Annotated in this window: 52 protein-coding genes (1 of these 52 running past the window's edge); 20 read left to right on the top strand and 32 right to left on the bottom strand. The window is 74.2% G+C overall.

What is annotated here, in order from left to right:
* The 4 genes in view from hutI to ET526_RS07425 are tightly spaced (each overlapping or abutting the next) and all read right to left on the bottom strand, a layout consistent with a single transcriptional unit that may run on beyond the window.
* A protein-coding gene (gene hutI / locus ET526_RS07440) for an imidazolonepropionase (RefSeq protein WP_135467059.1) crosses the window boundary here: on the bottom strand, positions 1 to 656 show its 5' portion. 547 nt of this gene lie to the left of the window's left edge; only the first 656 of its 1,203 coding nucleotides appear in the window; the start codon lies at positions 654 to 656; its stop codon lies off the left edge, out of view.
* A complete protein-coding gene (hutH, locus tag ET526_RS07435; protein WP_135467058.1) occupies positions 656 to 2,143 on the bottom strand; it encodes a histidine ammonia-lyase in 1,488 nt (495 codons plus the stop codon). Before hutH ends, hutI begins: the two co-directional genes overlap by 1 nt.
* Positions 2,140 to 3,813 carry a urocanate hydratase gene (gene hutU / locus ET526_RS07430; protein WP_135467057.1) on the bottom strand — a complete coding sequence of 558 codons (1,674 nt, stop codon included), beginning with the start codon at positions 3,811 to 3,813 and terminating at the stop codon, positions 2,140 to 2,142. The genes hutH and hutU overlap by 4 nt, the downstream gene beginning before the upstream one ends.
* The gene (locus ET526_RS07425) at positions 3,810 to 4,715 is read right to left on the bottom strand and encodes an alpha/beta fold hydrolase (RefSeq protein ID WP_135467056.1); all 906 of its coding nucleotides are present in this window, start codon (positions 4,713 to 4,715) and stop codon (positions 3,810 to 3,812) included. Before ET526_RS07425 ends, hutU begins: the two co-directional genes overlap by 4 nt.
* Before the next feature lie 76 nt (positions 4,716 to 4,791).
* Between ET526_RS07425 and ET526_RS07420 the strand changes: the two genes are divergently transcribed.
* Genes ET526_RS07420 through cydC form a run of 3 tightly spaced genes read left to right on the top strand, consistent with a single transcriptional unit; the run spans position 4,792 to position 9,533 of the window.
* Positions 4,792 to 6,162, top strand: coding sequence for a formimidoylglutamate deiminase (locus ET526_RS07420; protein WP_135467055.1), 1,371 nt, complete (start codon positions 4,792 to 4,794; stop codon positions 6,160 to 6,162).
* A gap of 33 nt (positions 6,163 to 6,195) precedes the next feature.
* Positions 6,196 to 7,887 (top strand): thiol reductant ABC exporter subunit CydD, encoded by a 1,692-nt coding sequence (gene cydD, locus ET526_RS07415; RefSeq protein WP_135467054.1) that lies wholly within the window; start codon positions 6,196 to 6,198, stop codon positions 7,885 to 7,887.
* Positions 7,887 to 9,533, top strand: a complete 1,647-nt coding sequence (cydC, locus tag ET526_RS07410) for a thiol reductant ABC exporter subunit CydC (RefSeq protein ID WP_135467053.1) — start codon at positions 7,887 to 7,889, stop codon at positions 9,531 to 9,533. The genes cydD and cydC overlap by 1 nt, the downstream gene beginning before the upstream one ends.
* An 89-nt stretch (positions 9,534 to 9,622) precedes the next feature.
* Here cydC and ET526_RS07405 read toward each other — a convergent pair whose 3' ends face one another.
* Complete coding sequence (locus ET526_RS07405) at positions 9,623 to 10,630, bottom strand: hypothetical protein (RefSeq protein ID WP_135467052.1); 1,008 nt, start codon at positions 10,628 to 10,630, stop codon at positions 9,623 to 9,625.
* Between the two features lie 96 nt (positions 10,631 to 10,726).
* Positions 10,727 to 11,218, bottom strand: coding sequence for an Hsp20/alpha crystallin family protein (locus ET526_RS07400; RefSeq protein ID WP_135467051.1), 492 nt, complete (start codon positions 11,216 to 11,218; stop codon positions 10,727 to 10,729).
* 310 nt (positions 11,219 to 11,528) lie between these two features.
* On the opposite strand from ET526_RS07400, the gene ET526_RS07395 reads away from it, so the two are divergent.
* The 3 genes from ET526_RS07395 (at position 11,529) to recQ (ending at position 14,756) form a co-directional block, all read left to right on the top strand.
* Entirely contained in the window at positions 11,529 to 12,398 is an 870-nt protein-coding gene (locus tag ET526_RS07395) for a radical SAM protein (RefSeq protein ID WP_240048300.1), read from the top strand.
* Between the two features lie 63 nt (positions 12,399 to 12,461).
* Positions 12,462 to 12,866, top strand: a complete 405-nt coding sequence (locus ET526_RS07390) for an OmpA family protein (RefSeq protein WP_135467049.1) — start codon at positions 12,462 to 12,464, stop codon at positions 12,864 to 12,866.
* 42 nt (positions 12,867 to 12,908) lie between these two features.
* Positions 12,909 to 14,756 (top strand): DNA helicase RecQ, encoded by a 1,848-nt coding sequence (gene recQ, locus ET526_RS07385; protein ID WP_135467048.1) that lies wholly within the window; start codon positions 12,909 to 12,911, stop codon positions 14,754 to 14,756.
* A 10-nt stretch (positions 14,757 to 14,766) separates the two neighbouring features.
* On the opposite strand, the gene ET526_RS07380 is transcribed toward recQ, so the two are convergent.
* Positions 14,767 to 15,714 carry a YihY/virulence factor BrkB family protein gene (locus ET526_RS07380; RefSeq protein ID WP_135467047.1) on the bottom strand — a complete coding sequence of 316 codons (948 nt, stop codon included), beginning with the start codon at positions 15,712 to 15,714 and terminating at the stop codon, positions 14,767 to 14,769.
* Between the two features lie 877 nt (positions 15,715 to 16,591).
* On the opposite strand from ET526_RS07380, the gene ET526_RS07375 reads away from it, so the two are divergent.
* Positions 16,592 to 17,326 carry a S1 family peptidase gene (locus tag ET526_RS07375; RefSeq protein ID WP_158295519.1) on the top strand — a complete coding sequence of 245 codons (735 nt, stop codon included), beginning with the start codon at positions 16,592 to 16,594 and terminating at the stop codon, positions 17,324 to 17,326.
* 50 nt (positions 17,327 to 17,376) lie between these two features.
* Here ET526_RS07375 and ET526_RS07370 read toward each other — a convergent pair whose 3' ends face one another.
* From ET526_RS07370 to ET526_RS07310, 13 genes are all read right to left on the bottom strand, one after another.
* Positions 17,377 to 19,116 carry an ABC transporter ATP-binding protein/permease gene (locus tag ET526_RS07370; RefSeq protein ID WP_135467045.1) on the bottom strand — a complete coding sequence of 580 codons (1,740 nt, stop codon included), beginning with the start codon at positions 19,114 to 19,116 and terminating at the stop codon, positions 17,377 to 17,379.
* Positions 19,117 to 19,145: 29 nt separating this feature from the next.
* A complete protein-coding gene (locus ET526_RS07365; RefSeq protein WP_135467044.1) occupies positions 19,146 to 19,598 on the bottom strand; it encodes a DUF1499 domain-containing protein in 453 nt (150 codons plus the stop codon).
* 10 nt (positions 19,599 to 19,608) lie between these two features.
* A complete protein-coding gene (locus tag ET526_RS07360; protein ID WP_135467043.1) occupies positions 19,609 to 19,878 on the bottom strand; it encodes a DUF3253 domain-containing protein in 270 nt (89 codons plus the stop codon).
* Between the two features lie 201 nt (positions 19,879 to 20,079).
* Positions 20,080 to 21,477 (bottom strand): chromate efflux transporter, encoded by a 1,398-nt coding sequence (gene chrA / locus ET526_RS07355; RefSeq protein ID WP_135467042.1) that lies wholly within the window; start codon positions 21,475 to 21,477, stop codon positions 20,080 to 20,082.
* Positions 21,474 to 22,277 carry a chromate resistance protein ChrB domain-containing protein gene (locus tag ET526_RS07350; protein WP_135467041.1) on the bottom strand — a complete coding sequence of 268 codons (804 nt, stop codon included), beginning with the start codon at positions 22,275 to 22,277 and terminating at the stop codon, positions 21,474 to 21,476. The genes chrA and ET526_RS07350 overlap by 4 nt, the downstream gene beginning before the upstream one ends.
* 198 nt (positions 22,278 to 22,475) lie before the next feature.
* Positions 22,476 to 23,366, bottom strand: coding sequence for a manganese catalase family protein (locus ET526_RS07345; RefSeq protein WP_135467040.1), 891 nt, complete (start codon positions 23,364 to 23,366; stop codon positions 22,476 to 22,478).
* Between the two features lie 106 nt (positions 23,367 to 23,472).
* Positions 23,473 to 25,221, bottom strand: a complete 1,749-nt coding sequence (locus tag ET526_RS07340) for an L-aspartate oxidase (RefSeq protein ID WP_135467039.1) — start codon at positions 25,219 to 25,221, stop codon at positions 23,473 to 23,475.
* Positions 25,218 to 25,826, bottom strand: a complete 609-nt coding sequence (locus ET526_RS07335; RefSeq protein ID WP_135467038.1) for a fumarate hydratase C-terminal domain-containing protein — start codon at positions 25,824 to 25,826, stop codon at positions 25,218 to 25,220. The genes ET526_RS07340 and ET526_RS07335 overlap by 4 nt, the downstream gene beginning before the upstream one ends.
* 4 nt (positions 25,827 to 25,830) lie before the next feature.
* The gene (locus ET526_RS07330; RefSeq protein WP_192898669.1) at positions 25,831 to 26,745 is read right to left on the bottom strand and encodes a fumarate hydratase; all 915 of its coding nucleotides are present in this window, start codon (positions 26,743 to 26,745) and stop codon (positions 25,831 to 25,833) included.
* An 11-nt stretch (positions 26,746 to 26,756) separates the two neighbouring features.
* The gene (locus ET526_RS07325) at positions 26,757 to 29,024 is read right to left on the bottom strand and encodes a DUF3604 domain-containing protein (protein WP_135467037.1); all 2,268 of its coding nucleotides are present in this window, start codon (positions 29,022 to 29,024) and stop codon (positions 26,757 to 26,759) included.
* 10 nt (positions 29,025 to 29,034) lie between these two features.
* Positions 29,035 to 29,427: a succinate dehydrogenase, cytochrome b556 subunit gene (gene sdhC, locus ET526_RS07320; RefSeq protein WP_135467036.1), complete on the bottom strand. Its 393-nt coding sequence runs from the start codon at positions 29,425 to 29,427 to the stop codon at positions 29,035 to 29,037.
* Entirely contained in the window at positions 29,424 to 29,777 is a 354-nt protein-coding gene (locus ET526_RS07315) for a succinate dehydrogenase (RefSeq protein ID WP_240048299.1), read from the bottom strand. The genes sdhC and ET526_RS07315 overlap by 4 nt, the downstream gene beginning before the upstream one ends.
* On the bottom strand, positions 29,774 to 30,538 hold the full coding sequence (locus tag ET526_RS07310; protein WP_135467035.1) for a succinate dehydrogenase/fumarate reductase iron-sulfur subunit: 765 nt from the start codon (positions 30,536 to 30,538) through the stop codon (positions 29,774 to 29,776). The genes ET526_RS07315 and ET526_RS07310 overlap by 4 nt, the downstream gene beginning before the upstream one ends.
* A gap of 92 nt (positions 30,539 to 30,630) precedes the next feature.
* On the opposite strand from ET526_RS07310, the gene ET526_RS07305 reads away from it, so the two are divergent.
* Positions 30,631 to 32,271: a thiamine pyrophosphate-binding protein gene (locus ET526_RS07305; RefSeq protein WP_135467034.1), complete on the top strand. Its 1,641-nt coding sequence runs from the start codon at positions 30,631 to 30,633 to the stop codon at positions 32,269 to 32,271.
* 84 nt (positions 32,272 to 32,355) lie between these two features.
* On the opposite strand, the gene ET526_RS07300 is transcribed toward ET526_RS07305, so the two are convergent.
* Positions 32,356 to 32,793, bottom strand: a complete 438-nt coding sequence (locus ET526_RS07300) for a PaaI family thioesterase (protein WP_135467033.1) — start codon at positions 32,791 to 32,793, stop codon at positions 32,356 to 32,358.
* 163 nt (positions 32,794 to 32,956) lie between these two features.
* Here ET526_RS07300 and ET526_RS07295 point away from each other — a divergent pair, with 163 nt between their 5' ends.
* Positions 32,957 to 33,745, top strand: coding sequence for a cyclase family protein (locus ET526_RS07295; protein WP_192898668.1), 789 nt, complete (start codon positions 32,957 to 32,959; stop codon positions 33,743 to 33,745).
* A 71-nt stretch (positions 33,746 to 33,816) separates the two neighbouring features.
* Positions 33,817 to 35,019, top strand: coding sequence for a Zn-dependent hydrolase (locus ET526_RS07290; RefSeq protein ID WP_135467031.1), 1,203 nt, complete (start codon positions 33,817 to 33,819; stop codon positions 35,017 to 35,019).
* Between the two features lie 7 nt (positions 35,020 to 35,026).
* Here ET526_RS07290 and ET526_RS07285 read toward each other — a convergent pair whose 3' ends face one another.
* Positions 35,027 to 35,992, bottom strand: a complete 966-nt coding sequence (locus tag ET526_RS07285; RefSeq protein WP_135467030.1) for a D-2-hydroxyacid dehydrogenase family protein — start codon at positions 35,990 to 35,992, stop codon at positions 35,027 to 35,029.
* A 75-nt stretch (positions 35,993 to 36,067) separates the two neighbouring features.
* Positions 36,068 to 36,523 (bottom strand): acyl-CoA thioesterase, encoded by a 456-nt coding sequence (locus tag ET526_RS07280; RefSeq protein WP_135467029.1) that lies wholly within the window; start codon positions 36,521 to 36,523, stop codon positions 36,068 to 36,070.
* A 230-nt stretch (positions 36,524 to 36,753) separates the two neighbouring features.
* Here ET526_RS07280 and minC point away from each other — a divergent pair, with 230 nt between their 5' ends.
* The 3 genes from minC to minE are packed head-to-tail and all read left to right on the top strand — an operon-like array spanning position 36,754 to position 38,683.
* Positions 36,754 to 37,506 (top strand): septum site-determining protein MinC, encoded by a 753-nt coding sequence (gene minC / locus ET526_RS07275; protein WP_135467028.1) that lies wholly within the window; start codon positions 36,754 to 36,756, stop codon positions 37,504 to 37,506.
* 38 nt (positions 37,507 to 37,544) lie between these two features.
* Positions 37,545 to 38,366, top strand: coding sequence for a septum site-determining protein MinD (gene minD / locus ET526_RS07270; RefSeq protein WP_135467027.1), 822 nt, complete (start codon positions 37,545 to 37,547; stop codon positions 38,364 to 38,366).
* Complete coding sequence (gene minE, locus ET526_RS07265; protein WP_240048298.1) at positions 38,363 to 38,683, top strand: cell division topological specificity factor MinE; 321 nt, start codon at positions 38,363 to 38,365, stop codon at positions 38,681 to 38,683. The genes minD and minE overlap by 4 nt, the downstream gene beginning before the upstream one ends.
* 74 nt (positions 38,684 to 38,757) lie before the next feature.
* Here the strand turns inward: minE and ET526_RS07260 are convergent, their stop codons facing one another.
* From ET526_RS07260 to ET526_RS21910, 9 genes are read right to left on the bottom strand one after another with little or no spacing between them, the layout of a single operon-like run.
* Entirely contained in the window at positions 38,758 to 39,735 is a 978-nt protein-coding gene (locus ET526_RS07260; RefSeq protein WP_135467025.1) for a Bug family tripartite tricarboxylate transporter substrate binding protein, read from the bottom strand.
* Between the two features lie 37 nt (positions 39,736 to 39,772).
* Positions 39,773 to 40,489, bottom strand: a complete 717-nt coding sequence (locus ET526_RS07255; RefSeq protein ID WP_135467024.1) for an ABC transporter ATP-binding protein — start codon at positions 40,487 to 40,489, stop codon at positions 39,773 to 39,775.
* Entirely contained in the window at positions 40,482 to 41,213 is a 732-nt protein-coding gene (locus ET526_RS07250; RefSeq protein WP_135467023.1) for an ABC transporter ATP-binding protein, read from the bottom strand. Before ET526_RS07250 ends, ET526_RS07255 begins: the two co-directional genes overlap by 8 nt.
* Complete coding sequence (locus ET526_RS07245; RefSeq protein ID WP_135467022.1) at positions 41,210 to 42,121, bottom strand: branched-chain amino acid ABC transporter permease; 912 nt, start codon at positions 42,119 to 42,121, stop codon at positions 41,210 to 41,212. The genes ET526_RS07250 and ET526_RS07245 overlap by 4 nt, the downstream gene beginning before the upstream one ends.
* Positions 42,118 to 42,996 (bottom strand): branched-chain amino acid ABC transporter permease, encoded by an 879-nt coding sequence (locus ET526_RS07240; protein WP_135467021.1) that lies wholly within the window; start codon positions 42,994 to 42,996, stop codon positions 42,118 to 42,120. The genes ET526_RS07245 and ET526_RS07240 overlap by 4 nt, the downstream gene beginning before the upstream one ends.
* A gap of 3 nt (positions 42,997 to 42,999) precedes the next feature.
* Positions 43,000 to 44,223 carry an amino acid ABC transporter substrate-binding protein gene (locus ET526_RS07235; protein WP_135467020.1) on the bottom strand — a complete coding sequence of 408 codons (1,224 nt, stop codon included), beginning with the start codon at positions 44,221 to 44,223 and terminating at the stop codon, positions 43,000 to 43,002.
* Positions 44,224 to 44,258: 35 nt separating this feature from the next.
* Positions 44,259 to 45,731, bottom strand: a complete 1,473-nt coding sequence (locus tag ET526_RS07230) for an aldehyde dehydrogenase (RefSeq protein ID WP_135467019.1) — start codon at positions 45,729 to 45,731, stop codon at positions 44,259 to 44,261.
* 21 nt (positions 45,732 to 45,752) lie between these two features.
* The gene (mdlC, locus tag ET526_RS07225) at positions 45,753 to 47,345 is read right to left on the bottom strand and encodes a benzoylformate decarboxylase (RefSeq protein ID WP_135467018.1); all 1,593 of its coding nucleotides are present in this window, start codon (positions 47,343 to 47,345) and stop codon (positions 45,753 to 45,755) included.
* 56 nt (positions 47,346 to 47,401) lie between these two features.
* Positions 47,402 to 47,974, bottom strand: a complete 573-nt coding sequence (locus tag ET526_RS21910; RefSeq protein ID WP_240048297.1) for a MarR family winged helix-turn-helix transcriptional regulator — start codon at positions 47,972 to 47,974, stop codon at positions 47,402 to 47,404.
* A gap of 331 nt (positions 47,975 to 48,305) precedes the next feature.
* Between ET526_RS21910 and dapB the strand changes: the two genes are divergently transcribed.
* The 7 genes from dapB to ET526_RS07185 form a co-directional block, all read left to right on the top strand.
* Positions 48,306 to 49,082: a 4-hydroxy-tetrahydrodipicolinate reductase gene (gene dapB, locus ET526_RS07215; protein ID WP_408869758.1), complete on the top strand. Its 777-nt coding sequence runs from the start codon at positions 48,306 to 48,308 to the stop codon at positions 49,080 to 49,082.
* A gap of 166 nt (positions 49,083 to 49,248) precedes the next feature.
* Positions 49,249 to 50,436, top strand: a complete 1,188-nt coding sequence (gene metK / locus ET526_RS07210; RefSeq protein ID WP_135467015.1) for a methionine adenosyltransferase — start codon at positions 49,249 to 49,251, stop codon at positions 50,434 to 50,436.
* A 78-nt stretch (positions 50,437 to 50,514) separates the two neighbouring features.
* A complete protein-coding gene (gene trmB, locus ET526_RS07205) occupies positions 50,515 to 51,237 on the top strand; it encodes a tRNA (guanine(46)-N(7))-methyltransferase TrmB (RefSeq protein ID WP_135467014.1) in 723 nt (240 codons plus the stop codon).
* A gap of 187 nt (positions 51,238 to 51,424) precedes the next feature.
* Positions 51,425 to 51,946, top strand: a complete 522-nt coding sequence (gene rimP / locus ET526_RS07200) for a ribosome maturation factor RimP (protein WP_240048295.1) — start codon at positions 51,425 to 51,427, stop codon at positions 51,944 to 51,946.
* Between the two features lie 12 nt (positions 51,947 to 51,958).
* Positions 51,959 to 53,533, top strand: a complete 1,575-nt coding sequence (nusA, locus tag ET526_RS07195; protein ID WP_135467012.1) for a transcription termination factor NusA — start codon at positions 51,959 to 51,961, stop codon at positions 53,531 to 53,533.
* Positions 53,511 to 54,131: an RNA-binding protein gene (locus ET526_RS07190; protein ID WP_135467011.1), complete on the top strand. Its 621-nt coding sequence runs from the start codon at positions 53,511 to 53,513 to the stop codon at positions 54,129 to 54,131. The genes nusA and ET526_RS07190 overlap by 23 nt, the downstream gene beginning before the upstream one ends.
* 125 nt (positions 54,132 to 54,256) lie before the next feature.
* The coding region (locus ET526_RS07185) for a translation initiation factor IF-2 associated domain-containing protein (RefSeq protein ID WP_135467010.1) at positions 54,257 to 54,506 on the top strand (250 nt) is incomplete at its 3' end.

Here is a 54,506-nt window from a genome sequence, read left to right as displayed (position 1 = left end):
GGCGTGAAGGCGATGCGCTCGCAGAAGGCGTCCACCGCGTCCGCCAGCCCCGAGGCGGCGGCGGCGGGGAGGATCTCCTCCGCCACGTGGCGCGCATACTCGGCCCGGCGGCCGGCGAATTCCGGCGGCACGGCATGGGCGGCGAGCAGGGTGGTCGCGACCTCCACCGGATGCTCGGCGGCGAGGCGGCGGGCGACGCGGAGCTGGGCGAGCTCGGCCTCCAGGCTCAGCCCGTAGCCGGACTTGATCTCCACCGTCGTCACCCCCTCCGCCATCAAGCCCACGAGGCGGGGCTCGGCCTCGCGCAGCAGCGCGTCCTCCCCGGCGGCGCGCGTGGCGCGCACGGTGGAGAGGATGCCGCCCCCCGCGCGCGCGATCGCCTCGTAGCTCGCACCGGCGAGGCGCTGCTCGAACTCCGCCGCGCGGTCGCCGGCGAAGACGAGGTGGGTGTGGCAGTCCACCAGCCCGGGCAGGATCCAGGCGCCGTGGCACTCCGTCGCCTGCGCCGCGCGGCCGGGCAGGTCGCGCCGCCGCCCGATCCAGGCGATGCGCCCGTCTTTCGCGGCGATGGCGCCGTCCTCGACGATGCCGAGCGGGTCCTCCGGCGGGCCGTCCATGGTGCAGAGATGCGCCCCGGTCCAGACGCGGTCGAACATCACCCCGCCTCCGCCAGCTCGGCGAACAGGCCGCGCTCGACCAGCGCCTTCACCGCGGCGATGAGGGGGGCCATGACCCGGTCCTCCTCCAGGAAGGGGGCGGCGCCGCGCACCAGCCCGTGGGCGCGCTCGATCGCGGCGCTGCTCTGCAGCGGGCGGTGGAACTCCAGCCCCTGCGCGCCGGCCAGCAGCTCGATCGCCAGGATGCCGGCCAGGTTGTCCGCCATCTCGTGCAGGCGCAGCGCGGCGCCGGTCGCCATGCTGACATGGTCCTCCTGGTTGGCGCTGGTCGGGATGCTGTCCACGCTGCGCGGCGCGGCGAGCGCCCGGTTCTCCGCCACCAGCGCCGCCGCCGTCACCTGCGCCAGCATGAAGCCGCTGTTGAGGCCGCCCTCGCGCACCAGGAAGGCCGGCAGGCCGGAGAGGGCGGGGTCGGTGAGCAGGGCGATGCGCCGCTCGGCGATGGCGCCGAGTTCCGCCAGCGCCAGCGCGATCATGTCGGCGGCGAAGGCCACCGGCTCGGCGTGGAAATTGCCGCCCGAGAGGATCTCGCCCCCCTCCACGACCAGCGGGTTGTCGGTGACGGCGTTCGCCTCCCGCTCCAGCACCTGGCCCGCCTGGCCGAGCAGGTCGAGGCAGGCGCCGGCGACCTGGGGCTGGCAACGCAGGCAGTAGGGGTCCTGCACGCGGGGATCGCCGGTGCGGTGGCTGTCGCGGATGGCGCTGCCGGCGAGCAGCGCGCGCAGCGCGGCGGCGGCGCGGATCTGTCCGGGCTGGCCGCGCAGCGCGTGGATCCGCGGGTCGAAGGGCGTGTCGCTGCCGCGCGCCGCATCCAGGCTCATCGCCCCGGCGACGAGGGCGGTGCGCAGGAGCTTCTCCGCCGCGAACAGCGCGGCGAGCGCGAGCGCGGTGGAGACCTGGGTGCCGTTCAGCAGCGCCAGCCCCTCCTTCGGCCCGAGGGCGAGCGGGGCGAGGCCCGCGCGCGCCATCGCCGCGGGTCCGGCCAGCACCGCCTCGCCGCAGAAGGCCTCGCCCTCGCCGATCAGCACCAGGGCGAGATGGGCGAGGGGGGCGAGGTCGCCGGAGGCGCCGACCGAGCCCTTGGCCGGGATCGCCGGCAGCACCTCGGCGCCGAGCAGCCCGAGCAGCGCCTCCACCACCTCGGGGCGCACGCCGGAGGCGCCGCGCGCGAGCGACAGCGCCTTCAGCGCCAGCACCAGCCGCACCACCGGCGCCGGCAGCAGCGGCCCGGTGCCGGCGGCGTGGCTGCGCAGCAGGTTGCGCTGCAACTGCGCGAGGCGGTCCGGCGCGATGCGGGTGGAGGCGAGCCTGCCGAAGCCGGTGTTCACGCCGTAGATCGGCGCGCCCTCGGCGAGGCGGGCGGCGAGCGCCGCCGCGCCGGCCTCGGTCGCCGCGCGCCAGCCCTCGGGCAGGGCGAGCGGCGCGCCCTCCATCACCGCGCGGAGTTCGGCCAGCGTCGCGGTCATGCGCGCACCATCGGCAGGTCGAGCCCGTGCTCCCGCGCGCAGGCGATGGCGATCTCGTAGCCGGCGTCGGCGTGGCGCATCACGCCGGTGGCGGGGTCGTTCCACAGCACGCGGGCGAGGCGCCGCGCCGCCGCCTCGGTGCCGTCGCAGACGACGACCATGCCCGCATGCTGCGAATAGCCGAGCCCGACCCCGCCGCCATGGTGGATCGAGACCCAGGTGGCGCCGGAGGCGGTGTTGAGCAGCGCGTTGAGCAGCGGCCAGTCGGAGACGGCGTCCGAGCCGTCCCGCATCGCCTCGGTCTCCCGGTTCGGTGAGGCGACGGAGCCGGAATCCAGGTGGTCGCGGCCGATGACGATGGGGCCGATCTCGCCCCGCGCCACCATGTCGTTGAAGGCGAGGCCGAGCCGGTCGCGCTGCCCGAGGCCGACCCAGCAGATGCGCGCCGGCAGGCCCTGGAAGGCGATGCGCGCGCGCGCCATGTCGAGCCAGCGGTGCAGGTGGGGGTCGTCCGGGATCAGCTCCCGCACCTTGTCGTCGGTGCGGCGTATGTCCTCCGGGTCGCCGGAGAGCGCCGCCCAGCGGAACGGGCCGATGCCGCGGCAGAACAGCGGGCGGATGTAGGCCGGCACGAAGCCGGGGAAGCCGAAGGCGCCCGCGAGCCCCTCGTCCTTCGCCATCTGGCGGATGTTGTTGCCGTAGTCGAGCACGGCGCTGCCCATGCGCTGGAAGTCGAGCATCGCCTGCACATGCGCGACCATGCTGCGCCGCGCCGCGGCGGCGACGGCGGCGGGGTCGCGCGCGCGCATCTCCTCCCACTGCGCCAGCGTCCAGTCGGCGGGGAGGTAGCCGTTGGCGGGGTCGTGGGCGCTGGTCTGGTCGGTGACGATGTCGGGGCGGATGCCGCGGCGGACCAGTTCCGGGAACACCTCCGCGGCGTTGCCGAGCAGGCCGACCGAGACGGCCCGGCGCTCCGCGCAGGCGCGGCGGATCATCGCCAGCGCCGTGTCGAGGTCGTCGGCGCGGTGGTCGAGGTATCTCGTCTCCAGCCGCTTCTCGATGCGCGAGGGCTGGCACTCCACCGCCAGCACCGAGGCGCCGGCGAAGACGCCCGCCAGCGGCTGCGCGCCCCCCATGCCGCCGAGGCCCGCGGTGAGGATCCAGCGCCCGGAGAGGTCGCCGCCATAGTGCTGGCGCCCGGCCTCGGCGAAGGTCTCGTAGGTGCCCTGCACGATGCCCTGCGAGCCGATGTAGATCCAGGAGCCGGCCGTCATCTGGCCGTACATCATCAGCCCCTTGCGGTCGAGCTCGTGGAAATGCTCCCAGCTCGCCCAGCGCGGCACCAGGTTGGAGTTGGCGATCAGCACCCGCGGCGCGTCCGGGTGGGTGGCGAACACGCCGACCGGCTTGCCGGACTGCACCAGCAGCGTCTGGTCCTCGGCCAGCCGCTTCAGCACGGAGACGATCGCCTCGTAGCTCGCCCAGTCGCGCGCGGCGCGGCCGATGCCGCCATAGACCACGAGCTCGCCCGGGCGTTCGGCCACCTCGTCGTCGAGGTTGTTCATCAGCATCCGCATCGCCGCCTCCGTGCTCCAGTGGCGGCAGGTGAGGGCGAGGCCGCGCGGGGCGCGGATCGCCGGGGCGTTGCGGAAGCGGGCGGTGTCGGTCACGGCGATCCTCCCTCCGGCCAGGCGCGGTCGAAGAAGCCGGCGATCTCCCCCGCCGCGCGGTCCGGGTCCTCCATGTGCGGGAAGTGGCCGAGCCCTTCGAGCGGGCGGGCGTCGAGCGCGGTGAAGTACTCGCCCATGCGGTCCATCCAGGCGGCGAGGAGGATCGGGTCGCGGTCGCCCCAGCGCACGCAGGTGGGCAGGGCGATGGGCGCGGGCCTCGGCGCCTCGCCGCGCATCACCGCAAGGCGGGCGGCGTTCTGGCTGATGTACCAGTTGAACCCGCCCTGCAGGTTGCCGGGCTTCATGAAATTGTCCACCCACGCCTCCAGCACGCCGTCGAAGGCGCGCGGATTGCCGCCGGACCAGTGGCGCAGGAAATGGCCGATGTAGAGCCGGCAGGCCTCGCGCGAGGAACCGACGAGGGCGGCGGCGAAGTCCTTCTGGTGGAAGGACTGGTACCAGATCTCCTTCAGGTGCGAGGGCTCCGCCCAGCGCCTTCCGATGCCGGGGTAGGGGCAGTCGAAGAAGAACAGGGCGGAGAGGCGCTCCGGCGCCCGCTGCGCCATCGCCTGCGCCACCATGGCGCCGACATCGTGGCCGACCACCCCGGCGCGGCCGATGCCGAGCGCCTCCAGCAGCGCCAGCATGTCCGCCGCGTGCACCTCCGCCCCCGCGCGGTCGGAGGGGCCGGCATCGGGCTTGTCGCTGTCGCCGAAGCCGCGCAGGTCCGGCGCGATCAGGCGGAAGCGGCCGGCGAGGCGGCGCATCACCCCCTCCCAGGTCAGCCAGAATTCCGGCCAGCCATGCAGCAGCAGCAGCGGCCGCCCCTGCCCGGCCTGCGCGACATGCAGGCGGATGCCGGGAAGGGCCACCTCCTCGTGGCGGATCGTGACCTCGGCCATGCTGGACTTCCCTCCGCTGCCCGGCCGATGCTGCGCCCGGCGCGGCCGGGACGGAAGGGACAGGAGCGTGAAGCCGATGCCGAGCTTCTTCGCCGCCGAGGCGCTGCTGCCGGGCGGCTGGGCCCGCGACGTCCGCATCGCCGTGGACGAGGCGGGCCGGATCGCCTCGGTCCGGCCGGGTGCCGCCCCCGAGGGCGCGGAGCGCCTCCCCGGCCTGGTGCTGCCGGGCATTCCCAACCTGCACAGCCACGCCTTCCAGCGCGCCATGGCCGGCGGGGCGGAGCGGCGCAGCCCGGCCGGCCAGGACAGTTTCTGGACCTGGCGGGAGACCATGTACCGCTTCGTCGCCCTGCTCACCCCGGAGGAGGTCGAGGCGGTGGCGGCGCAGCTCTATGTCGAGCTGCTGGAATGGGGCTTCACCGCGGTCTGCGAGTTCCACTACCTGCACCACCAGCCCGACGGCACGCCCTACGCCGACCCGGCGGAGATGGCGCTGCGCCACCTCCAGGCGGCGCGGGCGGCGGGCATCGGCATCACCCTGCTGCCCTGCCTCTACCGCCACGGCGGCATCTTCGGGAAGGAGCCGGCGCCGGGGCAGCGCCGCTTCCTCAACGACCTCGACGGCTTCGCCCGCATCGTGGAGCGCTGCCGGGAGGCGGCGGCGGGGGATGCGCAGGCCGCCATCGGCCTCGCGCCGCACTCGCTGCGCGCGGTGACGCCGGCGATGCTCGCTGCCGTCGCGGCGATGGACGGGCCGATCCACATCCACGCCGCCGAGCAGGCGCGGGAGGTGGAGGAGTGCCTCGCCGCCACCCATGCCCGGCCGGTGGAGTGGCTGCTCGACAACGCACCGGTGGACGGGCGCTGGTGCCTGATCCACGCCACCCACATGGACGCGCAGGAGATCGAGGACCTCGCCGCCTCGGGCGCCGTCGCCGGCCTCTGCCCGAGCACCGAGGCCTCGCTCGGCGACGGCGTGTTCCCGCTGCGGGACTACCTGGCCCAGGGCGGGCGGTTCGGCGTCGGCACCGACAGCCATGTCGGCACCAGCCCGCGCGACGAGCTGCGTCAGCTCGAGACCAGCCAGCGCCTGGCGCTGCGCGAGCGCGCGGTGGCGACCAGCGAGGCGCTGCCGCATCCCGGCCGCCTGCTGGTGGAGGCGGCGCTGGCGGGCGGGGCGCAGGCCGCGGGCCGCCCGCTCGGCGCCATCGCGCCGGGGATGCGCTGCGACCTAGTGGCGCTCGACCCCGAGCACCCGGCGCTGGTCGGGCGCGGCGGCGACGCGCTGCTCGACGCCTGGGTGTTCTCCGGCCAGGGCAACCCGGTGCAGGAGGTGGTCTGCGGCGGGCGGCGGGTGGTGGCGGCGGGGCGCCACGCGCGGCGGGAGGAGGTGGCGGCGGCCTTCCGCCGGACGATGCGCGGCCTGCTGGCGCGGGCGGGGGCGTGACCCGCGCGCCAGGGCTGGCCTAAGAATGGCGCCATGCTCTCCCCCACCGCCGCCCGGGACGGGGCGGCGCGCGCCCTGCTCCGCCGCGAGGCGCGGGCGCTCCGCCTGCCGGTTCTCGCGCCGGTCCTGCTTGGCCTCGCGGCCATCCTCTGCGGCATCGCCGGCGCCTGGCTGGCGGCGCGGCTGCTCGCTGCCGTGCTCGGGCACGGCGCGGCAGGGGCCGGAACGCTGGCCGCCGCCGCCGCGCTCGCCCTGCTCGGCGCCGCGCTGGGCCTGGCGCAGGAGCGGAGCCAGCTCCGCGCCGGGGAGGCGGCGCGCGCCCGGCTGCGTGCGGCCGCCTTCGCCCGCCTGCTCGCCGCCGGCCCGGCCGATGCGCGCGGGGTGGGCGAGAAGGCGGCGCTGGTGGTGGACCGGGTGGAGGCGCTCGACGGCTACTTCGCCCGCTGGCTGCCCGCCGCGCGCCTTGCCCTGCTCGGCCCCGCCCTGGTGGCGCTGGCGGCGGCGCTGGCCGACCCGGCGAGCGGGCTGATCCTGCTGCTCGCCGGGCTGCTGGTGCCGGCGGCGATGGCGGTGACCGGCATCGGGGCGGCGCAGGCCAGCCGGCGGCAATTCGACCAGCTCCAGAACCTCTCGGGGCGCTTCCTCGACCGCATGCGCGGCCTCTCCACCCTGGTGCTGTTCAACCGCCAGGAGGCGGAGGCGGAGGCGCTGGCCCAGGCGGCCGGGGAGCTGCGCCGGCGCACGCTGCGGGTGCTGCGCGTCGCCTTCCTCTCCGTCACCGCGCTCGACCTGCTGGCGGCGGGGGCGCTCGCCCTGGTGGCGCTGCGCCATGCGGCGCTGCTCGGCGGCGTGCCGGCGGGGCACCCCGGCCCGGCGGCGGCGATCTTCACCCTGCTGCTGGTGCCCGCCTTCTTCGCCCCGCTGCGCGGCTTCTCCGCCGCCTACCACGAGCGGCTCTCCGCCGCCGGCGCCGCCGCCGCGCTCGCCCCGCTGCTGGAGGCGGAGCCCGCCCCCGGCCTGCGGCTGGAGGCGCTGCCGCCGCGCGTGGTGGTGACCTTCACCGACGTCCGGCTGAGCTACGACCCGGCCCGCCCTCCGGCACTCGACGGCCTCTCCTTCCGCGCCAATGCCGGGGAGACGCTGGTGCTGTCCGGCCCCTCGGGGGCGGGCAAGAGCAGCGTGCTGCGGCTGCTGATGGGCTTCGTGCGGCCGGATTCCGGGCGTATCGCCATCAACGGCCAGGACGCGACAGCGCTGCGGCCGGAGGAGCTGCGCCGCCTCAGCGCCTATGTCGGCCAGCGCGCCCACCTGTTCCGCGCCTCGATCCGCGAGAACATCCGCTTCGCCCGCCCCGAGGCGACGGATGCCGAGGTGGAGGCGGCGGCGGAGGCGGCGCGCGTCACCGGCTTCGCCGCCGCCCTGCCGCAGGGGCTCGACACCCTGGTCGGCGAGGGCGGCTGGGGCCTCTCCGGCGGGCAGGCGCAGCGCGTGGCGCTGGCCCGCGCCTTCCTGCGCAACGCGCCGCTCGTGCTGCTCGACGAACCGACCGCGCATCTCGATCCGGGCACCGAGGCGGAGGTGCTGGAGAGCCTGCGCCGCCTCTGCCTCGGCCGCACCGCGATCATCGCCAGCCACGCCGCGGCGGCGCGGAGCCTCGGGCGGGTGGTGGAGATGGAGCAGGGTCGGGCGGTCACCGGGCCGCGTGCCGCCAAGGGGGCGGTGTGATGTGGCGCGACCTCGCGCGGGTGCTGCGCCTGTGGCGGCCGCAGGCGGGCTGGCTGCTGCTCGGCCTGGCGATGGCCGCCGCCTCCGCCCTTCTCGGCCTGGCGCTGCTGGCGCTGGCGGGGCAGGGGGTGGCGGCGGCGATCGGCAGCGCCGGCCTCGCCGGGGTGGCGGCGCTGCTCTGGCTGCGCCCGCTGGTGCTGCTGCGCCCGGCGGCGCGCTGGGCCGAGCGGATGCTGACCCACGACGCCGCCTTCCGCGCCCTGGCCGACACCCGCGTCTGGTTCTTCCGCCGCCTGGCCGAGCGGATGCCGGCCGGGATCGGCCTCGCCCGCGCCGGCGACCTGCTCGGGCGGCTGGTCGCCGATGTGGAAGCGCTGGACGGGCTCTACCTGCGCGCCCTGGTGCCGGCCACGGCGGCGCTGGTCTCAGTGCTGGCGGTGACGCTGCTGCTCGGCGCCGTGCCGGCGCTGGCGGCCCTGGTCGCGGCGCCGCTGCTCGCGGCGCTGCTGCTGCCGCTGCTGCTCGCCCCCGGGGCGGCGCGCGCGGCGGCGGACGTGGCCCGCGCCCAGGGGCGGCTGCGCGCGGCGGCGGTGGACCCGCTGACCGGCATCGAGGACACGCTCGCCGCCAATGCCGAGGCGCGGGCCGGGGTGGCGCTGGAGCGGGAGGGCGCGGCGCTGGCGGCAGCGCAGCGCCGCCTCGCCTGGCGCGCCGCCTGGGCCGGCGCAGCGGGGACGGTGCTGGCGCAGGCGGCGCTGCTCGGCGCGCTCGCCTGGGGGCTGGCGGCCGGGTCGGCGGGGGCGGCGATGGCCGCGCTCGCCCTGTTCCTGGCGGTCGCCGCGGCCGAGGCGCTGGGGCTGCTGCCGCGGGCCGGCGCCGCGCTCGCCGCCGCCGCCGCCGGGGCCGGGCGGCTGTTCCAGGCGGCGGACGCGCCGGTGCCGGTGCCCGATCCGGCCGTGCCGGCGGCGGCCCCCGCCGGCCATGCCATCCGGCTGGAGGGGGTGCGGTTCCGCTGGGCGCCGGACCGGCCGCCGGTGTTCGACGGGCTCGACCTCGACATCCCGGAGGGGACGCATCTGGCGCTGCTCGGCCCCTCGGGTGCGGGCAAGTCCAGTCTCGCCGCGCTGCTGCTGAAGCTCGCGGCACCGGAGGCGGGGCGGATCACGCTCGGCGGCGTGCCGCTCGAGGCGCTGGCGGCGGAGGAGGTGCGGGGCCGCATCGCCTGCCTTACCCAGGATGCGCGGCTGTTCGGCGACAGCATCGCCGCCAACCTGCGCATTGCCGCGCCGCTCGCCCCCGACGCGGCGCTGTGGCGGGCGCTCGACCGCGCCGGCATCGGCGGCCTGGTGCGCGCCCTGCCGGAGGGGCTCGCCACCTTCTGCGGCGAGGGGGGCGCGCGCTTCTCCGGCGGGCAGGCGCGGCGGCTGGCGCTGGCGCGCGTGCTGCTCTCCGCCGCGCCGGTGGTGGTGCTCGACGAGCCGACGGCGGGGCTCGATGCGGCGACCGAGCGCGCCTTCCTCGAGACGCTCGGCCAGGTGCTGGCCGGGCGGACGGTGATCCTGATCACCCACCGGCTGGTCGGGGTGGAGCGGCCCTCGCGCATCATGCGGCTGGTGGCGGGGCGGGCGATCCCGGCGACCGGGTGAAGGATGGGGCCGCTTCCGTCCCTCCGCGGCCCGCTCCGCAGGCAATGGACCAGAGCCGTTTCCGCACCTACAGCCGAGTGGAAACACCTCTAGCCGCCTTCGGCACGGTAGAGCGCCTCGAGGGCGAGGCGGCGGGCGGCGTTGCGCGCCAGCGCCTCGATGTCGCGGCGGTCGGTGGTGACGGGGTCCACGGCGAGCCATGCGTTCACGGTGCGGCGCCAGAAGGTGGCGAGGTCGGTCAGCCGGTCGCGCAGCGCCTCCTGCTGGCGGGTGAGGCCGCCGATGTCGTGCAGCAGCGCCTGCCCGTCGAGCGCCGCTGTGGCCTCGCGGGCGAAGCGCGCGGCGGCGAGGCGCGGCCGGTCCACCGCCCCCGCGAGTCGTGCCAGCGCCCGGGCCAGCAGGTCTCCGGCCCAGCGCCGGTCCCCGGCCATGGCGGCGCGCGCCGCCTGCACCGCCCGCTCCATCCCCGCATAGTCGGGCTGCGCGGCGGCGGCGGCCAGCACCTGCGCGTGCAGGTTCGCCAGGCGCTGCAGCCGCCGCGCCAGCGGGGCGATCGCCTCGAGGGCGAAGCCGTCGCGGGTGACGCAGCGCGCCACCGCCTGCTCGATCATGCGCGGGCCGGGCGGGATGCGGCGCAGCGCCGCACACAGCGCCACGCCCTCCTCCCCGGCGATCCGCGACAGGCCGTCCACCAGCGCTGCGGTGGCGGCGTAGAGGTGATGCGGCTCGGGCAGGGTCGGCTCGTCGTCGCGCAGCGGCTCGGGCACGGTGTCGCCGGGGGCGATGGTCTCGCGCAGGCGCAGCGCCGGCGGGACGAGGCGGAGCAGCAGGAAGTCGCGGGTGCCGGGCGCGATGTCGAGGGGAAGGTGCGCGCGCTCGATGTCGAGGAGCAGGCGCATGTGCCCGAGCGGCCGCACCAGCGCGATGCCTCCCCCCGCATCCCGCTCGAAGTGGAGGCCGGGCTCCTGCATCCAGGGGGAGGCGAAATCGAAGCGTTCCGGCGGCCAGCAGGCGGGGCTTTCGGTGCCGGGGAAGCGCACCGGGTCGAAGCGGCGCGGATCCGGCAGGGTCTCGGGGGCGAGGGCGGCGTGCGGCACCCGGCCATGCTGGCGCAGGCCGGTTAACGCCGCCTCTACCGCCAGAGCGCGGCCCGCCCTCCGCGGGAGGGGGCGGGCCGCCGGCCCGGCCGCGGGCTACTGCCCCTTCGGCGGCTCGCCCTGGGCGCCACGGATCGGGATACGGTTGTCCTTCTGCCGCTGCTCGGGCGGGCGGGGCAGCGTCACCTGCAGCACGCCCTTGTCGAAGCTCGCCGTCACCGCGCCCGGATCAGGGGCGAAGGGCAGGCGCAGGCTGCGCTGGAAGCTGCCGTAGCTGCGCTCCTGGATGTGCACGCCCCGCTCGTTCGAGGTCTTCTCCTCCTTCTTCTCGCCGCGCAGGGTCAGCACCTCGCCCTCGAGCGACAGCTCGATGTCCTCCTCCTTCACGCCCGGCAGCTCGGCGGTGAGCTGCAGGCCCTCGGCCGTCTCCCGCACGTCGAGGTTCGGGGCGAAGCCGCCGGGGAAGGCGGCGCGCAGGGCCGGGGCGCCGCGGAACGCGTCCTCCACCACCCGGCCGATCTCCCGCTGGATCTGGGCGAAGGGGTCGTCGCCACGCGTCAGGTCGGAACGCAGGAACCGGGACAACATGAGGCTGCTTCTCCCTTGGCTGGATTGGCCGTGCCGGCGTCCCGCCGGGACGGCGGCAGCACGCTGCGCCCATCCGCGACGGCTTCGCCTTGCGCTGGATCAAATGGGCCCCTTATGCGGGGGATCCAGCGCAGGGTTTTCAGCGACGCGTGAGGGCCGCCGGCCCTGCCGCCGCCGCGCTCCGCGCCGGTTTTCCGCCTCGGACGCCACAGGGAGAGCCAGCCGCTTGTCCGCCCGCCTCCGCCCCGCGCCCCCGCCTCCGGCCAGGTTCCGCGACCCGCTGCGCACCGCGGCCGGGGAGAGGCGGGCCGTGGTCGCGCCGGTGGCCCTGCGCACCCTCTGGGTCAACACCGGCACGCTGTGCAACATCACCTGCCGCAACTGCTACATCGAGAGCAGCCCGCGCAACGACGCCCTGGCCTACATCTCGGCCGCCGAGGTCGCGGCCTTTCTGGACGAGGCCGCGCGCGAGGGGATGCCGGTGGAGGAGGTGGGCTTCACCGGCGGCGAGCCCTTCCTCAACCGCGATCTGCCGGCGATGCTGCGGGACGCCCTCTCGCGCGGCCACCGGGCGCTCGTGCTCACCAACGCGATGAAGCCGATGCGCAACCAGGCCGGGGCGCTCCGCGCCCTGCGCCGCGACTTCGGCACGCGGCTGACGCTGCGCGTCAGCCTCGACCACTACGGGCCGGCGCTGCACGACCGGGAGCGCCAGCCGGGCAGCTTCGCCCAGGCGCTGGAGGGCCTGGCCTGGCTGGCGCGGGAGGGGTTCCGCGTCCATGTCGCCGGCCGCGCCGCCTTCGGGGGCGAGGACGAGGCGTCGCTGCGCGCCGGCTACGCCCGCCTCTTCGCCGCGCACGGCATTCCGGTGGATGCCGCCGATCCGGTGGCGCTGATGCTGTTTCCCGAGATGGACGCGGCGGCGGAGGTGCCGGAGATAACCGAGGCCTGCTGGGGCATGCTCGGCCGCAGCCCCGAGGCGATGATGTGCGCCTCCGCCCGCATGGTGGTGAAGCGGCGCGGCGCCGCGCGCCCGGCGGTGGTGGCCTGCACCCTGATCCCCTACGACCCGCGCTTCGAGCTCGGCGCGACGCTTGCCGGGGCGATGCGGCCGGTGCCGCTCGCCCATCCGCACTGCGCGCGCTTCTGCGTTCTCGGCGGCGCGTCCTGCTCGCGCTGATGCGCGGTTGACAGGCGAGGGGCGCTGCCGGACGTTGCCCTCCCGACCCGCACCGGAGCCGTCATGATCCGCCGCCGCCTTCTCGCCATCCCGCTCCTGCTCGGCCTCGCCGCCTGCCAGGCCCCGTCGCCCCGGATGGCCGAGGCGGGGACAGCGCCGGTCCGCGTGGTGTTCTTCAACCAGGACAGCGCGGCGCTCGACGAGGGGGGCCTCGCCGTGGTGCGGGAGGCGGCCGCCGCCGCCCGCGCGGCGCCCCGCGCTCCGGTCGCCGTGCTCGGCTTCGCCGGGCCCGTGGGCAGCCAGGGCTACAACCAGGCGCTGTCGGACGCCCGCGCCCGCCATGTGGCGGACGAGCTCGTGGCCGCGGGAGTGGAGCCGGCGCGCATCGCCATCCGTCCGCGCGGCCCGGTGCCCTTCGAGCAGATGCCGACCGAGAGCCGGCGGGTGGAGATCCGCATCGGCGGCTGATCCGCCGCTGACGCGCGGCGCCGGGCGTGGCATCACGGGGCCATGCCCGAGTCCATGACCCCTGAGGCGGCCGGCGCCGACCCGGCCGAGGTGCTGCGCCGCGTCTTCGGCCATCCCGGCTTCCGCGGCCTCCAGGCGGAGGTCGTGCGCCACGTGGTGGCGGGCGGGTCGGGCCTCGTGCTGATGCCGACGGGCGGGGGCAAGAGCCTCTGCTACCAGGTGCCAGCGCTGTGCCGCCCCGGCCTCGCCGTCGTGGTCTCGCCGCTGATCGCGCTGATGGAGGACCAGGTGGCGGCCCTGCGCCAGCAGGGGGTCGCCGCCGCCGCGCTGCATTCCGAACTGCCCGAGGAGGCGGGGCGGGAGGTGCGGCGGGACCTCGCCCGCGGCGCGCTCAAGCTGCTCTACGTCTCCCCCGAGCGGCTGACGCTGGAAGCGACCCTGGCGCGCCTCGAAGAGCGGCCGCTCGCCCTCTTCGCGGTGGACGAGGCGCATTGCGTCTCCCAGTGGGGACACCATTTCCGCCCCGAATACCGCGGCCTGGCCGTGCTGGCGGAGCGCTTTCCCGGGGTGCCGCGCCTCGCCCTGACCGCGACCGCCGATCCGCGCACGGTGGAGGACATCCGCGCCCAGCTCGGCCTCCGCGACGCGCCGGTGTTCCGCGGCAGCTTCGACCGGCCGAACATCCTGATCGCCGCCGCGCCGCGCGAGCAGGAGAGGGCGCAGCTCCGCGCCTTCATCCGCCGCGCCGCCGATGGTTCCGGCGCCGGCATCGTCTACTGCGCGACGCGGGCGCGGACCGAGCAGACGGCGCAGTGGCTCCGCGCCGAGGGGCACGACGCGCTCGCCTTCCATGCCGGCATGGATGCGGCGGCCAAGCGGGAGGCGCACCGGCGCTTCGCCCGCGGCGACGCGGTGGTGATGGCGGCGACCGTCGCCTTCGGCATGGGGATAGACCGCCCCGACGTGCGCTGGGTGGCGCATCTCGACCTGCCGCGCAGCCCGGAGAGCTGGTACCAGGAGATCGGCCGCGCCGGGCGCGACGGGCTGCCGGCGCGCGCCCTGCTGCTCTACGGCGCCGGCGACATCGCGCTGGCCCGGCACCGCATCGCCGAAAGCCCGGCGCCGGAGGAGCAGAAGCGCATCGAGCGGCAGCGGCTGGAGGCGATGGTGGCGATCGCCGAGGCCGCCACCTGCCGCCGCCGCATCCTGCTCCGCTGCTTCGGGGAGGAACCGGGGCCGGAAGCCCCCGATCCGGAGCGCTGTGGCCGCTGCGACGTCTGCCTCAACCCGCCGCGCCTCTGGGACGGCACGGTGGCGGCGCAGAAGCTGCTCTCCGCCGTGCTCCGCACCGGCCGGCGCTTCGGCCTCGGGCACGTGGTGGACGTGCTGCGCGGGCGGCACACCGACAAGGTGATCCAGCACGGGCACGACCGCCTGCCGACCTTCGGCGTGGGCACAGAGCTTCCGGACGCGGGCTGGCGCAGCGTCGCCCGCCAGCTCGTGGCGCGGGGCGCGCTCGACGTCGCGGTGGAGGGCCATGGCGAGCTGGTGCCGACCGAGGCGGCGCGGCCGATCCTGCGGGGCGAGGCGCCGGTGATGCTGCGCGAGGACACGCTCGCCGCCGCGCCGGGGCGGAAGGCGGCGAAGGCCGCCACGCCCGGCATGGCGGGCGATGCGCTGTTCGAGGCACTGCGGGCATGGCGGCGGCAGGAGGCCGCCGCGCAGGGCGTGCCCGCCTACGTGATCTTCCAGAACGACACCCTGGCGGAGATCGCCGCCCGCCGGCCGCGCGGCCTCGGCGAGCTGGCGCAGCTTCCGGGCATCGGGCGGAGCAAGCTCGACCGCTACGGCGAGGCGGTGCTGCGCGTGGTGGCGGCCGGGGGCGGCTGACCCGCCGGCCTCATCGCCGGCGCAGCAGGGCGGCCAGGATGCCCCCCAGCGCGGCGATGCCCCAGCCCTTCGAGGGCGGCCGCGGCGGCGGCTCGGGCGCCGCGGGCTTCGGCGCCTGCGGCCTGATCGCGCGCAGGCCGGCCCAGGCGCGGGTGAACTCGGCGCCGAGCAGGAAGATCTGCGTCGAGTAGTAGATCCACAGCAGCACCACCATCAGCGCCCCCGCCGCGCCATAGACGTTGGCGACGGCGGCGCTGCCGAGATACCAGCCGAGCAGCGACTTGCCGATGGTGAAGAGCAGGGCGGTGACCAGCGCGCCGACCAGCACGTCCATCCAGGCCAGGCGCCGGTTCGGCAGCACCTTGTAGATGGCGGCGAAGAGCGCCGTGACCATCAGGAAGGACAGGCCGAAATTGACGAGCGACATCAGCTCCCGCGTCTGCGGCAGCACCGCCGTCGCCCAGGTGGCGAGGGCGGAGAGCACGGTGCTCGCCACCACGGAGGCCATCAGCAGCAGGCCGGTCAGCGCCACCAGGAGGAAGCCGAGCAGCCTGGTGCGGATGATCTGCATGACGGTGTTGCCGGGCGGCGGCGGCGCCCGCCAGATGGCGTCGAGCGCCGCCTGCACCTCGGCGAAGACCACGGTCGAGGTGATGAGCAGCGTGCCCGCGCCGATCAGCGCGGCGAGGTTGCCCTGATCCGGGTTGTAGGCGCTGCGCACCAGCGCCTGCACCGCCTCCGCCCCCCGCGCGCCGAGCAGGTCCTGGAGCTGCTCGGCGATGATGCCCTCCACCGCCTGCTCCCCGTAGGCGAGGCCGGCGATGGCGGTGACGATGACGATGAGCGGGGCGAGGGAGAACATCGAATAGCAGGTGATGGCCGCGCCGCGGGTCATTGCCTCGTCCTCGATGAAGCCCTCGACGGTGGCGCGCAGCAGCGACCAGGTGCGGCGGAGCATGCGGCGGATCTCCCGATGGCGGAACGGCGGGCGCGCCGGCGAAGGTGGACATTATGTTGCGAAATCGACACATAAAGTATAGGCTTGGCTCGGCATAACCGTCAGCGTCAGGAGAGGTCATGCGGCGCCGAAAAGCGCTTCCGACGACAGCCGGTTTCCTCGCGGCCCTGATGAGTCCTGCGCAAACCGTGCACGGGACGGCGACCGACCGGATCATTGCCCTGATCGAGGAGGCGATCCTCGGCGTGCTTCCTGGCTCCGTCCCGTCCTCACGCCCCCGCACCCCCGGCCCACATAGCCGCCGCCGCGCTGCAGGGTGAGCCGGCCGCCATGGCGCGCGTGGCGGAAGGTTACCTCGCCCAGAACGACGTCGCCTCGTTGCGTCAGGCGTTATCCTGGCTGGAGCGGGCGGCGGCGGCCGGCCATGCCGGCGCGGCCGGAGAGGTCGGCCAGGCATATGCCGCCGGCCACGGGGCGCCGCTGGACGCCGAGCGGGCCGTCGCCTGGTGGCGCTATGGCGCCGCGCTGGGTGACGCGCGCTCCATGGCCTGCCTGAGCGCTGCCTACCTCCTCGGCAGGGGGGCGGAGACCGATGTCATCGAGGCGGCCCGGTGGGCGCTGCTGCGGGAGGGGAAGACGCGCGGGCGCAGCCTGCTTCGCCCGACCGCCGCCGAGTTCGAGCGGGCGCTGCCGGCGGCGGAAATGCTGGAGGCGCGGCGAAGGGCGGCGGAAACCCTGGCCATCGCCTTCAAGCCTGTCCAGCTGCCCCGGATGTCGCTGGCCCCGGCTGCCATGCCCGAAGCATCCGCCGCCGTCTCCGCGCCGATGCCGCTCGCCAACGCCGGACGGCACGACCCCTGTCCTCACCCCATCCACCGTGGACCCGCCGGCGCCGATTTGGCCGGCCGCGTGGGGAGCGCAGCCGGTCGCCCTGCCGCGCCCGCCGCAGCCAGGCTCCTCCGCGGGCATCGGCACCGGTGTCGTCATTGCCCGGCCGGGCGTGCTGCTGACCGCCGCGCATGTCGTGCGGGGCTGCACGGACATCGAGGTGCAGGCCGGGCTCGCTCGCCTCGGGGGCGCCGAGGTCCGCGTGACCAACGCCAGGCTCGATCTGGCACTGGTGGTGGTGCCGGGGCTTGAGCGCACGCCCTTGCCTGTCGCAGGAGAAACGCGCCTCGGTGCCGAGGTGGCGGTGATGGGCTTTCCCGGCCAGAGCCTGCAGACGGGGCGGCCGGTCGTCACCATCGGTAACGTCAGCGCCATCGGTCCGGGCAAGGCGGAGGACATCATGCAGTTCAGCGCTCCGGTCCAGGCGGGCAACAGCGGCGGTCCCCTGCTCGACCGGCAGGGTCGGGTGGTCGGCATCGCGATCATGTCCCGCGATGCGCTGCGGGATCTGCTCGCCGGCCTGAACATTCCACAAAACGTGAACTTCGCCGTGGCGCCCGACTCGATCGCCCGCTTCCTGGCCGACCATGGCGTGCCGCAGCCCCGGCGACGCCTGGCGCGCCGGATTTCGCTGCGCTGGTCGAGCAGGTGGAGCGCTCCATCGTGCGCATCGTCTGCCATCGTGGACGCCCTGTGGGCGGCAACGGCGGGTCGCCCGGCGTGAACATCAATGCCGCGCGCTGAGCGCCCGCAGAGGAAGCTGGCCGCCGCCCGTCAGGCTACGGCCTCCGCCAGCCGCCCCTCCCGCAGCCGCAGCGTCCGGGCGTGGTGGGCGGCCAGGCCCGGGCGGTGGGCAATGGAGACCAGCGTCGTGCCGGGCAGCTTCGCGCGCAGCGTCTCGTAGAAGCGCGCCTCCGCCTCCGGGTCGAGGTTCGAGGTCGCCTCGTCCAGGAACAGCCAGTCCGGGCGGAGCAGCAGGGCACGGGCGAGCGCCAGGCGCTGCTGCTCCCCGCCCGAGAGGCGCTGCGCCCAGTTCGCCTCCTCCTCCAGGAGCGGCACGAGGTGCGGCAGCCCGGCCTCCGTCAGCGCCGCCGCGATCTCGGCCTCGGTGCAGGCGGCGGCGTCGCGCGGGTAGCAGACGGCGCGGCGCAGGCTGCCGAGCGGCAGGTAGGGCCGCTGCGGCAGGAACAGCGCCGAGGCCCCCGCCGGTACCCGCACGCGGCCGGAGCCGAAGGGCCAGATGCCGGCGATGGCACGGAACAGGGTGGACTTGCCGCTGCCCGAGGGACCGGCGATCAGCACCGCCTCGCCGGGGCGGAACCGGCCCTCCGCCGCCTCCACCAGCACCCGTCCGTCGGGCAGGGCGAGGGTGACGTCCTCCAGCGCCAGTTCCGGCGCCTCCGAACGCACGACCGCCACGCCCTCGCCCCGCGCGGCGGCGGCCTCGGCGCGCTCGACGGCCCGGGTGAAGCCGGTCAGCCGCTCCACCGTCGCGCGCCATTCCGCCAGCCGGGCGTAGTTGTCCACGAACCAGGAGAGCGCCCCCTGCACCTGGCCGAAGGCGGTGGCCGTCTGCGTCAGCCCGCCGAGCGGGATGATCCCGGCGAAGTAGGAGGGGGCGGCGACGACGAAGGGAAAGACCACCGCCACCTGGTTGTAGCTCGCCGTGAAGAAGGTCAGGCGCTTGGTGGCGACCATGATCGCCCACCAATTCTCCATCAGCCTGCGGAAGCGCCCGAGCAGGCCGCGCTTCTCGTCGGCCTCCCCGCCGTAGAGCGCGACGCCTTCGGCATTCTCGCGCAGCCGCACCAGGGCGAAGCGGAAATCCGCCTCCACCTTCTGCTGGTTGAAGTTGAGGCCGATCAGCCGCCAGCCGACCCGGTGCGCCAGCCAGGTGCCGAGCACCGCATAGCCCAGCGCCACCCAGACCATGTAGCCCGGGATGTCGAGGCCGAGCACGGTCAGGGGGCCGGAGAGGCTCCACAGCACCACGACGAAGCTCGCCAGCGTCACCACCGAGGTCAGCAGGCCGAGGCCGAGGCCCAGCGTGTCGTCCACGAACAGCCTGATGTCCTCGGCGATGCGCTGGTCCGGGTTGTCGGTGCCCGGATCGGTCAGCGCGATGCGGTAGTAGGCGCGCCCGTCCAGCCAGCGGTCGAGGTACTGGCGCGTCAGCCAGCGCCGCCAGCGGATCTGCAGCGCCTGGCGCAGGTAGAGCGCATAGACCGCGACCAGGATGTAGAGCGCGGCGATGAACATGAAGCCCGGCATGGGCCCGCTGTCGGTCGGCCGCCACCAGAACAGGAGGTCGCGGAAGGCGCCGGCGTCGCGGTCCTGCAGGGCGTTGAAGAACTCCCGGTTCCAGTAGCTGAGCAGCACGCTCATGCCGACAAGCCCGAGGTTCAGCGCCACCACCACGCCGAGCAGCAGCCAGGCCCGCCCGCGCTCCTCGCTCCGCCAGTAGGGGGCGGCGAGGCGCCAGGCATCGCGCAGGAAGGGGCTGAGGCGGCGCATCGCGGTCTCCGCTGGGGAAGGGAAGGGGGTCAGCCCCGGCGCAGGGCCTCGTCGAGCGCGGCGAGCCAGGCGATCACCCGCCGGCGGTTCACGCCGAAATCGGACCAGCCGAACAGGCTGCGCGAGTAGAGAAACAGCCCCGCCCCGGCCGGGCCGGAGACCAGCTCCGCCACCACCAGATCGGGGAAGTTCAGCAGGACGGAGCGCACCACCCATTGCGTTTGCCATCGCTCCGGCCAGGCGGCGAGAAGGTGGGTGCGGGGGAAGCGCTCCGGCAGGCGGCGCAGCACTGGCCAGGCGGTGGCGGCATCCACGGGCAGGGGCGGGGTTGCGAGATGCGCGCCGGGAAAGCCCGGCGGCGCGGCGAGGCAGGCATTGGGCGAGCGCGGCAGCGCGAGGGTGGCGAACTCTACCGGCGCGGCCGGCGGCAGCCCGGCGGCGCCGCGGGCGAACAGGGCGGAAAGGGGCGCTGCGGCCCTCATCGGCCCTCCTTCACGGCTGCGGCGCCTGGCGCAGCCGGATCACGCCGCGCACGCCCTCGGGCGGGACGGGTTTGCCCTTGCGCAGGATCTCGATCCTTCCCTCGCGGGCGAGGCGGAAGGCGGCCTCCCGCACCCGCCCCAGCAGCGGGCGCCAGGCGCCCTCCTCGCCGTCGGCGAGGGCGCGGGCGACCTCGCTCGGGCACAGGGAGCGTTCCCGGCCGCGCAGGGCGGCCTGGCGCAGGATCTCGGCAGCGATCGGGTCCTCGGCGGGGTCCGGCATAGCGGGCCAGGATAGGGGCGGCGACGCGCGGCGCCAGCGGCGATTCGCGGCCCCTCATGCCGGCAGCGGCTGCGGTCACCGAGGCCCGTAGCCGCTGCCCGCGCCCGCTTTCGCGCGCGGCCGCCGCTTCGGCCCCGCCGCGGCGGCGATGCGATCCCGGCAGCCCCGCGCGCGGATATCTCCGGCGCTGCTCCGGCCGTGTCAGCCGAGCGCGAACCGCAGCGCCAGCCCCGCCGCCGCCGCGATGCCGAGCGTGCGCACCACGCCGAGCCGCAGCCGGAACAGGCAGAGCGCGGCCAGGGCGGCGAGGGCGAGGGCCAGCGGGTCGAGCGTCCCCGGCACCGGCAGGTCCAGCCGCACCGGACCGAGCGGGACCGCCCGCACCTCGCCGAAGAGCACCCGCAGGCCGAACCACAGCGCCAGGTTGGCGATCACGCCCACCACCGCCGCCGTCACGCCGGCCAGGGCGCCCTTGAGCCGCTCCTGGTCGTGCAGCCGCTCCACATGGGGGGCGCCAAGGAAGATCCAGGCGAAGCAGGGGGCGAAGGTGACCCAGAGGGTCAACGCCGAGGCCAGCGTGCCGCCCGCAATGCCGCCCCAGCCATGGCCGGCCATGTAGCCGACGAATTGCAGCACCAGGATCAGCGGCCCCGGCGTGGTCTCGGCGAGGCCGAGGCCGGCCAGCATCTCCCCCGCCGTCAGCCAGCGGTAATGCTCCACCGCCTCCTGCGCCACATAGGCGAGCACCGCATAGGCGCCGCCGAAGGTGACCACCGCCAGCTTGGAGAAGAACCAGGCGATGTCGGCGAACAGCCCGCCTTCGGCATGCAGCAGCGCGGCGGGCCACAGCCAGAGCACGAGCGCGACCAGCCCCGCCCGCCGCGCCGCGGTCCCGAGCCGCGCGATGCGGTGCGGATCGCGCGCCACCAGCGCGTCGAGCAGCGCCGGCGGCCCTTCCCGCACCGCCCCGTGGCCGGGCGGGGCGAAGGCGCGCGGCAGGAGGAGCCCCGCCAGCGCCGCCCCCAGCACCACGAAGGGGAAGGGGATGCGGAAGGCGAACAGGGCGAGGAAGGCCGCCGCCGCCACCCCCCAGGCCAGTCCGCCCTTTAGGGCCCGCCGCGCGACGCGCAGCAGCGCCTCGACCACCAGCACCAGCACCGCGCATTTCAGCCCGAAGAACAGCGCCGCCACCAGCGGCACCTCGCCGAGCAGCGCATAGACGATGGAGAGCGCCAGCATCACCGCGGCGCCCGGCAGGATGAACAGCAGCCCCGCGGCCAGGCCGCCCTTCACCCCGTGCAGCAGCCAGCCGAGATAGGTGGCGAGCTGCTGCGCCTCGGGGCCCGGCAGCAGGTTGCAGAAATTCAGCGCGTGCAGGAAGCGCGCGTCGGAGATCCAGCGGCGCTCCTCCACCACCTCGCGGTGCATCAGCGCGATCTGCCCCGCCGGCCCGCCGAAGGAGAGGCAGCCGATGCGGAACCAGACCCGCACCGCCTCGGCGAAGCTGGGCAGGGCGCCCTCCGCCGCGCCGGGATCGGCCGGCGCCTGATCCGCGGCGGTGGCCTCGCCGGAGCGGTGGAACGGCAGGCGCCGGGTCATGCGCGGGACGCCTGCATCGCCGGCGGCCAGCGATGCGCCTCGTCCTGCAGGTCGCGGCACCAGAGATACAGCGCGTCGTAGAGCGGAAAGGCGTGCCGCAGCAGCGCGTGATCCTCGGCGATCAGGGCGGAGAAGCCGAGAGCGGCGGCGAACAGCCCGCCGGCAGCGGGGTGGAGGTCCGGCCGCTCCGTATCCGCCCCGCGGACGATGCGGGCGAGTAGCGCCAGCGCCTCGTCCTGCGGGCGGTGACGGGCGACGAAGGCGTCGAAGCTGCAGCCCTCGCCCTCATGGGTGTAGGGGGCATCGGGGATGTCGAAGGCGGTGGCGCCGGTGGCCTCCGCGACGCACGCCACCTCCGCCGGCGGGACGAAGAGGAGGCGCGCATCGGGGTCGAGGAAGCGGCGGATCAGCCAGGGGCAGGCGACGCGATCCACCTTCGGCCGTGCTCGCGTCACCCAGAGGGAGGGGCGGCCCGGCTTCCCGGCGAGCGGCAGGCCGAGCGCGGCCCAGCCCTCGATGCCACCCTCCAGGTAGCGCGTCGTCAGCCCGCGCGCGGCGAGCGCGGCGGCGACGCCTTGGCTCACCTCATGGCCGTGGACGCAGAAGGCGATGACCGGGCGGTGCGCCTCCAGCGCGCCGGCCCAGCCCGGAACCGCCTCCGGGTCGCGGCGGATCGCCCGCGGCAGGCTCTGCGTGGCGGCGGTGAAGGCGGCATCACGCCGCACGTCCAAAATCTGTGGACCGGGGAAGGCGAGGGTGGCGGCGAGCAATTCTTCGGCGGAGATCGGCACGGGGTCCATGGGCGCCTCCGTTCGGCCCGGCGGAAGGGCCGGGCTGATGGGGCGCAGGCTTGGACACGGAGGGCCGCGGCTGACGGCGCGCCTGCGTATGGCGCCGGTGCGCGGATGGTGCACTCCACGGCATCGGGGAGTCAAGGAAGGCGGGGACGGGGCCGCTCCGGCGCCATGGAAGGTGCCGGAGCGGATAAGCTGCTTGCCCTACCGGGCCATGCCCGGCTTCGCCCCAGCGGCGCTCGGGTCGTTGGCGGCGGGCGGGGTTTCCTGCACCGCGATCTGCTCGCGCTGCGCGCCGCTGCCCTCGGGCGGCGGCTTCAGCATCGGCTCGGTGCCGAGCGGCTGCGAGACCATCGGCTCGAACCTGCCCTTGCCGTCATAGCTGGCGCCCCGGGTCCAGCGCCCCTGCGGCACCTGCCGGTCGGTCTGGTGGCCGAAGAAGGCGTAGGAGAAGCGCTGCTGCTCCTGGGACTGATCGAAGCTGTTGGGGATGGGCAGCACCTTCCCCATGCCGCCGAGTTCCTCGATCACCGCCAGCCACTGCTGCTGGTGCATGGCGTCGCGGGCGATCAGGAAGGAGAGCATCTCCTTCATGCCCGGATCGTCGGTCATGCCGTGCAGGCGCACCGCCAGCGCGCGGCCCGTCGCCTCGGCGGTGACGTTGGCGTACATGTCGGCGGCGATGTTGCCGCTGGCATAGACGTGGCTGCCGTTGAAGGGCACGCCGTTGGCGTCCTCGACCGTCGCCGCCATGCCGGCGGAGAGGATGTGGCGCAGGTTCATGCCGTTCAGCACCGCGCCGGCCACCGGGTCCTTCGACACCTGCTCCTGGAAGGAGAGGGGCGCGCCCTCGAGGTTCAGCGCCACCGACGTGGAGAGCATCTCCACATGGCCGATCTCCTCGGTGCCGGTGTTCATCAGCATGTCGCGGTAGCGCTTCGGGCCGCGGCTGCCCCAGGCCTGGAACAGGTACTGCAGCATGACGCGGATCTCGCCCTCGACGCCGCCGATCGCCTGCTGCAGCGCGCGGGCGAAGACGGGGTTCGGGCGCTCGACCCGCACCGGGAACTGCAGCTTGTTGTCGGTGTAGAACATGGCCGCTCCTGCACGATGGACCGCAGGGCAAGCGAGGCAGCCGCGCCGGGGTTCGGCGCCGCAGCGGCAACGACGCCGCAGTATCGCGGAGGCGTGACGCGCGGCGCTATTCCGCCGCGCGCGGCAGCAGGCTCTCGCCCGGGCGCAGGCGTGTGAAGCGCACCTCCTCCCAGCCGAGGGCGATGCGCCCCTCGCGCAGCGTCACCAGGGTGTAGCGGAGGCCCTCCGCGTCCGGGTCGGTGTGCGGGAAGTCCTCGCGCCAGTGCGCGCCGCGGCTCTCCCGCCGGGCATCGGCGGCGGCGACGATGGCACGGCTGACCAGCACCAGGGACTTCAGGTTCAGCCAGTCGTGCCAGGTGAGATTGAAGGCGCGGTCGCCGTCCTCGACGCCGGCGGCGTCCAGCGCCGCGTCCAGATCGTCGAGGCCGCGCGCGGCGGCGGCGAGGCTCGCGGCGTCGCGCAGTATGCCCGCCTTCTCCCACATCAGCGCGTGCAGCGTGTCGCGGATCGGCGAGAGGGGCGTGGGCCGGCGGCCGAAGGGCGCCAGCACGGCGGCGATGGCGGCGTCGAGCTCGGCGCGGTCCGGCTCCTCGAAGGTGCCGTGGCGCGGCACCCAGGCGGCCATCGTGTCGCCGGCGATGCCGCCGAAGACGGTGGAGTTGGCGACGCCGTTGCCGCCGAGACGGTTGGCGCCGTGCACGCCGCCCGTGTCCTCGCCCGCGGCGAACAGGCCGGGAAGCGCGGTGGAGCCGTCCGGGGCGAAGACCAGGCCGCCCATCATGTAGTGCGCGGTCGGCACCACCGGCACGCGCCCGCCGGCGAGGTCGAAGCCGCAATCGGCGCAGCGCTCGACCATGCCCTTGAACATGCGGCGGACGTTCTCGGGGCCGAGATGCGCCATCTCGATCCACAGGCCGCCCGCCTCGTTCACGTTGCCGGCCAGCATCTCGCGGTACATGGCGCGGCTGACGATGTCGCGCGTCGCCCGCTCGCCGCGCGGGTCGTGCCTCAGCATGAAGCGCTCGCCGGCGCCGTTCAGCAGGTAGCCGCCGGCGCCGCGCAGCCCCTCCTCGATGATGGTGCCGGTCATCCGCGTGCCGGGGCCGGCCAGCACGCCGGTCGGGTGGAACTGCACCATCTCCATGTCGCGGAGCGCGAGGCCGGCGCGCAGCGCCATCGCCATGCCGTCGCAGGACTTGTCGCCGGAGGGGGTGTGATAGGTGTACATGGTCGGTCCGCCGCCGGTGCCGAGCAGCACCGCGCGCGCCTGCACGAAGACCAGCCCGCCCGAGCGGATGTCGATCAGCAGCACGCCCGAGAGGCGGGAGCCGTCGGCGCTGCGGATCAGCGCGACCGCGCGGTGCTCCTCCAGCCGTTCGATGCCGCGCGCCCAGGCCTGCTCGGCGAGGCGGTTGATGATCTCGATGCCCGTCAGGTCGCCCTTGTGGACGGTGCGGTCGAAGGTCTGGCCGGCGAAGGCCTTCTGGTGGATGGTGCCGTCCGGGTTGCGGTCGAAGAAGCAGCCCCAGCGGTTCTCGAGTTCGCGGATGCGGCGCTGCGCGACGGTGACCAGGGTCCAGGCCAGATCCTGGTCGTTCAGCCACTTCCCGCCCTCCAGCGTGTCCATGAAGTGGCGCTCGGCGGAATCGCCGGGGGCGAGGGCGACGTTGTAGCCGCCCTGCACCATGCGGGTGCAGCCGGACTTGCCGAGCAGCCCCTTCACCGCGATGGTCACCCGAAGATCGGGCGCCGCGTCCTTGGCGTGCAGCGCCGCGAGCAGCCCCGCGCCGCCAGAGCCGAGCACCAGGATGTCGGTGGAGAGGCGGCGCGGCGCCGCGACCGGAACGCCCGTCATGCCGCGCCCAGCCTTTCCAGCACCGCCTGTCGGCGCGCGGCGGCGGCGGCGTTCACCTGCGCGTAGAGGCTGCCGCCATGGCTGTCCATGGCCACCAGCAGCGGCCCGAAGCCGCGGATGCGGAAGCGGTAGAGGCTCTCCGGGTTGAGGTCGTCGAGGTCCACATCCTCCAGCGCCTCGATCCAGGTGGTCTCCAGCGCCGCCGCGCCGCCGACCACGGCGAGGTAGCAGCCGCCGAGCTCCTGGAAGGCGCGCAGCGACTCCTCGCGCAGCCCGCCCTTGCCGATGATGATGCGCACGCCCTCGCGCTCCATCAGCGGGCGGGTGAAGCGCTCCATCCGGTCGGAGGTGGTGGTGCCGACGCAGACCGGGACATAGCCGGTGGGGTGCTCCGGCGAGGGCTCCACCTTGCGCAGGTTGGGCGCGGTGTGGATCACGGCGTGGCCGCGCAGGTCGAAGCGGGTGCGGCGGCCGCGGTCGAACATGTGGATCTGCGTGGCGTCGCGGATGCCGAACAGCGTGCCTTCGAGCGTCACGCGGTCGCCCACGCGCAGCCCGCGGATGTCGGCCTCGGAGACGGGCGTGGTCAGGACATGGTCGGCCATGGCGTCAGAACCCGATCCGGATGCCGTCGGGGGTGAAGGTGGCGCTCGCCCGGCGCGCGCTGTGGCACTGGATGTTGACCGCCACCGGGTTCATGGTGATGTGCGTCGCCGCCGTCTCCACATGCACGGCGAAGGCCGTGCTGTCGCCGCCCAGCCCCTGCGGCCCGATGCCGAGGGCGTTCACCGCCTCGGACAGCTCCGCCTCCAGCCTGGCCCCCTCGGGGTCGGCGCAGCGCGTTCCCAGGGGACGGGTGGCGGCGATCTTGGCGAGATGCATGCAGAGGTCGGAGGTGCCCCCGACGCCGACGCCGACGATGGTCGGCGGGCAGACCTTGCCACCGGCCTGCAGCACCCGGTCCACCACGAAGCGCTTCACCGCGGCGACCCCGTCGGCCGGGATCAGCATCTGCAGGAAGGAGCCGTTCTCGCTGCCCGAGCCCTTGGGGATCATCTCCAGGCGCAGCTCGCGGTCGCGGTCGGTGAAGTCTATGTTGATCACCGGCACCCGCTCGCCGCAGGAGGTGTGCTCGTTGCGGCGGGTGATGGGATGCACGACGGAGGAGCGCAGCGGGTGCTCGCGCGTCGCCCGCGCCGTGCCGCGTATGATCGCCTGCTTCAGCGCCCAGCCGTCCACCAGCACGTTGCGCCCGATCAGCACGTTGAAGATCGGGATGCCGGTGTCCTGGCAGAGCAGGTTCTCGGTCCGCTCGGCGACGCCGATGTTCTCGATCATCGTGGCCAGGATCGTCTTCGCCGTCGCGTCCGTCTCGCCGGCGTCCAGCCGCGCGAAGCCCTCCTTGACGTCGTCGGGAAGGATCTTCAGGGCGCGGATGTAGAGGAGCTTCGCCGCCTCCTCGATTGCCTCCGGCTCCGGCGCCAGCGGGACGTTGGGGCGGGAGAGGGTGGCCGTGTCGGTCATGGGGCGTTTCCTCAGGCCGTGATCAGGTAGATGGGGCTGGACCACAGGACGTTGCCGTCCTCCAGCGTCGCGCGGATGAACAGCGCATTGTCCTCGTCCCGCCGCAGCGGCACGCGCAGGCCGTGCCGCACGGCGCGGTGCGGGTTCGCATCCGGCAGGCGGAAGGCGCGGATGCGCCGGCCGAGGCCGCCCGCCTCCCACACCCGGTCCTCCAGGCCGAGCTCGGCGATCGGCACGCTGCCCTCGACCAGGTTGGTGCGCAGGCTGAGCGTGCCGGCGCGCGGATCCTCCAGCATCGCCTCCACGCCCATGAAGCCGCCGGTGGTCACGCCGTCGAAGACGAGGCCCTGCGGCGAGGGCTCGAAGCGGCGATCGAGGTTGAAGCGGTTGATCGGCCGCGCATCCCGCCAGGCATTGCCGGAGAGCGCGATCTCGCCCCGCCACAGCGTCTCCCGCCCCCGGCCGCGGTATTCCGAGCCCTCCCACAGCACGCGGATGCGCCGGCCGGGACCGGCCGCGGCGTAGGGGCGGAACACCTCCAGCAGCCGCGTGCGGTTGCGGATCTCGACCCTCTCCACCGGGCTGCCGGCCAGGATCTCGAAGCCGAACTCCACCGCCTCGTCGCGCACGCCGGTGAGGATGTTGCCGAGCGTCGCGCGCTCCGTCCGCCCCACCGGCGCGCCGCCGAGGGCGGGGTCGTCGCGGTGCAGCGCCGCGGGGGCGGAGAGCGTCACCCAGGCGTCGCAGTGCACCCGCGCCGCGCCGGTCGTCGCGTACTGGCGCCGCCACAGCATGGCGTCCCACAGCGCCTCGCGCGACAGCTCCTCGGCCAGGTAGCAGGTAAGGCCGCCATAGGCGCCGAACAGCGAGGCGCCGGGGTGCGAGGCGCCGTGCCGCCCCTTGTGGCCATCGGAATTGGCGGCGATGCCGACGCGGCCGCCGACGGCGAAGGCATCCTCCAGCAGCCAGTCGAAGGTGCCCCAGTCGGAATGCACCTCCACGCTGCGCTCCAGCGCCTTGTCGTGGGCGTAGCGCAGATCGGCGTACCGCCCGCCGACATGCGGCAGGCAGAGCGCGTCGCCCTCCCGCCGCAGCGTCGCGTGCAGCGCCTTCACGTCCAGCGCGTCGGTCTCGGCGTCGGAGAGGTCCTCGACCAGGGCGTGGCAGGAGCGGTGCAGCGTGCCGCCCTCCCGCCGCAGCACCACGTTGCGGTCGCCGCCGAGCGCGGTGTTGCCCGACCACTCCCAGCCGGGGAAGAAGACGAAGCGGCCGGGCGCGGTGAACTCCGCCGCCAGGGCGTTCAGGTCGCGCCAGAACGCCGCCGTGATCTGGAAGTCGTTGCCCTGGTGGCACATGGCGTCCAGGAAGGCGAGGTCGCGCGCGTATTCGGCCAGGCGCCGGGCGCTGTTGGTGCCGATCGTCTCCTCGCTCTGGCCGTGCATGTCGGCCCAGAAGGGCAGGTGCGAGGCGTGCTCCACCAGCCGCAGCGGGTTGCTGCGCGCAAGCTCCCGCCCGGCTTCGTCCAGCAGCGCGATGGAGAGGTCGCCGGGCCCGGCGGCCAGCCCCTCGATGCGGTGGCTGCGCGCGCCCTCGGGCCAAGCGAAGCTCTCCGGCAGGCCCCGCACCGGGGCGCTGGCGGCGAGGCGGAAGCGGCCGCGCGCCAGGTGGGAGGGGTTGCCCCAGCGGTCGTCGGCGCGCAGCGACAGGGCGAAGCCCTCGCCGGCGCGGCGCACCGTCGGCAGCACGGCGCGCCACTGCGCCGGCGCGCCGGGCAGGATGCGTATCCAGGGCTGTTCGGGCAGCAGCGCCCAGTTGCAGGTGGCGAAGACGTCGGCGAGGACGCGGAACTCGAACCGGTCCTCGCAGAAGGTCTGCAGCCGCATGCCCGGCGAGCCGCCGCGCCGGTCGCCGAGCCTGACCGTGATCGTGTCGCCCGGCGCCAGGTAGCCGCGCCCCACCGCCACGGTCAGGCACTTGCCCCAGGGGCGCAGGTTCAGCCGCGGGTGGTAGGACAGCTGAAGCTGCGCGCCGTTCGACGCCGCCGCCGTGACGTAGTTGGGCGCCGCCGGGTCGGCGAATTGCGGTGCGCCCATGTCGGAAGCGAAGCGGTGGACGATGCGGATCGAGCCGGTGTCGTCCATGCCGAAGCGGCCGGCGGTGAAGACCAGGGTGAAGTCCTGCCAGCTTCCGGCCTCGAACCCCTGCCCCTGGCCTTCCAGCAGGCGCGCCGTGCCCACCTCCGCGGCCATGTAGTCGGTGTGGCGGGCGACATGCGGCATGACGGCGGCCCTAGAGCAGGTTGAGCAGGAAGAGCAGGCCGCAGGCCAAGGCGAAGCCCGCGGTCACCGCCACCATGTCCTTCTGCCGGCGCCGCCAGCCGAGGAATTCCAGCGCCAGCACGCGCAGCCCGCCGGCGAGATGCGCCGCCAGCAGCACCACCAGCAGCCACTCCCCGGCCTTCACCAGCGGGGTATCCGCCCAGCGCAGGAAGCCCTCCAGCGCCGCCTCGCCCTCGATGGCGCGCGAGAGCGCCCAGAAATGCAGGGGCAGGAACAGCGCCAGCAGCAGGCCGGAGACCCGGTGCACCAGGAAGGCGAGGTAGGTCGGATGCGGACGCGCCCGCAGCCCCCCCGGGCGCCGCGGCGCCGCCGGGCCGACGGGGGAGGGGGCCTGCGCCCTCATGCCGCGTAGAGCCCCCAGGCGGCGCGGATGCCGAAGGCCGCTGTCAGCAGCCCGATGCCGAGCCAGGCGAGGTCGAAGCCCCGGCCGCGCCAACCCAGCATCTCGGCGGCGATGTTGCGCAGCCCGATGGCGCCGTGCAGCCCGGCGGCGAGGGCGAAGACCGCGTAGAACGCCAGCCAGCCCTCGTGCCCGCGCAGCCGTCCCAGGATGTCGGCGGCGGTGAGGCCGCCGCGCACGGCGAGGATGATGGTGACGAGATGCACCGTCACCGCCACCGCCAGCAGCATGGCGGTGACGCGCTGCGCGACCCAGAGATGCACCTGCCCGCGCACGCTCGTCATCGCCCTCATGCGCGCCGCCCGAGCAGCGTGTCCCAGAACAGCCGCCGCTTCAGCCCCGCGATCGCCGCCGAGGGGTCGAGCTGCTTCGGGCAGTGCTCCGTGCAGGACTGGGTGGAGTGGCAGGAATGGCAGCCGGCGTCGCCGGCCACCGCCGCCAGCCGCTCCGCCTGCGCCCCGTCGCGCACGTCGTTCACCAGGGTCCAGGCGCGGTTCAGCGCGGCGGGGCCGAGATAGTCCGGGTTCCAGGACACCACGTCGCAGCTCGCGTAGCAGACGCCACAGCCGATGCACTCGATGCCGGCATCGGCCTCCCGCCGCTGCCGCGAGGCGGGCGGCACCACGTGAAACTCCTCCGGCACCGCGCCGTCCGGCGCGTCCTTCGGCTGGAAGCGGCCGCGCGCCTTCGCCCACTTGTCGAAGAAGGGCGTCATGTCGGCGGCGAGGTCGCGGATCACCGGCAGGTTGGCGAGCGGGCGCAGCTCCAGCCGCCCCTCCGGCCCGGCGACGCGGCTGACATGGGTGCGGCAGGTCCAGCGCGCGCGGCCGTTCACCGTCATGGCGCAGGAGCCGCACATGCCGACGCGGCAGGCGAAGCGGTAGGCGAGGGTGGGGTCGAGCTCGCGCTGGATCCAGGTGACCACGTCCAGCACCGTCTGGTTGGCCTGGGCCGGCACGCGGTACTCGCGGAAGCCGCCTTCCTCCCGGCCACGCCAGACGCGGACCGCGAGCGTGCGCGGCCCCTCCCGTTCCTCCCTGCTGGTCTGCGGCATCCCGTTCCCTCCGTCCCGGCAAACTAACCGGTCTTGCCGCGGGCACAAGGCCGGCCCAAGGTCCGCCGGACCCGAGGCGGGAGGAGCGCGGCATGAAGGGAAGGATCCGCGGCGCGGAGGTGCTGGTGGAGGGGCTGCGGCGCGCCGGCGTCGGAACGGTGTTCACCCTCTCCGGCAACCACATCATGCCGGTCTTCGATGCCCTGTTCGGCCGTGGCACGTCGCTGATCCACACGCGTCACGAGGCGGCGGCGGTGCACATGGCCGATGCCTGGGGGCGGCTGACGGGCGAGGCGGGGATCGCCCTGGTCACCGGCGGCCAGGGTCATGCCAACGCGGTGGCGGGCCTGGCCACGGCCCTGGCGGGGGAGGTGCCGCTGGTGCTGCTCTCCGGCCACGCTCCGCTCGCCGAGCTCGGCCTCGGCGCCTTCCAGGAACTGGACAACGCCGCCCTCGCCGCGCCGGTGGCCAAGGGGTCCTGGGTGGCGCGCTCGGCGGCGGGGCTCGCCGGCGAGCTGGCGCGGGCGGTGCGGCTCGCGCGCGGCGGCCGGCCGGGGCCGGTGCATCTCGGCCTGCCGACCGACGTGCTGGAGGCGGAGGTGGACGCCTCCCAAGTCGCATGGCCGCAGGCGGCCGATTTCGCGCCCGAGCCGCTGCCGCTGCCGCCGCGCATGGCGGCGGCGGTGGTGTCCGAGATCGCGGCGGCCAGGCGCCCGCTGGTGCTGGCGCCGCCGGCGCTGTGCACGCCGAGCGGCCGCGCGCGGCTGGCGGCGCTGCGCAACGCCCTCGGCATTCCCGTCGTCCCCATGGAGAGCCCGCGCGGCGTCAACGATCCCTCGCTCGGCGCCTTCCCGGAGGTACTGGCGGAGGCGGACCTGATCCTGCTGCTCGGCAAGGCGCTGGACTTCACCCTGCGCTTCGGCCGCCCGCCTGCAGTGGCCAAGGATTGCCGCTGGATCGTGCTCGACCCCGAGCCGGCGCTGCTGGCGCGCGCGGCGCGGCTGCTGCCGGGGCGTCTGGCGCTGGCCGCGCTCTCCGGCGCGGCGGAGGCGGCGGCGGCGCTGGCCGAGGCGGCGCAGGGCTCCGCCGGCCCCCATACCGGCTGGACGGTGCAGGCCGAGGCGGCCATCGCTCACCGTCCGGCGGCGTGGGAGGCGCTGCGCGCGGCCGCCGAACCGATCCATCCGGTGGCGCTCTGCGCGGCGTTGCAGCCCCACCTGGCCCGCAGCCCGGAGGCGGTGCTGGTCTGCGATGGCGGCGAGATCGGGCAGTGGGCGCAGTCGCTGCTCTCGGCGCCGACGCGCATCATCAACGGCGTGGCGGGCGCGATCGGCGCCGGCCTGCCCTTCGCCCTCGCCGCCCGCGCCGCCCGGCCGGGCGCGCCGGTGCTGGCGGTGATGGGCGACGGCAGCTTCGGCTTCCACATGGCGGAGTTCGACACCGCCTGCCGCCACGGCCTGCCCTTCGTCGCGGTGGTCGGCAATGATTCGAGATGGAATGCGGAGTACCAGATCCAGCTCCGCGACTATGGCGCCGAGCGGGCGCATGGCTGCGCGCTGGCGCCGGGCACGCGCTACGACCTGGCGGCGGCGGCCCTCGGCGGGCATGGCGAGTTCGTGGAGCGCGCGGCGGATCTGCCCGCGGCGCTGGAACGCGCCTTCGCCAGCGACAGGCCGGCCTGCGTCAACGTGCTGATCGCCGGCGAGCCGGCGCCGGTGGTGCGGCGGGCCTAGAGTGCGGCGGGCCTAGACATGCCGGGGAACCGGGGCATTCGCCGCGATCCGAAACGGACGGGGATGCTCCGGGCGGACGGAAAGCTACGCGGCCGCCGGCTTCGGAAGATGGAACACGCCGCTCGCGCGCAGCACCGGCCGGCCTTCGGCGGCGAAGGTGCCCTGGACGAACATCAGCGTACGCGTCCGCCGCAGCAATTCCGGCCGGCATTCGACCCAGGCGCCGAGAGGGGCAGGGCCGAGGAAATCCGTCTGCAGGCTGACGGTCACGAAGAAGCCGGGCACCCCCGCCTGCTCCAAGCCGCCGATGCCGAGGACGATGTCGGCGAGCGTGGCCAGCATCCCGCCATGCGCCATGTCCTTGGCGTTGCAGTGGCGCCGCTCGATGCGGAGGCCGAAGACGCTCGGCCCCTCGCCGCGGCGGATGTAGAGCGGCCCGAAGGGCTCCAGGAAGCCGCCGCCCACGGGCCGCGGCACGAAGCCCGCGGGAATCCGCTCCGCCACCTCGTCCTTCGCCTCCATCTGTCTGACCGTTCCTCGCAGCGTTCCGGGTGCGCAGCCTCATAGCCCGCCCCAAGGCGGCGCGGAACCGGCGCCTCCGGCCCGGCGGATCGGGCGCCGGCAGCGCTTGCCGCCCGGGCCTCGCGCCATGCAGGCTGCCGGCCGTCCCGCAGGAGACAGCCCCATGCCCCGCCGCTTCATCGACATCTCCGTTCCCCTCAAGGCCGGGATCAGGAGCGATCCGCCGCACAGCCTGCCGCAGATCGAGTATCTCGACCATCACCAGACCGCGCCGCAGATGGCGGAGTACATGGGCGTGCGCGTCGAGGACCTGCCGGAGGGCGAATACGCCGCGGTGGAGCGGGTGCGCATCTCCACCCACAACGGCACCCATCTGGATGCGCCCTACCACTACTTCTCGCGCATGAACGAACGGCTGAAGCCGGGCGGCGAGCCTTCCTGGCGCATAGACGAGGTGCCGCTCGAATGGTGCCACCAGCCCGGCGTGAAGCTCGACTTCCGCCATTTCGAGGACGGCTACGTGGTGCAGCCCGCCGATGTCGAGGCGGAGCTCCGGCGCATCGGCCACGAGCTCAGGCCGCTCGAGATCGTGCTGGTGAACACGCGCGCCGGCAGCCGCTACGGCGAGGACGACTATGTGGACAGCGGCTGCGGCATGGGCAAGGCGGCGACGCTGTGGCTGCTGGAGCGCGGCGTGCGCGTGGTCGGCACCGACGGCTGGTCCTGGGACGCGCCCTTCAGCTTCACGAGGCGCCGCATCGCCGAGGGCGGCTCGCCGGAGCTGATCTGGGAGGGCCATCGCGCGGGGCGGGAGATCGGCTACTGCCACCTCGAGAAGCTGCACAACCTGGAGGCGCTGCCCCCGCGCGGCTTCCAGGTGGTGTGCTTCCCGGTGAAGGTGCACCGCGGCTCCGCCGGCTGGACCCGCGCGGTGGCGATCCTCGACGAGTAGCGGACGACCCGGTTGCGGCCGCGGGCGCTCCGCGCCAGCATCGTCCGCCAAGAAGGGAACGAGACCCGGCCATGCCGCAGATCGACGCCGCGCGCTTCCTCCAGGACCTGCACGACCTCCGGCAGATCGGCAAGTACCGCACCGGCGTGCACCGCCCGACCTACTCGCCGCAGGACATGGAGGCGCGGCGCTGGCTGATGGAGCGGCTCGAGGAATGCGGGCTGGAAGCCAGCATGGACGGCATCGGCAACGTCTACGGCCGCCACCGCGGACCCGGGCCGCACCTGCTCGTCGGCAGCCACATCGAGAGCCAGAACCAGGCGGGCTGGCTGGACGGTGCGCTCGGGGTGGTGGCCGGGGTGGCGCTCGCCCGCGCCGGCCTGCCGGTGGATGTCTGCGCCTTCGCCGACGAGGAGGGGCATTTCGAGGGCGGCTTCCTCGGCTCCCGCTCCATCATCGGCGACCTGACGGAGGAGGAGATCGACCGCAGCCGCAGCCGCAACGACGGCACGGCGCTGCGCGACGCTCTCGCCGCCGCGGGGCTCGCCGGCAGGCCGCGCCTGCGGATCGAGCCCGGGCGGCACAAAGGCTTCTTCGAGATGCACATCGAGCAGGGGACCCAGCTCGAGGGCGCGGGGCTGCGCCTCGGCGTGGTCACCGGCATCGTGGCGATCTGGCAGTGGCGGATCGTGATCGAGGGCCAGCAGGACCATGCCGGCGGCACCACCATGGCCGAGCGCAGGGATGCCGGCCTCGCCGCGGTGCGCCTGCTCGCCGCCATCGACCGGGAGTTCCCCCGCATCTGCGGCGAGCGCAGCACCTGGACCACCGGGCGCATCCTGCTCGACCCCGGCGCGCCGAGCATCATCCCCGGCCGCGCCGAGGTGCTGTTCCAGTTCCGCGACGTCTCCGTGGAGGTGCTGGAGCGGATGGAGGCGGGGCTGCGCGCCCTGGTGCGGGAGAGCAACCGCCGCGAGCGCTGCGCCGCCACGCTGACGCAGATGAGCCGCGCCACGCCCGCGCTCTGCGACCCGGCGATGATGGCCGCGCTCGACGCGGCGGCGGAGCGGCACGCGCCGGGCGCCTGGCAGCGCATGCCCTCGGGCGCCGGGCATGACGCGCAGTACATCGCCCGCCGCATGCCGGTGGCCATGCTGTTCGTGCCCTCGATCGGGGGCATCAGCCACCACTGGGCGGAGGACACGAAGGAGGAGGACCTCGTCCTCGGCTGCCAGGTGCTCGCCGACGCCGCCGAGGCGTTCCTCAAGGGCTGAGGGCGGCTCAGCCCGGGCGCAGCTCCCGCACCGGCGTGCCGGCCAGGTAGCCGAGCACGGCCTCCACCGCGCCCGCGAAATAGGCCCGGTAATTCTCCTCCGTCACGTAGCCGAGATGCGGGGTCAGCACCGTGTTCGGCGCCGAGAGGATGGGGTGGCCCGGCGGCAGCGGCTCCTGGTCGAACACGTCGAGGCCGGCGCCGGCGATCCGTCCCTCCCGCAGCGCCGCGATCAGCGCCTCCTGATCCACCAGCGGGCCGCGGCTGGTGTTCACCAGCACGGCGCTCCGCTTCATCCGCGCGATGTCGGCGGCGCCGATGATGCCCTGCGTGCGCTCCGACAGGATCAGGTGCAGCGTCACCACATCGGCCTCGGCGAGCAGCGTCTCCTTGTCCACCCGCGCCGCGCCGACGGCGGCGGCCCGCTCCTCGGTCAGGTTCTGGCTCCAGGCGAGGAGGCGCATGCCGAAGGCGGCGCCGATCCTCGCCACCCGGCTCCCGAGATTGCCGAGGCCGACGATGCCGAGCGTCTTTCCCTCGAGCCCGCGGCCGAGCGCCACCTGCCAGCGCCCCTCGCGCAGCGCCCGCTCCTGTTCCGGAATGCGGCGCATGAGCGAGAGGATCAGCCCCCAGGTCAGGTCGACGGTGGGGTTGCCGAAGCTCGGCGTGCCGCAGACGGTGATGCCGCGCTCGGCGCAGGCCTCTAGGTCGATGGCGCGGTTGCGCAGGCCGGTGGTGACGAGCAGGCGCAGATTGGGCAGGCGCTCGATCAGCGCGCGGGGGAAGGGGGTGCGCTCGCGCATGATCACCAGCGCGTCGAAGGGGGCGAGGCGCCGCGCCAGCGCCTCGCGGTCGGTGAGGGTGTCGCGGAACACCTCGACCGCGAGGCCCTGCGGCAGCCGGTCCCAGGGGCCCATGGCCAGTGCCACGCCCTGGTAGTCGTCGAGAATCCCGAGGCGGCTCAGTCCCGGCATCGCTTCCTCCCATGCCTCCGGCCATGCGCGGCGCGATCACGCGACCCCGCGCCCTGGCCGTCAAGGGGGCGGCGCTCAGCCCTGCAGGTGCCGCGCCAGCGCCTCGCGCAGCCGGCCGGGCACCGGCACGGTCCGGGACTGTTCGCGCCGGTCCACATAGACGTGCACGAAATGCCCCTCCGCGCAGGCGCGGTCCTCCTCGTTGCGGAACACGCCGATCTCGTAGCGGACCGAGGAGGTGCCGAGGCGGCCGAGCCGCAGCCCGACGGCGACCCGGTCGGGGAAGGCGAGGGGGGCGTGGTAGCGGCACTGCGTTTCCACCACCAGGCCGACGCTCGGGACCGAATCGAGGTCGAGCGTGCCCTCGCCGAACATGCCGGCCTCGAGCAGGAAGCGGGCCACCGCCGTGTCGAAGAAGCTGTAGTACTGGACGTTGTTCACGTGCCGGTAGACGTCGTTGTCCATCCAGCGCGTGTCCATGGTGACGAACCAACGGTAATCGGCACGGGTGCCGATCATCTTGCCGCTCATGTGGGCGAGGCCTCTCCTTGGGCTGGGTGGCGCCGCGGGCGCGGGCCGCGCGGCGGCAGCCCGCGCGGGGGCCGGCTCCGGGGGGCTGTCGCTCTCCCCGGCCCGGGGCCGGCGACATTATCGCCGGGCCGGGGCCGGGACAAAACCGCACCGGTGGCGGATTGCCGCTTCGCCCGCGCTCACGGCGCCGCTATAGACGGAATCCTGTCCGCCCTCGACCCGAGAGCCTCTTGTCCGCATCAGCCCGCACCGAGACCTTCCGCCTGCGCGCCAGCAATTTCAGCCTGCTGGTGCTGCGCCTGCTCGATCCCCGGCCGGAGGCCGTCCTGCCGGTGCTCGGGGACCAGTTCCGCCGCGCCCCCGGCTTCCTCCGATTCGCCCCGATCGTGATCGGGCTGCAGGACCTGGAGGCCTCGGCCGAGGCGGTGGATTTCCGCGCCCTGGTCGAGGGGCTGCACGCGCTGGAGATCGTGCCGATCGGCACCATCGGGGGCACGCCCGCCCAGCGCCAGGCCGCCCTGGCCGCGGGGCTGCCGCCGGTGCGCGCCGCGGGCGGGAAGGAGGAGGAGGTGCCGCTCGCCGCTGCACCCGCCCCCGAGGCGCCGCAGCCCCGCCAGCCGCCGGCGCAGGCCCCCGCCCTCGCCGGCGGGACGCGTGCCGCGCTGCTGGTGACCGAGCCGGTGCGCTCCGGCCAGAGGATCTACGCGCAGGGAACCGACCTCGTCGTCGTCTCGACGGTCAATCCGGGGGCGGAGATCATCGCCGACGGCAACATCCACGTCTACGGTACGCTGCGCGGCCGGGCGGTGGCCGGCGCGTCGGACAATCCGGAGGCGCGGATCTTCGCCATGAATTTCGATCCCGAGCTGGTCGCGATCGCCGGCTACTACGCGGTGCGCGAGGGGCTGGGGGAGGCGCCGATCGGCCGCGCCGTGCAGGTGCGGCTGGAGGGGGAGCAGATGCGGTTCGAGCCGCTGGGCTGAGGCTGGGACGCAGGGGATTTCAGCAGGGGGATGTGCCCATGGCGCAAGTGATCGTCGTCACCTCGGGCAAGGGCGGCGTTGGCAAGACCACGACCAGCGCGGCCTTCGCCACCGGCCTCGCGCAGCGGGGCAAGAAGACCGTCGTCATCGACTTCGATGTCGGCCTGCGCAACCTCGACCTGATCATGGGCGTCGAGCGGCGGGTGGTGTTCGACATCGTCAACGTCATCCAGGGCGAGGCGCGGCTCTCCCAGGCGCTGATCCGGGACAAGCGGGTGGACACGCTCTCCATCCTGCCGGCCAGCCAAACCCGCGACAAGGATGCGCTGACCCGCGAGGGCGTGGGCCAGATCATCGAGGAGCTGTCGGCCGATCATGACTACATCCTGTGCGACAGCCCCGCCGGGATCGAGAAGGGGGCGCTGCTCGCCCTCTACTTCGCCGACCAGGCGGTGATCGTGACCAACCCCGAGGTCTCCTCGGTGCGCGACTCGGACCGCATCCTCGGCGTCCTGCAGTCGAAGTCGAAGCGCGCCGAGGAGAAGCGGGACAAGGTGAAGGAGCACCTGCTCGTCACCCGCTACGACCCGGAGCGCGTGACCCGCGGCGAGATGCTGAAGCTCGAGGACGTGCAGGAGATCCTGGCGATTCCCCTCCTCGGCGTGGTGCCGGAGAGCGAGAGCGTGCTCCGCGCCTCCAACACCGGCACGCCGGTGATCCTCGACCAGGAGAGCAACGCGGGCCAAGCTTACAAGGACGCGGTTTCCCGCTTCCTTGGCGAGAGCGTGCCGCACCGCTTCCTCGAACCCGAACGCAAGGCCGGGCTGTTCCGCCGCCTGTTCGGCGGGAGGGCCGCATGATGAGCTGGCTCGATTTCTTCCGCGCCCGCAAGCCGGAGGCGCCGCCTTCCGCCAACCAGGCCAAGGAGCGGCTGCAGATCGTGCTGGCCCATGAGCGGATCGGCCGCACCCGCGAGGATTTCCTGCCGAGGCTGCAGCAGGAGCTGGTCGCGGTGGTGGCGCGCTACGTCGCCATCGATCCGGGCAAGGTCGCCGTCAACCTCGACCGCGGGGGAGACATGTCCACCCTGGCGATCGAGATCGAGCTGCCCGGCCCGAAGACGGAGCAGCCGCCGCGCGCCGCGGCGGGGCAGCAGCAGCAGGCGACGGCGGGCTGACGGCGGCGGCCGCGCGCGCCCGAGCTTCGCGCCGAAGGCTTGGGAAGGGCGCCGCCGGCCGGACCGCCCGCACGCTATTCCGCGCGTATCCCGGCACCGCGGATCACCGGCTCGAGCAGGCTGCGCTCGCGTTCGATCAGCGCCGCGAACTGCTCCGGTGTGCCGCCGCCGAGGATGGCGCCCTGCTCCGCGAGCCGCCCCCCGACCTCGGGATCCCGCAGCGCGGCGGTGGCCACCTCGGCCACCCGGCTGATGATCTCGGGCGGCGTGCCGGCCGGCGCCGCCATGCCGAAGGCGGTGCCGAAGACGAGGTCGACGCCCGCCTCGCGCATGGTCGGCACCTCCGGCAGTTGCGGCAGGCGGCGCTCGGTCGCCACCGCGAGCGGCCGCACTTGGCCGCCGCGGATCTGCCCCAGGATGTTCGGCACGTTGTCGATGATCATGTCGATCTGGCCGGCGACGAGATCGGTGACGGCCATCGCGGCGCCCCGATAGGGCACGTGCTGGATGTCGGTGCCGGTGACCTGCTTGAACAGCTCCAGGGCGAGGTGCAGGCTGGTGCCGGGCCCGGCGGAGCCGCCGGTGAGCCGGCCGGGCCTCGCCTTCGCTTCCGCGACCACGGCCGCCACGTCGCGCCACGGCCGCGCATTCGCCACGCACATCACCTTCGGCGTGGTCGCCAGCAGCACGATGGGCGTGAAGGCCCGCTGCGTGTCGTAGGGCATGGTGCGGTAGATGTACTGGTTGACCGCAAGCGGCCCGAGGGAGCTCGCCAGCAGGGTATAGCCGTCCGGCGCCGCCTTCGCGACCACGTCGGCGCCGATGTTGCCGCCGGCGCCGGCGCGGTTCTCCACCACGAAGGGCTGGCCGAGCTGCGCCGTCAGGCGCTGCGCGACGGGGCGGGCCAGCACGTCCACGAGACCGCCCGGCGGGAAGGGCACGATGATGCGGACGGGCCGCGACGGCCAGGACTGCGCCCTGGCGGCGGGCAGGGCCAGGCCGCTCGCGGCGATGGCGAGCAGCAGGCGGCGGGGCAGGGTGGTCTCGGGCATTTCCTCTCCTCCTTCCGCGCGGACGCGCGCTCCTCGTTCAGGCGGCATCGATGCCGAGATAGGCCCGGCGCACCGCCGGATCGGCGGCGAGCGCGCCGGCCTCGCCCTCCCCGACGACGCGCCCGTTCTCCAGCAGGATGCCCCGGTCGGCGATTCCGAGACTCCGCTTGGCGTTCTGCTCCACCAGCAGCACCCCGACGCCGGTTGAGCGGATGCGGCCGAGCGCCCGGAACAGCTCGCCGCACATGAGCGGCGAGAGGCCGAGCGAGGGTTCGTCCAGCAGCAGGATCTCCGGCGCCGACATCAGCGCGCGGCCGACCGCGACCATCTGCTGCTCCCCGCCGCTCATGGTGCGCACGACCTGGCCCATGCGCTCGGTCAGGCGGGGAAACAGGGAGAGCACCTGGTCGAGCCGCGCGGCCTCGCCCGCGCGGGCGCGGCGAGGGTGGGCGCCGAGGGCGAGGTTCTCCCGCACCGTCAGCTCGCCGAACAATCCGCGCCCCTCCGGCACGAGGGTGAGGCCGGCCTCCACCACGCGGTGCGGTTCCATCGCGGCGATGTCGGCCCCGCCGAGGCGGATGCGCGCCCCCGGCGCGGGGCGCACCAGCCCGGCCAGCGCCTTCAGCAGCGTGCTCTTGCCCGCGCCGTTGGCGCCGAGCACGGCCAGCACCTCGCCGCGCCGGACATGCAGGGCGACGCCGTCGAGCGCGCGATGCTGGCCGTAGCTGACGGAGAGGCGGGCGACCTCAAGCATCCTCGTCCCCCAGATAGGCGCGGACGACCTCGCGCTCGGCCAGCACGGCGCCGGGCGGCCCCTCGGCGATCCGGCGGCCCGCATTCATCACCACGCAGCGGTCGGTCAGCGCGCGGATGGCGTCCATCACGTGCTCGACCATCAGCACGGTCCGCCCCTCGTCGCGCAGCGAGCGGATGAGCGCGATGCCCTCCCTCAGCTCCGTCGGGTTCAGCCCGGCGAGCCACTCGTCGAGCAGCAGCAGCCGTGGCGAGAGGGCGAGGGCGCGGGCCAGCTCCAGCCGCTTCTGGTCCACATAGGTCAGCGTGTCGGCGCGGTGATCCTCCCTGCCCGCCAGGCCCACCCGGGCCAGCAGCGCCCGCGCCCGGTCCCACGCGGCGCCGCCCCATGCCGCGTCGCGCCCGAAAGCGATGCCGGCCAGCACGTTCTCCGCGCAGCTCATGGCGGGCAGGACGCGGACGAGCTGGAAGGTGCGGGCGATGCCGAGCCGGCTGAGCCGGTGCGGCGCGAGGCCGGTGACGTCGCGGTCCCGCAGCGTCACCCGCCCCGCATCCGGCGCCAGCGCGCCGGAGACGAGGTTGAGCGCCGTGGTCTTGCCGGAGCCGTTCGGTCCGAGCAGCCCGAGGATCTCCCCCTCGCGCACCTCGAAGGAGAGATCCTGCACCGCGACCAGCCCGCCGAAGGCGCGGGTCAGCCCCTCGACGCGCAGCAGGGGCACGCTCATGCCGCCGCCCGCCGGCGCGCGCGCGCGAGCAGGCCGACGATGCCCCGCGGCACGGCATAGACCACCAGCATGAAGGCGGCGCCGAGCAGGATGCTGAAATGGTTCGGGAAGTTCGCGCCCAGCACCTCGAACAGCAGGACCAGCGGGATCACGCCGAGCAGCGGCCCGAGCAGGCTCTGCGCGCCGCCCAGCAGCGCCATGATCAGCACCTGGAAGGAGGTGGTCATGTTGAAGGCGATGGCGGGATCTATGTAGGTCCAGCGCGGCGCCATCACCGCGCCGGTCAGCGAGAGGAACAGCGCCGAGAGGGCGAAGAGCGCGATCTTGACGCGCGCCGTGTCGATGCCGGCATGCCGCGCCACCACCTCGTCCTCCCCGATCACGCGCAGCGCGAAGCCGAGGCGCGAGCGGCTGAGCCAGGTGCCGATCACCAGCAGCAGGCCGAACAGGCCGAGGAGCTGCCAGTAGATCTGCGGCTGCGTGATGTCCACGAAGACGTAGCGGCCGATGGAGCGGGCGACGTTCACCTCGAACCAGGTGACGAGCTGGCGGATCAGCTCCGCCAGGCCGAAGGTGAAGACGACGAAATAGACCCCGGACAGGCGCAGGGTCGCGAGGCCCACCAGCAGCGAGACCAGCACGCCGATGCCGCCGGCGGCCAGCAGCACCAGCGGCCAGGGCAGCGCCTCGCCCAGCACCGCCACGGTGTAGGCGCCGATGCCGAAGAAGGCCGCGGTGGCGAGGGAGATGTAGCGCGTCGGGCCCGAGAACAGCGCCCAGGCGGTGGCGAGCACGGCGTACTGCGCGATGTTGATCGCCAGCGCGAGCCAGAAGCCGTCGTCGAGCAGCGGCACGGTGCCGAGCGCCAGGAGGGCGGCGAGCGCCAGGGCGAGGGCGGTGCCGCTCATCGCGCGGGCCGGCCGAACAGCCCGGCGGGCCGGAGGATGAGGACGAAGAGGAAGAGCGCATAGGTCGCGGCGAGGGTCAGCCCCGGATCCACCCAGCTCGCCACCGCCGTCTCCACCAGGCCGAGCAACAGCCCCGCCACCAGGCAGCCCATCAGGTTGCCGACGCCGCCCATGATGACGACCACCAGCGCCTTCATGGTGAAGACCACGCCCATGGCTGCGTTGAAGGTCAGGAACATGCTGACCAGCACGCCGCCCGCGGCGACCATCGCGCCGCCCACGGCGAAGGCGAGCGCCGCCACCCGGCGGACGTCGATCGCGACGAGCTGTGCCGCTTCCGGGTTGACGGCCACCGCGCGGACCGCGGTGCCGGCCCGCGTCCGCGCCAGCCAGAGCCACAGCGCGGTGCCGATCGCCGCGGCGAAGAGCAGCGCGACGAGGCGGTTGGCCGTGACGGTGGCGCCGAACAGGCCGATCGGCACGGAGAGGTAGCTGTAGTTCTGGTAGGCACCGCCGAAGGCGGCGAGCAGCACGCCCTGCACGACGAAAAGCAGGCCGAAGGTGGCGAGGATGCTATCCGTCTCCAGCGCGCCGGGGCTCCTTGCCCGGCGCACCAGGGGCAGCAGCAGGACGCGGTAGATCATCAGGTTGAGCAGGAAGGCCGCCGGCATCACCAGGAGCAGCCCGAGGAGCGGGCTCACCTGCGCTGCGGTGAACAGCCACAGCGCCGCGAAGCCCGCCGCCACCACGAACTCGCCATAGGCGAGGTTCATGATGCGGGCGACGCCGTATTGCAGCGTCAGCCCCATCGCCACCAGCGCATACATCCCCCCGAGCACGATGCCGGAGAAGAGGACGCCGCCGACGGCCTCCATGGCTCAGGTGGGCCGCCAAGCCGGCTTCGGCACGATGGGCTGGCGGGCGCCCTGCTTGCGGGTTGGCACCACGCCGTAGAACTCCCCGTCCTGCCACTGGCCGACCACCCAGGTGTCAGTCAGCAGGTTGTTCTGCAGCCTGACGGTGCCGATCACCGTGTCGAAGCTGCCGGTCTGCAGCTCCCGGATCACCGCCGCACGGTCGATGCGGCCGACGCGCTCGATCGCCTGCTGCAGCATCTCGAGGCTGGCGAAGACGATGGACGAGGCCCAGCGGTCTGGCTCCCGCCCGGAGGCCGCGAGGTGGCGGCGCTTGTAGTCCTGGAAGCGCGGGCTCGCCGCGTCCACGCCGCCCACGCCCATCACGCCCTCGACGTTCGCGCCGAAGCGCTGCTTGTAGAGCGGGAAGGCGGTGCCGACGCCGGTGTAGAAGACCTTCGGGTTGAAGCCCGAGACGCGCGCCTGCTCGGTGATCGCCAGCGTGTCGGGCGGGTAGGAGCAGGCGACGAAGACCTCGGGGTTGCCGCGCGCGGCCTCGGCCAGGATCGGCGCCATGTCCTGCGTGCCGACCGGGTAGGAGCGGTCGTAGGTCAGGCGGAAGCCCGCGCGCTGCAGCGCCGGCCGCATGCCGTTCGCTAGCTCGATGCCGAAGCCGTCGGCGACCGAGACGAGGGCGACCGTGTCGCCGATCAGCCCGGCCTGCTTCGCGGGGCCGAGCACCTCGGCGAGTCCCGCGCCGGCGTCCTGGCCGGTGCCGAGCAGCCAGAAGGAGTTGCTCCAGCGCTGGCCGAGCTGCGGCGCGCGGTCCGTCACCGCCGTCGCGGCGAGCTGCGGGTAGCCGGCGCGGTTCAGGATCGGCGCCACCGCGAGGTTCAGCGCCGTGCCCCAGGGCGGGAGCACGAAGTCCACGCGGTCCTGGTTGACCAGCCGCTCCACCGCCCGCACCGCATCCTCGCTGATGCTGCGGTCGTCGTACTCCACGACCTCGATCCGCACGCGCCGGTCGCCGAGGCGCAGCCCGCCCGCCTCGTTCACCTCCCTGACCCAGAGCTCGTAATTGGGGATGGTGGTGATGCTGGCGCCGCCGGCGTTGGGGCCGGTCTTTGAGATGGCGTAGCCGATCCGCACCGCCGCGGGCGTGCCCTGCGCCCGCCCGATCGCCGGCGCGGCGAGGCAGGCCGCGGCGCCTGCCAGCGCGGCGCGTCGGCCGATGGTGAAGCCCGTCATTCCCTGTCCTCCTCCCTGCCTGGTTGCGGCGCCGGTCAGTGCGCCCCGGTCTCCGCCGGGAACGGGTATCTTCCGGGCTGGGTCTCCACCGTGATCCAGCGCAGCTCGGTGAATTCGGCCACGCCGGCGCGGCCGCCGAAGCGGCCGTAGCCGCTGGCCTTGACGCCACCGAAGGGCATCTGCGCCTCGTCGTGCACGGTCGGGCCGTTGACGTGGCAGATGCCGCTCTCGATCCTCTGCGCTAGGCGCAGCCCGCGCGCCACGTCCCGGGTGAAGATCGCGGCGGAGAGGCCGTATTCCGTGTCGTTGGCGATGCGGATCGCCTCCTCCTCGTCCTTCACGCGGATCATGCAGACCACGGGACCGAAGGACTCCTCGGAATAGATTTCCATCCCCGGCGTGACGTGGTCGAGGATGGAGGCGGGCATGATGGTGCCCCGGCGCGGCCCGCCGCCGAGCAGCCTGGCGCCCTTGCCGACCGCGTCGCGCACCAGGCGCTCCACCCTCGCCGCCGCCGCCTCGTCCACGACCGAGCCGAGGAAGACGTTGCCACCGCGCGGGTCGCCCACCGGCAGCGTCGCGACGAAGGCGGCCAGGCGCCGCGCGAACTCGTCGGCCACGCCCTCCTGCACCACCAGCCGCTCGGTGGACATGCAGATCTGGCCCTGGTTCATGAAGGCGCCGAAGGCGGCCGCCTTCACCGCCTCGTCCAGGTCGGCGTCCTCCAGCACGATCATCGGCGCCTTGCCACCAAGCTCCAGCAGCACCGGCTTCAGGTGCTTCGCCGCCTCCTGCGCGATGATGCGGCCGACGCGGGTGGAGCCGGTGAAGTTGATGCGCCGCACCGCCCGGTGGGCGATCAGCGCCCGCACGATCCCCGGCGCGTCCTCCGCGGCGTGGGTCACCACGTTCACCACGCCCGGCGGCAGGCCGGCTTCGCGCATCACCTGGCCGATCAGCCGGTGCGTGCCGGGGCAGTGCTCGCTCGCCTTCAGCACCACGGTGTTGCCACAGGCGAGCGGCAGGGCGAGGGCGCGCACGCCGAGGATGACGGGGGCGTTCCAGGGCGCCATGCCCAGCACCACGCCCACGGGCTGGCGTACCGTCATGGCGATGCAGCCCGGCTTGTCCGACGGGATGACCTCGCCCGTCACCTGCGTCGTCATCGCCGCGGCCTCGCGCAGCATCGAGGCGGCGAGCTGCGCGTTGAAGCCGGCCCAGGCGGCGGTGGCGCCGATCTCCTCCGCCATCAGCCGGACGAACTCCGGCGTCCTGGCGGCGAGCAGGTCGGCGGCCTTCAGCAGGTGGGCGCGGCGCGCATTGGGTCCGAGCGCCGACCAGGCGGGGAAGGCCGCGGCCGCCGCATCCGCCGCCGCGATCGCGTCCTGCTCCGTCGCCGCCGCCGCGCGGGTCGCCACCTCTCCGGTCACCGGGTTGCGGCGCTCGAAGGTCGCGTTGCCGGTGGCGGGCAGGTCGCGCTCGCCGATCATCAGGGGAGCGTCCGGCATGATGCCTCCTCCGTGCCGTGTTCAGGACCTGGCGTAGAGCGTCGGGACGGCCGCATCGACCACCGCCTCGACCAGCGCCGGCCCGGTGCTCCGCATCGCCGCCGCCAGGGCGTCGTCCAGCTCCTCGGCGCGCGTCACCCGCGCGCCCGGGCAGCCCATGCCGCGCGCCAAACTGACGAAGTCGAGGCCGGGAAGGTCCACGCCCGGCACGTCGCGCGTTTGCAGCACTTGGCTGAAGGAGCGCATCGCGCCATAGCCCCCGTTGTTGACGACCACGACCGCGAGCGGCAGCCGGTGCTGCACGGCCGTCCACAGCGCCTGGGGCGAGTACATCATGGACCCGTCGCCGATCAGGCACACGACCCGCCGCTCCGGCTTGGCGAGCGCGATGCCCACCGCGGCGGGCAGGGCGTAGCCGAGCCCGCCGCTGGCCATGGTGAAGAAGCTGCCCCAGCGCCGCATCGGCACCTGCGCCTGCATCGCAGGTCGGTGGGAGGGCGCCTCCTCGACCAGGATCGCGTCCTCGGGCATGGCCCGGTGCAGGCGGTGCAGCAGGAACTCCGCGGGGATGGGATGGGCGGGCGCCGGCGGGGGCGGGCGCCGGCGCGGTGGTGGCGGCACGCGCCCCGAAGCCTCCGGCAGCCTCTCCGCCAGGGCGGGGAGGGAGAGACGCAGGCTGCCCAGGATGCTGGTGCCGGCCGGGGCGGAGGCCGCCGCCTCCCCATCCGTGGTCAGGTGGATGATGGGAGTGCCGCTGCGGAAGATCGCGGCATCGCCCGGAACATGGAAGGTGAAGACCGGCGCCCCCACCACCAGCACGAGGTCGTGGCCCGCCAGCGCCTCCGAGACGGCCTGGGGCGCGGCGGTGAGGAAGCCGGCGAAGAGGGGATGGTCCTCGGGGAAGGAGAGGCGGGAGGAGAAGGGGCTGGTCAGCACCGGCGCGCCGATGCGCTCCGCGAGCCGCACCATCGCCTCGCCGGCGCCTTCCTGGTCCACCTCCGGCCCCACGACGACCACCGGGCGCCGGGCGGCGGCGACGGCCCGGGCCGCCTCCGCGATCAGCGCCGGGTCGGGGGCGACATCCTGCGCCACGACGCGGGCCGGCACCGGCCAGCAGGACGCGCGCCAATCGTCGGCGGGCACGGAGACGAAGGTGGGACCCCAGGGCTTTCGCATCGCGACATGCCAGGCATGGGCGATCGCGGCCGGCACGTCCTCGGCCCGCGCCGGTTCGATGCTGTATTTCACGTAGGGCCTGGGAAAGGCCGCGGCCTCGCTGGCGCCCAGGAAGGGCAGGTTGGGCAGCAGGGCGCGGGCCTGCTGGCCCGCGGTGATCACCATGGGCGCCTGGTTGCGGTAGGCGGTGAAGACGTTGCCCAGCGCGTGGCCCAGCCCGGCCGCGGAGTGCAGGTTGACGAAGGCCGCCCTGCCCGTGGCGCGGGCGTAGCCGTCCGCCATGCCGATCACCGAGGCCTCCTGCAAGCCCAGCACGTAGCGGAAATCGGTGGGCCACCGGTCGAGGAAGCCGAGCTCGGTGGAGCCCGGATTGCCGAAGACCGTGGTCATGCCGAGGGAGCGCAGCAGGTCGAACACCGCCTGCCGGACCGTCGTCATGCCCGCCGGAGCCCTGCCCGCCCGCCCGCCCGTTGCGTCGCCCACTTCTTCCCCCTTCAGCCCAGGCCGGCGATGATCCGGCGCAGGCCCTCCATGAAGGCCGGCCTGTTCTCCTCGCCCACCAGCGCGTCGAGCCGCCGGTCATGCGCCGCGGCATGCCGGGAGAGCGCCTGCAGCACCGCGCGCCCCGCCTCGGTGAGGGTGAGGGCGTAGCTCCGCCGGTCATGCGCCATGCGCTGCCGCCGCACGAGGCCGCGCCGCTCGAGATCGGCCAGGGCGGGCGTCAGCGTGGATTTGTCGCGCCCCGCGGCGGCGCCGAGCGCGGTCTGGGAGATGCCGGGATTGGCATCGATCAGCACCAGGATGGCGTAGCGGCCCGGGCGGAGCTTCGCCTCGCCCGTGCGGCGCGCGAAGGCCTGGAAGGAGGCTTCCTGGGCCACGCGCAGCAGGAAGCCGATCTGGCCGTCGAGCCCGCCGAGGGCGAGCGTGGTCTCCGCCGGCGGCGGGCCCGCCTCCTCGTGCCCGGCGCGTTCCGGCGCCGCGGCCTTCCGTGCCGCCGGCGTGCCGGCACCGCGCGACCAGTGCGTGGGCGCGGCCCGGCGGCGCGCTGCGGGCAGGGCATGTGACACCTGGACCCGGCCTCCCCTCGGTGGCGGCGGGACCCTCCCGCCGGGCCCTGAAGGGCCTGTTCCCGAAATCGTAGGATATCCAACCTTCGGCCGCCCGCAAGCGGCAATGGCCCGCCGCTGGGCACCCTCATCCTGTCGAAGGGGCGGGAACCGCCTCTGGCCCGCCGCGTTCACCCGGGCAGCCGCCGTCCTCCCCCCAGCGGCGGCCTTGGCAGGCGGTGGTGCGGAAGCGGTCCCATCCGCGCCACCGCCCGCCCCCCCCCGCTCCTTGTCGCTTGACCCCGTGAGGCCGATCCCCGAAGCCTGTGGCGGTGCGGCATGGAGCATGGAGATGTCCCTCCGGATCGGGATCGCCGGCATCGCCGGGCGCATGGGGCGCTTGCTCGCGGAGGAAGTGGCGGCGGCCGGCGCCACCCTGGCCGGCGGGACGCTGCGGCCGGGCGGTGCAGGCCAAGGTGTGCCCGGCCCGGTGCTGCCGGACGCCGCCAGCCTGTTTGCGGCCAGCGACGTGGTGATCGACTTCACCCACGCCTCGGCCGCCGCCGCCCATGCCAGCGCCGCCGCGCGGGCGGGCAAGCCCCTGGTGCTCGGCACCTCCGGCCTCTCGGCCGAGGACGAGGCCGCGGTCGTGGCGGCGGCGGAGAAGGTGCCGGTGGTCTATGCCGCCAATTTCGCCCCCGGCGTGAACCTGGTGCTGGCCATCGCCGAGCGCATGGCCGCTGCCCTGCCCGCCGCCCAGTACGATGCCGAGATCGTGGAGATGCACCACCGCCAGAAGGTGGACGCGCCCTCCGGCACCGCGCTCGCTCTCGGCCGGGCCGTCGCCCGTGGCCGCGGCACCACGCTGGAGGCGGCGGGGCGGGAGAGCGGCCGGGACGGCCATTGCGGGGCGCGGCGGACCGGAACGATCGGATTCGCGGCGCTGCGGGGCGGGCAGGTGGTGGGCGAGCATACGCTGCTCTTCGCCGCCGCCTCGGAACACATCGCCCTGACCCACCGCAGCTTCGACCGCCGGGTCTATGCCACCGGCGCGGTGCGGGCGGCGCTGTGGCTGCAGGGCCGCTCCCCCGGCCTCTATGATATGAGGCACGTGCTCGGCATGGCCTGATGGCACGGCGCGGCTTGACCCCCCGTGCGCCGGCTGCGAAACACCGGCGGCCCCGGCGGCCGGGCAGCCCCGCTCGGGGCCTGCCGCCTGCCCCGGCGCCGAACCGCCTGCACCCTTCTCCGGGGCGCTGCCCGCTCCCCGCCGCGACAAGAGGACGAACCACGCCATGCGCGACAAGGGCGAGTACCTGTTCACCTCGGAGAGCGTCTCCGAGGGCCACCCGGACAAGGTGGCGGACCGGATCAGCGATACGGTCCTCGACACCTACCTGGAAGCCGATCCCTACGCCCGTGTCGCCTGCGAGACGCTGGTGACGACCAACCGGATCGTCCTGGCCGGCGAGGTGCGCGGCCCCGCCTCCATCACGCCCGAGCTGCTGATGCACCGGGCGCGCATGGCGGTGCACGACATCGGCTACGAGCAGGAGGGCTTCCACTGGCAGAAGGCGGCGGTGGAGTGCCACCTGCACGCCCAGTCCGCCGACATCGCCCAGGGCGTGGACGCCGCCGGCAACAAGGATGAGGGCGCCGGCGACCAGGGCATCATGTTCGGCTATGCCTGCACCGAGACGCCGGAGCTGATGCCGGCGCCGATCTATTACGCGCACCTGATCCTGCGCCGCATCAGCGAGATGCGCCGCAGCGGTGACCCGATGGTCAGGGGCCTCCTGCCCGACGCCAAGAGCCAGGTGACGCTGCGCTACGTCGATGGCCGCCCCGTGCAGGCGACCTCCGTCGTCGTCTCCACCCAGCACGAGGAGGGGATGGAGCAGGCGGAGATCAAGCGCATGCTCTGGCCGATCGTGGAAAGCAGCCTGCCGCGCGGCTGGATGTGCCCGGAGGCGGAGTTCTACGTGAACCCCACCGGCAAGTTCGTGATCGGCGGGCCGGACGGCGATGCCGGTCTCACCGGGCGCAAGATCATCGTGGACACCTATGGCGGCGCGGCGCCGCACGGCGGCGGCGCCTTCTCCGGCAAGGACCCGACCAAGGTGGACCGCTCCGCCGCCTATGCCTGCCGCTACCTGGCGAAGAACGTGGTCGCGGCGGGGCTGGCGGATCGCTGCACCATCCAGGTGAGCTACGCCATCGGCGTCTCCCGCCCGCTCTCCGTCTATTTCGACCTGCACGGCACCGGGCGGGACGTGGACGAGACGAAGCTGGCGCGGGTGGTGAACGAGCTGGTGAACCTCTCGCCCCGCGGCATACGCGAGCACCTGCACCTCAACCGCCCGATCTACGTGCCGACCAGCGCCTACGGTCATTTCGGCCGCGCCCCGGACGAGGAGAGGGGCACCTTCACCTGGGAGCGGACCGACCTCGTGCCGGAGCTGAAGCGCGCCTTCTCGCGCTGAGGCGCCGCCCCTCCCGCCCGGGGGGATGCCTCAGGCCTCGGGGGCGGCGCCCCGCCGCCCCCTTCGCGTTCCGCCGCCATGACGAATGACAGGCCGCCGCCAGGCCGCATCATGCCCGAAGGCGTTCCCGACCGCCTTTATGGCCGCCGCCGCGGCCATCCGCTGCGCGCCCGCCAGCAACGTCTGCTGGAGGTGACGCTGCCCCGCCTGCGCCTCCCGGCCGAGGCGGCGGGCGACCCGCGTGCCGCCTTCCCCATGCCGTTGGAGGCGCTGTGGCTGGAGGTGGGGTTCGGCGGGGGCGAGCATGCGCTGGCGCAGGTCGCCGCCCATCCCCGCGTCGGGCTGATCGCCTCGGAGGTGTTCGAGAACGGGCTATGCTCCCTTCTCTCGCGCCTGGTGCCGGAGGGCGAGGAGGAGACGGCGCCGCTGCCGCCGAACCTCAGGCTCTGGCCCGAGGATGCGCGGCGGCTGCTGACCCTATTGCCGGAGGCTTCCCTCGACCGGCTGTTCCTGCTCTTTCCCGATCCCTGGCCGAAGGCGCGCCACGCCAAGCGCCGCTTTGTCCACCCGGCCATGCTACCGGTGGTGGCGCGGGTGCTGAGGTCCGGGGCGGAGTGGCGCATCGCCACCGACGACCCGACCTACCAGGCCTGGGTGGAGGAGGTGTTCGCCGCCTCGCCCCTGTTCGACCTGCCGCTCCCCGCGAGGGCGCGGCCCGAGGGCTGGCCGCCGACCCGCTACGAGGCGAAGGCCCTGCGCGAGGGCCGGCGCCCCCTCTACTGGTCGGCCCGCCGGCGCTAGGGCGTCTTCCCCTGTTCAGGGGAGCCCGCCCGGACGGGATCCGCTCTGGCGCGGCCTTCGCCCGGCCATGCTCGCGGGGAACGGCATCGGGGCCGCTTGCCGGCGCGGCGGGGCGGGCCTATATTGCGGCCAACATCACCATCCGAGGCAGGCGGGGGGTGGCCTTAACGGGCCGCCTTTTTTGTTTTTGGACATCGAGCGGCCGATTCACGAAGGGCTGGAAGGGCGCATCGCCGAGGCGGTGGCGCCGACCATCGAGCACATGGGCTACGAGCTCGTGCGCGTGCAGGTCAGCGGCAAGGAACGGCCGGTGGTGCAGATCATGGCCGACCGCGCCGACGGCGCCCCCTTCACCGTCGAGGATTGCGAGGCGATCAGCCATGCCGTCGGCGCGGTGCTGGATGTCGAGGATCCGATCCGCGGCGAATGGACGCTCGAGGTCTCCTCGGCCGGCATCGACCGCCCGCTGACGCGGGCCAAGGACTGGAACCGCTTCGCCGGGCATGTGGCGACCCTGGAGCTCGCCGTGCCGCTCGAGGGGCGCAAGCGCTTCAAGGGCATCGCGCTCGGCGCCGACGCCGAGATGGCGCGGCTGCGGCTGGAGGACGGCACGGAGATGGCCTTCCCCCGCTCCAACATCCGCCGCGCCAAGCTGGTGCTGACCGACGCGCTGATCGCCGCCACGGCGGCGGACGCCAAGAGGAACTAGGAGAGACAGGCCATGGCCGTTGACGTCGCCATCGCCCGCCCGGAGCTGCTGCAGGTCGCCGACGCCGTCGCGCGCGAGAAGATGATCGAGCGCGACGAGGTGCTGGAGGCGATGGAGCAGGCCATCCAGAAGGCCGGCCGCGCCAAGTACGGGCACGAGAAGGACATTCGCGCCTTCATCGATCGCAAGGACGGTCGCGTCAGGCTCGAGCGCTGGACCGAGGTGGTCGAGCAGGAGCCGGTGGAAAACGAGGCGACGCAGATCCCGCTGCGCATCGCGCAGAAGATCCGGCCCGGCATCAAGGCCGGCGAGCACATCATAGATCCGCTGCCGCCGATAGACTTCGGCCGCATCGCCGCGCAGACCGCGAAGCAGGTGATCGTGCAGCGGGTGCGCGAGGTCGAGCGCAGGAAGCAGTACGAGGAGTACAAGGACCGCGTCGGCGAGATCGTGAGCGGCGTGGTCAAGCGCACCGAGTACGGCAACCTCATGGTGGACCTCGGCCGCGCCGAGGCGCTGCTGCGCCGCGACGAGACCATCCCGCGCGAGAGCCTGCGCAACGGCGACCGCGTGCGCGCCTACATCTACGACGTGCGCGAGGAGCCACGCGGACCGCAGATCTTCCTCTCCCGCACCCATCCCGGCTTCCTCGCCAAGCTTTTCGCGCAGGAGGTGCCGGAGATCTACGACGGCATCATCGAAATCAAGGCGGTGGCGCGCGACCCCGGCAGCCGCGCCAAGATGGCGGTGATCAGCCGCGACTCCAGCATAGATCCGGTCGGTGCCTGCGTCGGCATGCGCGGCTCCCGCGTGCAGGCGGTGGTGGCCGAGCTGCAGGGCGAGAAGATCGACATCATCCCCTGGTCGCCAGACCAGGCGACCTTCATCGTCAACGCTCTCGCCCCGGCCGAGGTGACGAAGGTGGTGCTGGACGACGAGAACCGCCGCTGCGAGGTGGTGGTGCCGGACGACCAGCTCAGCCTCGCCATCGGCAGGCGCGGGCAGAATGTGCGCCTCGCCAGCCAGCTCACCCGCTGGGACATCGACATCCTGACCGAGGCCGAGGAGAGCGAGCGCCGGCAGGAGGAGTTCCGCAAGCGCAGCGCCCTGTTCGTCGAGGCGCTGGACGTGGACGACGTGATCGCCGGCCTGCTGGTGACCGAGGGCTTCGGCTCGGTCGAGGACATCGCCGCGGTCGAGGACGAGGAGCTCGCCGGCATCGAGGGCTTCGACGAGAACGTGGCGGCCGAGCTGAAGCGCCGCGCCGAGGCCTGGCTGCAGCGCCGCGACGAGGAGCTGGACGCGAGGCGGCGCGAGCTCGGCGTGGAGGACGCGGTGGCCGAGGTGGGCGGCTTCACCCCGGCGATGCTGGTCACCCTCGGCGAGAAGGGGGTGAAGACGCTCGACGACCTCGCCGACCTCGCCTCCGACGAGCTGATCGAGATCCTCGGTTCCGAGGCGATCGACGAGGAGACCGCGAACGCCGTCATCATGGCCGCGCGCGAGCACTGGTTCTCGGGCGAGGCCGCGGCGGCGCCCGCCCCGGCCGCCGGCGAGGCTGCCGATGACAGCGGCGCCCGCGCCTGATCCTGGCCCCGAGGCGGAGGAGGAGCCGGAACGCGGCCCGCTCCGCCGCTGCGTCGTCACGCGCGAGCGGCTGCCGAAGGAGGCGATGATCCGCTTCGTGCTGGGGCCGGACCGGGTCCTGGTGCCGGATCTGGAGGGGCGGCTGCCGGGGCGGGGAATGTGGTTGTCCGCGAGGGCCGATGTGCTAGAACGCGCGGCGCAGCGCGGCGCCTTCGCAAGGGCGGCCCGCGGCCCCGTGCACCTGCCCCCCGACCTTCGCGCGCGGATCGAGGACGGCCTGAGGCGCCGGGTCCGGGACCTCATCGGCTTCGCCCGGCGCGGCGGGCAGGCGGTGTGCGGGCGGGAAGCGGTGCGCGAATGGCTGCAGGCCGGCAAGGCCGGTCTGCTGGTGGAGGCTTCGGACGGCAGCCCGGCGGAGCGGGCCCGTCTCCTGGGCGGGCGGGCCGTGCCGGTGGTGGCGCCACTGCCGGCAGGGCAGCTCGGCGGCGTCTTCGGGCGCGAGCATGTGGTCCATGTGGCCATCGCGCCCGGGCGGCTGGCGGAGGCCATCGCAACGGAAGCCGCCCGCCTCGGGGGCTTCGGCACCGAGGCGGTGTGACCGGGACGCCGAGGCGGACTGGACGGGGGCGCGCCCATTCGCGCCGGTGATTTTTTGGGACATGTCCCGGGGCCTCCCGTGGCATGGCAGGCATGACGCAAGACGGATCGGGTTCGGATCGGCGGATGAGCGACCAGAACGAGCAGGACGCAGGCAAGAGCCGGCTGACCCTTCGGCCCGCTTCCGGCCGGCTGGAGCTGGGCAAGACGGTGGACGCGGGCAGCGTGCGCCAGAGCTTCAGCCATGGCCGCAGCAAGACGGTGCAGGTCGAGGTGGTGAAGAAGCGGGGCGGCGCGCCGGGCCAGCGCGCGGCCGGCGCTGCCGGACCTGCCGGCGCGCGGTCCGGCCCCGGCACCGCGCCGCGCGCCGGCGGGG

Source organism: Crenalkalicoccus roseus (genome assembly GCF_004761865.1).
Classification (GTDB): Bacteria; Pseudomonadota; Alphaproteobacteria; order Acetobacterales; family Acetobacteraceae; genus Crenalkalicoccus; species Crenalkalicoccus roseus.
The sequence above is the reverse complement of the archived record's forward strand: the minus strand, read 5'-3'. Positions and strand labels throughout refer to the sequence as shown.

What these genes read in the sequence shown, in the direction of transcription:
- hutH (WP_135467058.1), bottom strand. Translation starts at nt 2,143, where the DNA reads ATGACCGCGACGCTGGCCGAACTCCGCGCGGTGATGGAGGGCGCGCCG.
- ET526_RS07425 (WP_135467056.1), bottom strand. Translation starts at nt 4,715, where the DNA reads ATGGCCGAGGTCACGATCCGCCACGAGGAGGTGGCCCTTCCCGGCATC.
- ET526_RS07420 (WP_135467055.1), top strand. Translation starts at nt 4,792, where the DNA reads ATGCCGAGCTTCTTCGCCGCCGAGGCGCTGCTGCCGGGCGGCTGGGCC.
- cydD (WP_135467054.1), top strand. Translation starts at nt 6,196, where the DNA reads ATGCTCTCCCCCACCGCCGCCCGGGACGGGGCGGCGCGCGCCCTGCTC.
- cydC (WP_135467053.1), top strand. Translation starts at nt 7,887, where the DNA reads ATGTGGCGCGACCTCGCGCGGGTGCTGCGCCTGTGGCGGCCGCAGGCG.
- ET526_RS07400 (WP_135467051.1), bottom strand. Translation starts at nt 11,218, where the DNA reads ATGTTGTCCCGGTTCCTGCGTTCCGACCTGACGCGTGGCGACGACCCC.
- ET526_RS07390 (WP_135467049.1), top strand. Translation starts at nt 12,462, where the DNA reads ATGATCCGCCGCCGCCTTCTCGCCATCCCGCTCCTGCTCGGCCTCGCC.
- recQ (WP_135467048.1), top strand. Translation starts at nt 12,909, where the DNA reads ATGCCCGAGTCCATGACCCCTGAGGCGGCCGGCGCCGACCCGGCCGAG.
- ET526_RS07380 (WP_135467047.1), bottom strand. Translation starts at nt 15,714, where the DNA reads ATGCTCCGCCGCACCTGGTCGCTGCTGCGCGCCACCGTCGAGGGCTTC.
- ET526_RS07370 (WP_135467045.1), bottom strand. Translation starts at nt 19,116, where the DNA reads ATGCGCCGCCTCAGCCCCTTCCTGCGCGATGCCTGGCGCCTCGCCGCC.
- ET526_RS07365 (WP_135467044.1), bottom strand. Translation starts at nt 19,598, where the DNA reads ATGAGGGCCGCAGCGCCCCTTTCCGCCCTGTTCGCCCGCGGCGCCGCC.
- ET526_RS07360 (WP_135467043.1), bottom strand. Translation starts at nt 19,878, where the DNA reads ATGCCGGACCCCGCCGAGGACCCGATCGCTGCCGAGATCCTGCGCCAG.
- chrA (WP_135467042.1), bottom strand. Translation starts at nt 21,477, where the DNA reads ATGACCCGGCGCCTGCCGTTCCACCGCTCCGGCGAGGCCACCGCCGCG.
- ET526_RS07350 (WP_135467041.1), bottom strand. Translation starts at nt 22,277, where the DNA reads ATGGACCCCGTGCCGATCTCCGCCGAAGAATTGCTCGCCGCCACCCTC.
- ET526_RS07345 (WP_135467040.1), bottom strand. Translation starts at nt 23,366, where the DNA reads ATGTTCTACACCGACAACAAGCTGCAGTTCCCGGTGCGGGTCGAGCGC.
- ET526_RS07340 (WP_135467039.1), bottom strand. Translation starts at nt 25,221, where the DNA reads ATGACGGGCGTTCCGGTCGCGGCGCCGCGCCGCCTCTCCACCGACATC.
- ET526_RS07335 (WP_135467038.1), bottom strand. Translation starts at nt 25,826, where the DNA reads ATGGCCGACCATGTCCTGACCACGCCCGTCTCCGAGGCCGACATCCGC.
- ET526_RS07330 (WP_192898669.1), bottom strand. Translation starts at nt 26,745, where the DNA reads ATGACCGACACGGCCACCCTCTCCCGCCCCAACGTCCCGCTGGCGCCG.
- ET526_RS07325 (WP_135467037.1), bottom strand. Translation starts at nt 29,024, where the DNA reads ATGCCGCATGTCGCCCGCCACACCGACTACATGGCCGCGGAGGTGGGC.
- sdhC (WP_135467036.1), bottom strand. Translation starts at nt 29,427, where the DNA reads ATGAGGGCGCAGGCCCCCTCCCCCGTCGGCCCGGCGGCGCCGCGGCGC.
- ET526_RS07315 (WP_240048299.1), bottom strand. Translation starts at nt 29,777, where the DNA reads ATGAGGGCGATGACGAGCGTGCGCGGGCAGGTGCATCTCTGGGTCGCG.
- ET526_RS07310 (WP_135467035.1), bottom strand. Translation starts at nt 30,538, where the DNA reads ATGCCGCAGACCAGCAGGGAGGAACGGGAGGGGCCGCGCACGCTCGCG.
- ET526_RS07305 (WP_135467034.1), top strand. Translation starts at nt 30,631, where the DNA reads ATGAAGGGAAGGATCCGCGGCGCGGAGGTGCTGGTGGAGGGGCTGCGG.
- ET526_RS07300 (WP_135467033.1), bottom strand. Translation starts at nt 32,793, where the DNA reads ATGGAGGCGAAGGACGAGGTGGCGGAGCGGATTCCCGCGGGCTTCGTG.
- ET526_RS07295 (WP_192898668.1), top strand. Translation starts at nt 32,957, where the DNA reads ATGCCCCGCCGCTTCATCGACATCTCCGTTCCCCTCAAGGCCGGGATC.
- ET526_RS07290 (WP_135467031.1), top strand. Translation starts at nt 33,817, where the DNA reads ATGCCGCAGATCGACGCCGCGCGCTTCCTCCAGGACCTGCACGACCTC.
- ET526_RS07285 (WP_135467030.1), bottom strand. Translation starts at nt 35,992, where the DNA reads ATGCCGGGACTGAGCCGCCTCGGGATTCTCGACGACTACCAGGGCGTG.
- ET526_RS07280 (WP_135467029.1), bottom strand. Translation starts at nt 36,523, where the DNA reads ATGAGCGGCAAGATGATCGGCACCCGTGCCGATTACCGTTGGTTCGTC.
- minD (WP_135467027.1), top strand. Translation starts at nt 37,545, where the DNA reads ATGGCGCAAGTGATCGTCGTCACCTCGGGCAAGGGCGGCGTTGGCAAG.
- minE (WP_240048298.1), top strand. Translation starts at nt 38,363, where the DNA reads ATGATGAGCTGGCTCGATTTCTTCCGCGCCCGCAAGCCGGAGGCGCCG.
- ET526_RS07260 (WP_135467025.1), bottom strand. Translation starts at nt 39,735, where the DNA reads ATGCCCGAGACCACCCTGCCCCGCCGCCTGCTGCTCGCCATCGCCGCG.
- ET526_RS07255 (WP_135467024.1), bottom strand. Translation starts at nt 40,489, where the DNA reads ATGCTTGAGGTCGCCCGCCTCTCCGTCAGCTACGGCCAGCATCGCGCG.
- ET526_RS07250 (WP_135467023.1), bottom strand. Translation starts at nt 41,213, where the DNA reads ATGAGCGTGCCCCTGCTGCGCGTCGAGGGGCTGACCCGCGCCTTCGGC.
- ET526_RS07245 (WP_135467022.1), bottom strand. Translation starts at nt 42,121, where the DNA reads ATGAGCGGCACCGCCCTCGCCCTGGCGCTCGCCGCCCTCCTGGCGCTC.
- ET526_RS07240 (WP_135467021.1), bottom strand. Translation starts at nt 42,996, where the DNA reads ATGGAGGCCGTCGGCGGCGTCCTCTTCTCCGGCATCGTGCTCGGGGGG.
- ET526_RS07235 (WP_135467020.1), bottom strand. Translation starts at nt 44,223, where the DNA reads ATGACGGGCTTCACCATCGGCCGACGCGCCGCGCTGGCAGGCGCCGCG.
- ET526_RS07230 (WP_135467019.1), bottom strand. Translation starts at nt 45,731, where the DNA reads ATGCCGGACGCTCCCCTGATGATCGGCGAGCGCGACCTGCCCGCCACC.
- mdlC (WP_135467018.1), bottom strand. Translation starts at nt 47,345, where the DNA reads ATGACGACGGTCCGGCAGGCGGTGTTCGACCTGCTGCGCTCCCTCGGC.
- dapB (WP_408869758.1), top strand. Translation starts at nt 48,306, where the DNA reads ATGTCCCTCCGGATCGGGATCGCCGGCATCGCCGGGCGCATGGGGCGC.
- metK (WP_135467015.1), top strand. Translation starts at nt 49,249, where the DNA reads ATGCGCGACAAGGGCGAGTACCTGTTCACCTCGGAGAGCGTCTCCGAG.
- trmB (WP_135467014.1), top strand. Translation starts at nt 50,515, where the DNA reads ATGACGAATGACAGGCCGCCGCCAGGCCGCATCATGCCCGAAGGCGTT.
- nusA (WP_135467012.1), top strand. Translation starts at nt 51,959, where the DNA reads ATGGCCGTTGACGTCGCCATCGCCCGCCCGGAGCTGCTGCAGGTCGCC.
- ET526_RS07190 (WP_135467011.1), top strand. Translation starts at nt 53,511, where the DNA reads ATGACAGCGGCGCCCGCGCCTGATCCTGGCCCCGAGGCGGAGGAGGAG.